The organism is Ruegeria atlantica (assembly GCF_001458195.1).
Taxonomy (GTDB): Bacteria; Pseudomonadota; Alphaproteobacteria; order Rhodobacterales; family Rhodobacteraceae; genus Ruegeria; species Ruegeria atlantica.
Window position 1 is genome coordinate 1 of record NZ_CYPU01000043.1, and the last position, 42,763, is coordinate 42,763.

Below are 42,763 nucleotides of genomic sequence, written 5' to 3' on the forward strand. Positions count from 1 at the left end.
GGTCTTGTCAGAAGAACTTTGCTTGAGTGGGGCAGGGTGGTTGCGTAGTTTTTGCCCATGACCAATCCTACCTCTTTCAAGTATTTCAAAACCAGCCCTGAGATCATTCGCCTTGCAGTGATGCTGTACATCCGTTTCCCGCTCTCGCTTCGGAATGTCGAAGATCTGCTGCATGAGCGAGGCATCGACGTGAGCCACGAAACTGTCCGATATTGGTGGAACAGGTTTGGCCCGATATTTGCTGCTGAGATAAGGCGGAAGCGTGTTCAGCAGCTGCGCTCGTTCTCCAAATGGCAGTGGCACGTTGACGAGGTTTTCGTGAAGGTAAATGGTAAGCGGCATTATCTTTGGCGGGCTGTGGATCACGAAGGCGAGGTGCTGGAAGCGGTCGTCACCAAACGCCGAAACAAAGCTGCGGCACTGAAATTCCTCAGGAAATTGATGAAGCGGCACGGCAATGCCGAAAAGATCGTCACCGACCGCTTCGCTTCCTACAAGGCTGCTCTAAGAGAATTGGGTGCTCTCGAAAAACAAAGGACGGGCAGGTGGCTCAACAACCGCGTCGAGAATTCGCACCTGCCGTTTCGAAGACGCGAACGCGCGATGCAGCGTTTCAGGCGCATGCGAAGTTTGCAGAAATTCGCCTCCGTCCATTCCTCTGTCTACAACCACTTCAACCAGGAAAGATCGCTAGCCAGTCGAGGCACCTTCAAGCTGACCCGCGCCGCCGCTCTTAGCGAGTGGCGTCAACTCTGTTCCGGATAGGTTCGCGGTTTCCGCGGCAAACTGAGACTGGTTCGAATTAGTCTGACAGCACCGGTCTGACAGCACCCCCGGCTTTGTATTCACCCGTCAAACATCGCGAGAACGGCATCGCGATCGGACAGAACCAGCAGCAAGGCAATATCACCCGGCTCCAGCAGTTCAAGTATCATAGAAGCGGCTTGTGTAGGCGAAGCAGCTCTGAGTACTTGTTCTGTACCATACCCATGTTCCGACGCTGTCCGTTCGATCAGATCAGAAATTTCTCCTAGTTCGCGACCTCTTAAGTACCCCTCCAGTTCGGTTGCGACGACCACATCAGGTTGGAAGTTCAGCGCTGTCGCAGTTACGTCCCGGATATCCTGATCCGATCTGTCCCCCGCATGGCTGAGCATGATGAAACGCCGTTTTGCCGGCAAGCTAGACAGCGCATCGCAAACGGCGGAAATGGAATGTGGGTTATGTGCGAAATCCACAAAGACCCGTGCTCCATTGTACTCAAACTCGTTGCAACGACCTGGGTTATCTTTGGCGTCTGGCTTGAACCCGGCCAACCCATCCCGCACTGCCTGAACGGGCAAGTCTAGTGCCAGGGCAAGGCACAAGGCCGCCAGCGCGTTCAGGATATTGTATTTCGCAGCGCCGCCCATGGTCAGGGGAACATCGGAAACTGCGATCACTACTTGTTCGGCCGCGCCGTCAAAAAAGACGATATCGTCGTGCCGCACATAGGCGCAACACTTGCCTGCATCGCGAGCCTGCCGGATCAGGCCATTCTGTGCGTCCAGCGAAAACCACCAGATGTTTGCCGAAGTCTTCTCAGCCTCGGTGCGGACATAGGGGTCGTCGGCATTCAGGGCCAGCACACCGCCCTCGGCCAGCGTGCGATGAACGGCAAACTTGGCCTGAGCCAGTTCTGGTACCGTGTTTACACCGTATTGCCCCAGATGGTCATTCGCCACGTTTGTGACCGCGGCTGCCGTGGCCGCGCGGGTCGGCAGTCCCCGACGCAGGATGCCGCCACGTGCGACTTCCAAACAGGCAACTTCCAGTCGTTTGTCGCGCAGCAACATCCGCCCGCCACCGGGGCCGGAGTAATCGCCACGGTCCAGAATATCGTCACCCACCCGCACAAACTCGGTTGAGGTCAGCCCGGCGACCTTGCCGGAAGCGCGCGCGATCGCCTCAAGCAACCGGGTTGTGGTAGTTTTGCCGTTGGTTCCAGTGATGAACGCGACGGGGATATCGTGTAGGGCAGACCAGTCTACTTCATCAGAGGCTGGCAGCGCATCGACCGGCCAGGTTTGACTGCCCGTCCCATGCCCGATCGACACGTCATCATCATCGCAAAGAATATCCACACCACGCGCCTGTGCTGCTGCGATCAGTGCGATCAGCGCGGGGTTGGCTTCTTTCTCCATCACGCCTTTAACATCCGCAACCATCTGATCGAAATCTCCGGGCTCGGATGCCAGCAGGTCAGCGGCACAGAAATGCCAGGCGGTTTGCGCCGCGAAGATCGAGGAATAGAGTTGATCCATTGGCGCCGAGATCGCCAAATTGACGCCACCGGTAAAGATGCGATGGGTCAGATCCTGATCCTGCCAGCTAAGCGCATCCAGCACACGACGCGCGTGGTTCTCCCACAGGGCGGTGACCTGCGTGGCATCAATTTCGGTGAAAAACACGTCCATCACCGCGCCGGGTCGGTCCCAAAGCAGACCCGGTCCGGTCAGACGTCGGGCGTCACCCACCTGAATATGGTCGACGGTCGCGCTTTCGATTGTCAGCGCGGTCTCAAACTCTTCAATCCGGTCCATTCCGGTGCCTCCGCTCAATCTGCGTCTTCGCTGATTTCACGGGCAAGACGAACGCCACGCTCATCCCGGATCAGGTTCTGGTCGCCTTCGAACATGTCTTCGAATGCGGGTTCGGCGGGGCTTGCCACCGGCGCGGCCTCGGGTGCTTCACCATCAGAGTTGAAATAGATGATCTGTTTCCAGCAACGCGTCGTGTCGTCACCAAAGATCACCAGCAGATCGCCCTGTGCAGCCTGCTCCAACGCGGCACTCACCGCTTCAACCTCGTCGGGGATGATCGTGATGGCTGCATCGTCGACGCCGTTGTCGATCAATGACTGACGCATCATCTGCGGCACCTCGTCATGCCCACGCCCGCGACGGCGGTCATCTGCCTTGCAGATGAAATGATCAAAATGTCCAGCCAGCGCGGCGGCGCCATCTACAATGTCCTCATCGCGCCGGTCTCCGGGCATCGCAACAACGCACAGCCTGCGGCCCTTGACCTCCAACTGATCGGCCAGCGCCGCCATCGCCTTCAGTGCGGCTGGATTGTGGCCATAGTCCAGGATCACCTTGAAGGAATGTTCATCATAGACATTCATTCGCCCGGGTGCCTGGAAATAGCTGGTGTCGAAGGTGCGCAGACCGTGACGGATATTGTCCAGGTCTACTCCGAAACTATAGGCCATCGCGGCGGCGAACATGGCATTCTGGACGTTGAAAATCGCTTTGCCTTCCAACGTCGCCGGGATCAGATGTGACCACAGAACCGGGATATGAAGCCCGTTGTCATAGATGGTCAGCATGTCACCATTCATGCCCTTTTCCAGCACGATGGCCTTGCCGCCGGCCTTGATATGTTCCTTGACCAGACTGTGCCCGGGATTGGTAGTGACATAGAATATCTGATCGGCTCCGGCGTAGTCGGCCATTTTCAGACAATTGATGTCATCGGCATTCAGCACCGCCGTATCTGTGGCGCTTTCAACCACCACGCGCTTGACGACGGCCAGTTCCTCGACCGTGTTTATGCCACCAAGACCCAGATGATCTGCCGAGACATTCAGACACGCCGCCACGTTTGAGCGTTGATAGCCCAGACCTGACCGCACAAGCCCGCCACGCGCGGTTTCCATCACCGCGAAATCGACCGCCGGATCGCGCAGGACGATCTGCGCGGATTTGGGCCCTGTCATGTCGCCCTTGACGCTCAGCTTACCGTCGACATAGACGCCGTCTGTCGAGGTCATGCCAACCGTGTTGCCGCTGGTCTTCATGATGTGACCCAGCATCCGTGACGTCGTAGTCTTGCCGTTGGTACCCGTGATCGCCGCAATCGGGATGCGGGTTTCCTCATTGGCGGGGAACAGCATATCAATCACTCTGCCCGCCACGTCGCGCGGCTGACCTTCGGACGGAGCCACGTGCATTCGGAAGCCGGGGGCTGCGTTCACCTCGACGATAGCGCCACCGATATCCTTGTAGGATTTGGTGATGTCGTCGATCAGGAAGTCCACACCCCCCACATCCAGCCCAACCGCCATGATGGCGCGTTCGGCCATGTCACGATTGTCAGGATGTACGACATCCGTCAGGTCAATGGCTGTACCGCCCGTCGACAGATTTGCCGTCGATCGGAGATAGAAAATCTCACCATCCGGTAACACGGTCTCTTCTGTCACGCCCGCATTCTCCATCAGGCGTTTGGCCTGATTGTCGATTTCAAGCATGGTCAGCACTTTTTCATGCCCGATGCCACGGCGCGGGTCCTGGTTCACGATGTCAACCAGTTCGGCAATCGTGTGCGTGCCGTCGCCAACGACATGTCCAGGGACACGTTTGGCCACTGCAACCAGCTTGTTGTTCACAACCAGCATTCGGTGATCGAAACCGGTGATGAAGCTTTCCACCAAAATGGCCCTGCTGCGGGAGTGTTCCTTGGCTTCGGCAAAACCGGCCTCGACCTCTGATTCCGATTTCAGATTGATCGAAACGCCGCGTCCGTGATTGGCGTCGAGCGGCTTGACGACAACAGGAAACCCAATACGCCCCGCCGCTTTCGCTGCCTCGCGGGCCGAGTAAACCATGCGCTGCTGCGGTACCGGCAGGCCCAGATCGTTCAACAGGTTGTGGGTATCTTCCTTGTCGCAGGAAATCTCGACCGAGATATGCTTGGTCTCAGAGGTAATGGTTGCCTGAATGCGTTTCTGATACTTCCCATGCCCGAACTGCACCAGCGAGCCTGAGTTCAGCCTGATCCAGGGGATGTCACGCTCTTGTGCGGCCTTGACCAACGAGCCGGTTGAGGGACCAAATTCCTTGCGCTGCGCCCGCAGCACAAAGCTGCGCAGTTCGTCGTCCCAGTTAAAATCCGGGTCGAAATCATAATCCACCTGATCCTTCAGGGATTTCGGCAGCAGATGCATCAGCAACCGCATCGCCAGCTTACCCGCGGCCAGACCGACGTCGCGCTGCCGGTATTCATAAACCATGTTATACTGGCCAGGTTCACCCGTGCTGCGGGTCCTGCCAAAAGTCACATCCGTGCCGGCTACGTTCTGTACTTCGATAGCGCAATGTTCCAGTACGTGACCCAGCCAGGTGCCTTCATCTTCGCGCAGGCGTCTGATGAAACCGCCGGGTTCGCGATAGGAACACCCATGTTCAACCAGACCGGGAAGTGCCGCGATCAATGCGTCAATATAATCGGAACCAATTTTTGCAGAAGGCCATTCTTCAAGAATACCCAAGTCGATAACGTGGCGAATAACCGGAAAACTTGCCCACACATTCGGGCCGACAAAAACGTTGGTCGAAGTAATTTTCATGAAGGTCCCCGTTGGTTATCTTTTTGTTATCCCCCGCTGGCGACGTCATCCCCAGACAGGTCCGGTAGTGTGCAGAACGCCATATGCTCATCCGGCGGGAATGCCTGGCGAGCCGTCAGATCATAACGGCACCCTTCGCCCAGAACGTCAAGCCGAAGACCCAGAAGGCTCAGCGCCTCGCCGCGGCGGGCATCCCACATTGACGAATGGGTCAGATGACTGGCATCCACCACGCTCACGGTTCCGCTGCCCACGACCTCAAGAACGTTATCTGGCCCAATGAACGCCGCCGTGTCTTCGTCAATTCCCAGTCCGATCAGAAAAGGGTTGAAAGATGAGGCCGTTAGCAAGCGCCCCAAGCGGTTACGCTGTGTAAAATGCTGGTCAATAATGACCGCGTTGGTCAACCCCATGCCCGGGGCCAGAGTGATGTTGCCTTCCGCCGGCGCGGAATTGCTGCTTCCGCCTGCAACCATGTGCTCGGACATGATCGAGGCCCCGGCAGAGGTTCCCGCAACCGGTACCCCCGCCGCATTCCGACGCCGGATTTTCTGAGCGACAAGCGTACCACCCAGAATCGCCGACAAGCGAAGCTGGTTCCCGCCAGTCATGAATATCCCGGTGGCGCGATCCAGCATCTCGGCATATTCGGGATTGTCGCAATCGGCTCGGCGCGAGATCGGCAGAAACTCGACTTGACCGGCCCCGAGTTCGGAGAAAATACGGTGATAATCCGGCCCGGTTTCCTCCAACATCGAGGCCGTCGGGATTACGACGATATCGGCATCCGCACCGCCGGACAGTTCCACGAATTTGCGGTGAATCTGCATTTCCTTGACACGGTCTTCGCCGCCGCCAATCGGAATGATGAACCCACGCGGGGTCTCTGCATCAATGGGTGCAGGGCACATATCTTAAATACCTTCCGGTGTTATAGCGGGCAGCCACCGGGGACCGCGCGGACGCTCAAACCTTTTCATACATGCCGCGCCGGACTATCTGGCCATCGCGGACATGCCATTCCCCCCGGGCCATCACATGCCGCACACCCGTGTTTTCGTCAAGAACCACCAAATCAGCGTCCATGCCCACCTTTAAGCGACCTTTCTGATTTAACTTCAGCAGATCGGCGACATTCGAGGTCAACGGAGCCAGCGCCTCGGACAGGGGTACTCCGCTATCGGTAAGGTCGCGCAGCGTTTCGGGCAGAGTGTCCGATAATCCCACACCGAACCGTGTCAAATTGCCTTCTCGGTCAAAGGCCGGCAGGCAACCGCCACCGTCAGAGCTGATCGTAAACCGGTCCGCGCGACCACCCAAATCGCGAAATTGGACATAGGCCTCGGCGGCCGAAATGCCGGGCTCGATATGTTCACAGGGGAATGCGGTCGCGTCGATGTAACATCCGTGCCGCGCCAGTGCGACGGCCTGTTCAAAGAGCGGTTTGTTGCGATTGATATGGGTTGGATTGAAGACGCGCGCGGGGATCTCACAGGTCGCGATAGCCTGTTCCAACATCGAGAGACCCCGCTCGCCGTCTCCCATATGGCAATGCACAATGCCGGCTTTCCCAGTCATTAGGCCAGCAACATGCGCCTCGCTTGCGATCCGCAGAAACTCGTCCAAAGTGGGTTGGCTCGACCGGTGATCACTGATCGCCAGTTCACCAACGCCGATAACCGGATCAAGGAAAACGATATCACTACGGGCTGAACTGGTGAGCGTGGCCAGAGGGATGTGATAGCCACCGGTGTGACACCAGGCTGAAAGCCCCTCGGCCCGCAGCCCATAGGCCTGTTGTACCAGCGTCTGCGTGTTGCGGGTCAGATCGTCGGTGCCCAACACCCCAACGACCGAGGTGACACCTGCACGGGTGAAAGACGACAGAACCATCGGCGGCACCCGACTGGCTGGTCCGGTTTCACCACCACCACCGTTGATATGCGCATGCCCATCAATAAAACCCGGAACAACCGCTGCACCGTCGACGTCAATGATCTCGGCCTGAAGTTGATCGGGCAATTCGGGCGGTCTTGTCAGAAGAACTTTGCTTGAGCGGTGCAGGGCGGTTGCGTAGATTTTGCACATGACCAAACCTACCTCTTTCAAATACTTTAAGACCAGTCCCGAGATCATCCGCCTCGCTGTGATGTTGTACATCCGTTTCCCGCTCTCGCTTCGGAATGTAGAAGATCTGCTTCATGAGCGAGGCATCGATGTGAGCCACGAAACTGTCCGATACTGGTGGAACAGGTTCGGCCCGATGTTTGCATCAGAGATCCGAAGAAAACGGGTTCAGCAACTCCAAGCCTTTTCAAGGTGGAAGTGGCACCTTGACGAGGTTTTCGTGAAAGTGAACGGCAAACGCCACTATCTCTGGCGTGCCGTCGATCACGAAGGTGAAGTGCTTGAGGCCGTTGTCACCAAACGCCGAAACAAAGCTGCAGCACTGAAATTCCTCAAGAAATTGATGAAGCGCCACGGTAAAGCGGAAACCGTCGTCACGGATCGCTTTGCCTCATACAGAGCCGCGCTCAGAGAACTGGGCGCGCTTGAAAAACAACAGACGGGCAGGTGGCTCAACAACCGCGTCGAGAATTCGCACCTGCCGTTTCGACGACGCGAACGCGCGATGCAGCGTTTCAGGCGCATGCGAAGTTTACAGAAATTCGCCTCCGTCCATTCCACCGTCTACAATCACTTCAATCAGGAACGATCGCTCACCAGCCGAGACACCTTCAAGCTGACCCGCGCCGCCGCTCTTAGCGAGTGGCGTCAACTTTGTTCCGGATAGGTTCGCGGTTTCCGTGGCAAACTGAGACTGGTTCGAATTCGTCTGACAGCACCTTCTCGACGTCTGGCGCGGGCAGGTGGACTACCCAGACCTGAAAGCCAAGGCACTGCAGCTTGTCCGCGATTGGGATCCGGATCGAGTTCTGATCGAGGATGCCGCTTCTGGCAAACCGCTTCTGGACGAATTGTTTCGTGATGACCGCCGGCGCTATGACCGCATTAGACCTGACAAGGACAAGGAAACCCGGTTCCAGTCCGCGTGCGGTCCTGTCGAAGAGGGCAAGGTGTACCTGCCTGCAGACGCGCCCTGGCTGGCGACGTTCAAACGCGAATTGCAGTCCTTTCCACGCGGTCGCAATGACGATCAGGTCGACAGCTTTGCCCACTTTGTGAACTGGTCCAAGGGACTGGGATTCTACCGGGCATTGGGTCGCGATCACCAGATCAACATCGAACGTCGGGAGCGTAATCGAGAGAGGGTCAGGCGACGGTAGAACCTCAGAATCAAGCTTGAAAACTCGTCGAATAGTGCCGGGAAGGCTGATGTCGGACCAATCCTGCATGCGGCCCCAATGACCGCTTGCATCCGCAAAACAGTCCCTTGACTAAAGCTGTCGGATGACTGCTTCGAGCCCAAAGTGGACGTCAGGTTGTTTGTAACGGTTTTTTCGCAGCGCATCATTTATTTGAATCCGAAGAGACCACTCTCAGCGGTGACCGTCACATCCCCAAGATGATGTCTCCTTTGCCGCAATATCCAGGTTATGCTAGTTAGTCTGTATGGCGCAGTTGATCCTGAGGTGTATTTTTTGGCCTTCAAAGTGACAAGAGAAGAGATCTTGGAAGAGCTGGAACGTATTGTTGGCTCAAAAGACTTCGCCGCCAGCAAACGCACCCGAATGTTTTTTGAGCACCTCGTCAAAAGTGAAATTGACGGAAAGGGTGAAGAACTTCATGGTACTGCGTTGGCAATGGATGTGTTTGGAAGGGGTGTTGACTTCGATCCCAACACAGACCCCGTAGTAAGAACTGAAGCAGTAAAACTGCGAAAGGCGTTGAGTTACTATTACTTAACATCAGGTGGAGAAGACAGGGTAGAGATATCAGTTCCCAAGGGTCGGTATCGCCCGACGTTTCGTTTTCGAGAATTGGAAACTACAAATGCGACTTTGACTGATTTGCAACTGCTCAGGTTGCCCACGCTCGGCATCAGATCGTTCTCAGGTTCAGACACCGAGCGCGCAATTTTTTTTCGAAATGGTTTGCCGGAAGAAATTGCATTAGAACTTGCCCGCTTTGGTCACATTCGGGTACTGACAGGTTTTCGGGCAGAAAACTCAAAAGTTGGAGGCCAAGAAGACTGCAAATCGCTTGAGAGTTGCGACTATATTTTGGGAGGGACGGTGCGCGAAGATGGCGAATGCCTGCGAGTAATTGTTCAGTTAAAGCGTAGAGAAACAGGGGCCTTGCTATGGTCGGAGCGAAAAGACATCTATCTGAGCCACGCCAACGTTTTCAAAACACAAGAAGACATCGCAAAGCACTGCGCCATCTACATTGCGGATGCGTACGGGTTTGTCGCGACAGACATTGAGAGGAATGTCCAAACGCGGCCTGCCTCGGACTCTAATGTTTACCAGGCTTTGTTGGCCTTTCATTCGCATCTACGCACAAACAGAGTGAGTAGTTTGTCTCAAATGATGGAGCTTTGTAAACTTGCTGTTGCCAATAACCCAACCAGTGGACTTGCGCATGCGCTTTTAGCGTTTGGACACGTCGAAGAAGTATCCGTTGGTCAACAAAGACTGAAATCGGTTATTGAAGACGGACGTACCCACGCGGAGAAAGCCTTGGCGCTTGAGCCACAATGTCAGGAAGCTCTTGTGGCTGCAGCCATATATGCCCAACTGGATGGAGACGAACCAAGGTTTTTGCAACTAGTTGATGCTGGGATACGGGCTAATACAAATGGTAACCTTCTGCTCGCTGTAGCTGGAGGATGGATTGCATTGGCCGGCGACCCTAAGAAAGGCATAGAGTTGGTGCGGAAAGCGACAGATGCGAACCCCGTTTTGCCGACGTGGACCAAAATTACGCTTTGCCTAAAAGATGTTGAAAGTGGCGATTACAAGGCCGCATCCGAAAAATTGCGCCAATTAGATGTGCGTCACAGTGTAAGTGATCGGTTGATTGTTTCTGCGGTGCATAGCCTCGCAGGCGAAACAGAGCGAGCTAGGGCACAATTGCCTCAGCTTAACGGCGACTTTACGATTGAAGAGTACCTTAATGATCTACCTTACGCACCCCGCGTTATTGAAATGATCCGCACCGGGTTGAAACTCTTGTGATCCAACACAACGCTGGCAGAGCATGAAGCAAGCTAGAAAGGTTTCTGCGCATTCAATCATCTCGTGATCACGGCGGTCTCACTGCAATTTCATCTGAGTTTTTAGCAGAACAGCGCCGCAAGATTCAGCCAATACCGATTAGAGATGTGACTGACAGCTCTGGTGCTTGACTGAAAATTGCGGCGGTCAACTCTTGGCAAGTTTTTTGACTACTCCTGAAGAAATGCTTTTCAAGGCTCGATAGATTCTTGAGCATGTAATGAAATGGCATAAAGCTCAGCTGCATTAGAATAAAAGAAGAATTCCTGATGCGCGCAGGAGAACCGCCCATTCATCTGAAAGTTTTGGTAAATATGACGATGGAGGTCGCTAAGCTCCTCTGTTTCTTCATAGAATTCAATCAAGTCGTCGGGCTTTATCGACAGTACAAGATCCCAAGCCTTTGAATCAGCATTGTTCATTTGTTCCTCCTTTCAATTTGATTGCGATAGATTGCTTGAGTCACCGTGTTCCTTTCTTCATGGCGACCCGGTTGGGGCGGCAAGCGACGCCATGGCGGCTTGCTGGTTTAGTACGATAGGTCTTTTCCCGATACCAATCATTATGGATTGCTCGCTTTTCACCTGATGGACGGCGTCAATAAGTAACGAGTGTTCAGCGCTGCTGGCTGCAATCAAAAAGTTAGTGACTTCAGGCATGACGTAGTTCCAAGTTGGGCAAGCCAGAGCAAACTGAGCAAAGAAGTTTGCCGTGAACTTAAACAACCGCTCTGCACTCGTCGCGTTGGATTCTCGTGCTGCCCAGAGTAAGGTTTCCCACAGCCCATTTTCGAAGGCGATTTGAGCCCTATGAGAATTATGCAGGTCAATTTGTACTTGGTGCTTTCTAGCAAGTAAAAGCTCAGACGTACGTAAGACCAAATTGTGCGCCGAAGCAGTAGTGGCTGGGTATTGGTCTCGAAGGGTAATTAGCAGATCAAATTGTGACATTTCGTCTCTCCACTTTTTGTGTTCACAAAACCAAAATGCGAAGATTTTCCCGACTTGGGAGGAGTTCTACAGTAGTGAAACTGTAGTCGGAGGAGCTGTTTAGCATCGCAAATAAAAGGTAGTTTCTTGGAGCCGTCTGAGCCAAGGCTTGCTTATCAGACCGACCGGGCGACGCCTCGTGATTCTCCTCGCCAATTTCTCATAACGAGGGTGGCAACATACTATTCCGTCGGGAGATTAATCTTTCAGAGTGGCGAAAACAGAGGGCTTTAAACGTTAGAGCACAACACAACGAGCTAACTTGGCCAGACCTCAGATGAAGCTGACTTTTTGGTGTGTACATGCACATCCATTTGCGGAAACGCTATAGATATACCTTCATTCTGTAAGCGGGTCTTTCCGATTTCCGTGAGGTCCCACATCACATCCCAGTAGTCGTCGGTGCGCACCCAGGGCCGACAATAAACGTTCACGGACGAGGGACCCAGTTCGCCGACAAATATCCGCGTTTCCGGGCTTCTCAGGCATCGTTTGTCTGCCCCTACCATCTCAGCGAGCGTCGCTTTGGCGCGCTCAATGTCGTCTGTATATCCAATCCCGAAAACAAGATCGACACGCCGCACTCTGTACTTAGTAAGGTTCTCCATGGATCCTTGCCAGATGGATTGGTTTGGGATCTGCACCAAACGATTGTCGAAAGTCCTGAGCTTTGTTGAAATCACGTTTACGTCAACCACTGTCCCAATCGTATGATTTATAGATACAGTATCGCCCTTTGAGTAAGGGTTTGTTGCTTGAAGCAGAAGACCGCCTATAACACTTTGAAAAAAGTTCTGAAGCATGAACACCACAAGGAACCCAAGCCCGCCGAAAATCGCTGTTGTGATGCCAAGATTTACATCAAGCCCCCACAGGGCGACAAAAAAACCAAGAACAAGAATACTCCAGCGAATGACGTTCGGTATTACCACTGCCGCGATTTCATTTTCATTTCTGCGGCGGTGAAGCCGTCTGCTCGAAATTCTTTTCAGAACCCCACCGAGAAGAAATGCAACGGTTAAAACCATTATGGCTTGGAAAACTCCGCTTAGTGCCCTAAAACCACCCCTGCCTGACAAAACCCAGTCCTTTGAAAGCTGAGCAATCACTGACCATTGATAAGAAAGCAAAAGCTCAGTCACAAAACCTCTGATAAACCCCTGGTGCTTCTCCAATTCCTCTTTAGAACCGCCTTTACGCTCCAGAGCATTGACCGTTATGAGGTAGTTCTGAAAGTCACCGATGTTTTGGCGGTTTATGGTCTTTATTTGATTGACGAGCTCAGGAGCTTGATGATCCACTGCAGTTTCCAACTGCGTCAAGCCTTCGGCAATTTTCGAGAGGTTGGTCTGGACTCTGCGCTGCCAAATATCTGCTATATTCGTAAGATCTGCTGCTCCTAAAGCAACGACATGCCGAGACAGGACGTCTTCGTCTACGTTTGCCTCGCTCGCAATAGCAATTGAGTTTCGATATGGATCCGAGTGAGGAAGTTGCTGCGCCTTAGCACCGCCAAAAAATAACGAAACGAGCAACACAGCCGTAAATGCAGCGATGCTAGTTGAAACTGAGGTTGTTTTGGCATTCTTCAAATTGAACTGCCCCATACATTTACCCGCATTTATTTCATAGTAAGTCTGGCGCTTCTTTACCGTCATACTACCACAATCACACCTCGACTTTACATCCATCCAATTTACACAATAGCTATCCGGAACATCAGAAAATTCCCTCTTGCGCCGTGCCAATAAAAGGACTTTTGGACCGACACCGCGCCCGGCGGCATTGTCCGCGACTCGGACGTAAGTCCTGTTCAAATCAAGGTCCGGTTCCCGCTTAAGCGGTCAGCGGGAGGTCAAAGCAGACAAGCCGCGTGCCGACAGGTATTGAGCGTCCCGTTTCAGCCGCTTTGTGGACATCCGACAAAAGTGCTCAGATGACCGCGTTGAGCCCAATGCAGACGAAGCATACCATCGCATTTATCGCAAATCCGATAGTCTGTGCTAATCTTGACGTGAGCGTGAAAAAAGAGGCGCAATCCTGGAGGTTTCGTTTTGGGAAAAAAGAAACTCGTGATGGCAAATGACTGGCAGGACCAGCCGCGATGACGCGGCCGTCTACTGAACTGCTTGCCGTTTCGCGCCGCTGGATCGACGCAATCCAGCACAAACGAAAAAACCAGATGCGGAACCTTTTGTCCGAACACCAATACTTGCGCTTCGTCGGTACAGGTGACGGCGAACTGTGGGCGGGTGACGCGGTGCGCGAGGGGATTGGAGAGTTTTTTGGCGTAATCCCGAGATTCCTTAAACACGAAGAAACTTTTGCCGAAGCCTTTGAGAATGGTGACTCCGGATGGGCGTGCCTCGCTCATGACATTGTTTTTGCCGATCAGCCCGACAGGACATTTCATGTGAGGAACACCCTAATCTTCGCGCTCGAAGAGGGCGTTTGGAAAATCGTGCAGCGCCATGGCTCGGTTCCAATCCCGAATATCGATTTCACGGGGATCGAACAAAATGCCATCGCCGACCTTGTCGCAGCTGCTCGGAAGGGTTTCTCACTGGATCAACGAGACGGTTTTGCCTCGATAATGTTCTCCGACATCGTCAATTCTTCGCGCCTTGCTTCAATGATTGGCGACCGTCTGTGGTCCTCTGAGGTGGCACGGCATTTTGACATGCTTCGCAAAATCATCGAAGACGCAGGTGGTCAATTTGTGAAGTCGCTGGGCGACGGAACAATGTCGAGCTTTCCGGAACCTGCTCATGCGTTGCGCGCCGCGCAGGCGATCCTGCAGGCAACTGTGCAATCCGACGGACCTGTTATCGCCCTGCGCATTGGTATTCATACCGGCAACATCATCCAGACGAGCGATGATTTCTTTGGGTCCGTTGTCAACAAAGCCGCCCGGATTACCGCCCTTGCTGCCCCGGGCGAAATCCAGGTATCTGATGCAACGCGCAAAATGGTCGGCGAAACGCATGATTACCGCTTCGCCAACGCGACTTCGGTGGAGTTGCAAGGGTTTGAGGGCGAGCACCTCATTCACCGGCTCGGCTAAAGTAATGAGTTGGGAACGGTCTGAACATTTTGCGTTTTCCGACGGTAACTCTGTCCCGCAGAGAGCGCAGTCCTGAGTGAAAAAAAGATTGCTGAAATCTAATTCCAGTTTTTGTATTTTCGTTGCGTCGACGATTCGAGCCGGAGTGATGCGATGGACATTCCTTCTTTTGTTTCTTCTGACTTATCCCAAAGTGTTTCGGTTGATGGATCACGTTTTGAAATCTGTATTCACCGTACTTCAGGACAAGAGTATTGGACACTTGAAGTAATCAACTATAAGGGCAAGTCATTTGTTTGGGATGACCCTTTTGGGACTGAAAAAGCTGCGTTGAATGCTGCGCTGGTCGCCTTTGAGAAATTGGGAGCTGCGGGGTTCATATAGTCTTAGTCCAAGCCATCACCCACATAGTACGCTGGGCCGCAAACGCAAATCCGGCAGCAATGGCACCAGTAGAGATCGACAGGAGCGTATGACTGCTCCGAGCCCAGAGCAGAATTCCAACAACTGGGGATGGCTGTCTTCGTTTCATGACAAAGGGATACAGTGCGAAAATAGGTTTTTTGGTTCGATTGGCCCTAGTATTACTGAGGACAAGAGGTGTCGTAGTAATGTGTTTTTCATCTCAAGCGAGCTTTATAGCCGGTGCAGCGCTCGTTACCTGTAGTGGTCTTACAATCCGATTGGCTCTGCAAAAGGGGTGCCGTTACCTTCCGTTGGCAAGTTTCCCACTTTTCTTTGGTGTTCAACAGTTTTCCGAAGGCTTTCTGTGGGTATCCATTAGTAATTCTGGGACCAGCGGTTCGTTAGAAGCTGCGTTGATATTTCTATTTTTTGCTTATTTTTTTTGGCCGTTTTGGGTGCCTTTGTCAGTATCTCTGATTGAATTGGAGCGACGACGCAAGCTGATCTTCCAAGGAATTTGTGGAATAGGGTTCAGTCTCGGAGCCTTGCTATACCTGCCCGTTTTCGTATCGCCAGAAAGCCTCGAAATTAAACTCGTTAAACACTCAATTCAGTATGAAAACGCCCAGATGTTTCCAACTGAAGCCACCAAGTACATTGCGCGCCTCATATACTCCTTAGTTATCTGCATCCCGCTTATTGGGTCGAGCGACAAAAGATTGCGAAGGTTTGGTTATCTCATTGTTATTTCCGTTGCTTTTGGATTTTTCTTTGCGGCTCACGCTTTCACATCGATCTGGTGTTTCATCGCGGCGGTTTTGTCCGCCTACATTTATTTTGTATTGCACAATCTCACTTCAGAAACTCGTGGCCTGGTCGACTCCGCAAAAAGTTAATTGTTTTGGCTAGTCAATGATTTGGGAACGCACATTTGCTAGGTAACTGACCGCACTGCAACATTGCGATCACTTGACTGCGCTGAGCCCGATCCTGACATGCAATACCAGGCCGATTGCCCTACTCAGATCCCAAAAATACGGTCACTTCGACTTCATTTCAGTTCATCGGCGGCATTGCCGCTTCTTTGTTCCGGGACTGTATCTTCCAATTTCCACTGATTTCGGCTACCCCCCCCCCCCGCGCTCGCATGGCTGCAATCTGTTATTGCTTGATCCATGATAGGTCACTTGACCGAGATCAAAGTATCCGTTTTCCGTAAACGTTAACGGTAGCGCACAGTTTCAGAAAGACCGCCCTTATGAAGTATTGGCTGCTTTTGGTTCCGTTTGTTTTGATGGGAACCACCATAGAAACCACAAGTGCCGGCAAAACACTCTACATGCAGATTTGCGTGTCCTGCCATGGTGTTGATGGGAAGGGCGATGGACCTGCAGCAGCGCGTTTGAGTACAAAGCCGGCGGATTTGACTAAGATTGCTGCCCAACGCGACGGTATGTGGCCCGCCCTTGAGGTTATGGAGATACTGAGCGGGTATTCCCGCAATACTCTACCGCGGGAGGATATGCCCGTTATTGTAGACATTTTGGACCATGACATGAGCGAGTTCGATCCGGGAAATGGCGAGCCGTTCCTTATGCCGACTAAGTTGATCGAGATCGCAAACTACCTTGAGACACTGCAGGATCCAGCGCCAGGGTCAAACCTTCCCTGAAAAAGAAAGGAGCTAATGGACAGTAAATCGATTTGGCCAAAGCCATCTTTTGTTTTTCACACTTTAGCTAAGTTGAATTAGTTGAGCTAAAGCAGCTCACATAACCGCGCAGCTACCAAGAGCTGTCGAACTGGCAACTGAGATGTTGAACATGGCGCAACGGAAGGACCAACCTGAACCAGTCTTGCTAGGTCACCGGATGTTGGGGCTTACAAAACTGTTTTCGGGTGAATTATCTGAATCGCTCGAGCACCTCGAAATTGCGACGGACACGAAAATTCCGCAAACCGAGAGATCGGCGCCATTTCTGTATGGGCAAGACATCGAAGCCGCAGCACGGTGCTTGTATGCTTTGGCTCTGTCTTACCGCGGCTAACGGAGGCCATGATCTGCCAGAATTGGTCGATGCAAATAAACTGCTGAAGCAACTCTCCTCCTAGCCGTTTTCTTAGAATTTGAGTCCGGTTCAAGGTGTCTCCAACACGCACCGTGCTGTGGACAACCGAGATGCTGCAGGTGCAGCGCACGACCCTAGAGTCCCGCAATGCCGACCTCCAACTTGTTGCTGATCTCGCCCATGCAGCGAACGACCAGTTTGGTGTAGCTACATTGCAACATCAGTACTGCTGATCAACGACGGCTTGGAGAGATGTTCGACATCATCGAAGACGCGGTCAAAGAGGTCGAGGCAGAATTCGCCCGCGCATGACGTTACCCGCCGCTGTTATAGCTCGCGACAATCAAGCGCGTACCCGCAGCGGTGTTCCATCCGGCGGTGTCGCCTTGATGCAGATAGGCGGTGTCGCCTCTTTCAAATACATGTGGGCTTTCACCGTCAAAGAGCTGCAGTGAACCTTCGAGCACCGTGATCAGCTCATGCGCGGCACTGGTGCGTTGTGTCTGCGCAACCGCGCCGTGGGTCTGAACCTCCACGCGCATGTTGCCTGCCGCATTCAGAAAGTCCGTGCGCGTGGTCGAAACATCTGCGCCGCTGGGCCCTGCAAGGTCCGGAACCGTGATCCGGCGGAGCGAGGCATTTTCGGCCTGCGGCACGTCACCATCCAGTATCATGAAGATCTTGTGTACAAAGCCTGTCTGCTTCCACTGGCACTCGAACCCCTTGGGGATGACAAAGGCGTCCCCCGCTTTGATCTCAATCTCTGCCCCATCGGGCAGGACCATCGTCAGTTCCCCTTCGAGAAATAGCATGTATTCATCGACCGTGTAGGGCGCCATCTGTTCGGTAAACGCGGTGCAGTCCCAGACTCCAACCATATAACCCTGATCTTCGATTTCGTGGTAAAGATGGCCACGCTGCACAGGCTCGCCCGAGACAAGGCTGGCGTAGTCCATCTGTTCCCACTCTTCCAGACCATTGGGGCCTTTGGGGTCAAAGTGCAGGATATTGGCGGTTTTGGTCATGGGGTGCCCTTTCCGGTTTCGGCGTCTTCCCAGCAAAGGAAAACGGTCTTGGTCAGCCTGCGGTACATGCGCAGATGCGTTTCTGTGCCGGGCCGCGCGCGAGCATCGATATGCGCGTAGGCTGCGTCCAGTTGTGCGCGGTCACGAAAGCTTATGACCGAGAAATACTGGTGCGTGCGCGTGTCGTCCGTATCCATGGGCGTATCACTGACGCGGCGGCCCAGAGGGCTTGCATCCGCGATCAGGTCCGCCGCGCGCAGGTCTTCCAGAAAGGTGTCGTAGTCCCGCGCGAAGCTGTCCCAGTCTTCGCCCGGCTTCAGATCAAAACTGGAAAGCATATGGATCATGAGCACTTCACAGACTGCTTGCCACCTTGAGACCTTCAAGCACGGCTTCTTCCACGGTTCGGGGGCAAAGCGCGTCGCCTATTACGTGGAGCGCGCCCTCATAGTCTTTGAGCTCGGCTTCCAGCGTTGTCTCAGACTGCGTGCCCAACGCTGAAACCAGCGTGTCGACCTCGTTCAGGATGACTGCCTCACCACTCAGCGTGTGCTGGAAGTAGGCGTCATCCGCATCCGCACCGTACAGGCGCAGATGTGGGATGATTTCGACCCCCAGCTTGTGCAGATCGCACAGCCATGTGTCACGCGCATACTGCTGGATTGTCTGACCCGCGACCATGCCATTGACCGCAAGGCGCACATGACAGCCGTCGCGGGCAAACCGTTCGGCCAGCCCCATGCCCACCCAATCGCAACGCCAGTCGGCAATCACCACTCTGGCACCCACATTTGCCTGCCCCTCCAACACCTGCCAGGCAGAGACGACATGCGCGTCTTCGGCCCCTTCTATGCGCGGCATCCGGCAGGTGCCTCCAACGGCAATCACAATGGCATCCGGGGCCTGCGCCTGGATAAAATCCCGGGTCACCAGCGTGTTCAGTCGCACATCTACGCCCGCATTCCGGACCTCACGCGCAAGGTTGGTGGTTACCCCGCCAAACTCAGCCCGCCCCGGTAAAAGCTGTGCGAGGTTCACTTGTCCGCCGAGCTGCGCCTGCGCCTCGTAGAGCGTCACTTGATGACCGCGCGTTGCCGCAACTGCTGCTGCCTTCAGGCCTGCGGGGCCCCCACCAATAACCATGACCTTGCGCGGCGCGGCCACTGGTTCAGGCGTGCCATAGGTCAGTTCCCGCCCTGTCTCGGGGTGTTGAATGCAAGAGATCGAACAGGCATTCAGCATATGCCCGATGCAGGCCTGATTGCACGCAACACAGGCCCGGATGTCATCCAAAGCCCCGGCTTCGGCCTTGCGGGGCATCTCAGGGTCCGAGATCAACGCCCGGGTCATCCCACACATGTCAGCGGCACCTGACGCCAGCGTTTGTTCCGCAATCTGCGGCTGGTTGATACGCCCTGCAACAAAGACGGGTTTATGCACTTTGGCGCGGATGGCTGCAGAAAGCGGCGTTGTATAGCCCGCCTCAAACCGCATCGAGGGCACGATATGTGTCGAGCCTGCAAGCCCCGCAGATGTCCCGGCGGTCACGTTGAGATAATCCAGATCGCAGTCTGCGCCGATCGCCTGCGCCATCTCCAGCATTTCGTCCACTTCGACCCCGTCGTGGTCCTTTTCCTCACCCGACAGCCGGATCCCGATAACCAAGCCATCGCCGACGCCTCTGCGAATGGCGGCAATGACCTCTTGGATGATCCGCATCCGGTTCACGGGCGAGCCACCATAAGCGTCCTGGCGCTGGTTCACGCGCGGGTTCAGAAATTGGCCCAGAAGGTAGCCATGCGACGCAACGATCTCGACCCCATCAAGACCCGCCGCCCGGATGTTCGCAGCAGAGGTTTCAAACCCCTGAACCACCTCGTGGATCATCCTCACGCTCATCTCGCGCGGCATCACGTGGAAGCGTTCATTGGGGACTGCTGAGGGGGCATAAGCCACTGCATGAGTGCCATCAGCGGCCATGGTCATTTCGCGCCCGGGATGGCTGAGTTGGGCAAAGACCTTGCAGCCGTGGCCCTGGCAGGCCTTTGCCAGTTTGGCGTAACCAGGCACGCAAGCTGGATCGTAAGCGCGGATAGCAGGCCTGCCGCTGTCACCGGAAGGATGCACGCGCGCGGCTTCGATAATCGTGAGCGCGGCACCACCCTGCGCCTTGGCTGCATGGTACTCGACCATGGCATCCGTCACCTTGCCATCCTCCAGCATCACCGCCATGTGGCCGGTAGAAAAGATACGGTTGCGCAGGGTCAGGCCCCGAATGGTCAACGGTGTAAAGAGATGGTTCGGACCGCCAGGCATCTCTCTAATCCCCTCCTGCGGCAGGTGTACTCAACGCCTTACGCAGGCGTGACAGGTCTTTCTTGCGTGCGTCGCAACTGCTGCACGTCTCAGCCTCCGCGTCTTCGACCTGTTGCCCTGCGCCAATCGCCCCCGACGCGTAGACGGCGAGGTAGGCTGCAACGCAGATCCCAGCGGCACCTATGATCCCCCACCGCCATGTCACATCAGGAAGTACCTGTTTTCAGGAAGTGACGTAGAGGTGCCAGGCTGTCTGACGCCCCGGCGCGTTCGCGATTGATGAACTCCACTGCGGCGACTTCATGTGCTGTGGCTACCTTGAGGCCGGGCAGGTCTTCAGCACCGGGGGCCATGGCTTCGAGGCGTTCGAATGAGGCAATGTAATCGGGAAAGATCTTATCCATCTTCTCGATCAGTGCATCCCAGTCACTGATCTCTTGCGCCGCCTGATCCCGCCCTGTCACATGAAGATCCGCCTCGGGGCGGGGCACCAGACCGTACTTGTCGATCAAGGGACGCATCGCTTTGGCTGTGTAGGTTTCGACTTCGGACAGCAGTTGGAAAGCCTGTTTGTGGTGAGGTTCCGCCAGCCGATCAGCAACACCGGCGAAATAGGCCTCCCCCTCGATCTCTTCCTCATAGTAAAGGAGGAGCGTATCGAGATAGGCTTTTGAAGGCTTCCGTCCTTGTGCGCCGACATCGACCCTGTCGTGTTGCAGGGGCTGGTCAACGTCCACCTCTTCTTCCAACTGCCGGGCGTAGCGATGCCCGGCATAGGTCGCAGCCGCAACAATGGCAGGTGCTTCGCAGTCCCCGAACCGGGTCAGCGTGAACGGCAGTTCAGCTGCATCGCCACCCGCCAGAGCCAGAATATCGTGATAGAGGTCATCGTTGGGCGTACGATGCGTCACCATAACGACCGAAGAGAATGGCAGCTGCTTCTCCGCATCGGTGAACTGACAGGCGAGGGTCGCTGTTTTCCCATCGAAAGAGGTCAGAGCCTGCGCCAGTTCTGTCTTGATCCCTAGCGCCATCAGATGCGCCCTGATCCGCCAGCGTTCCGAAGTTTTTCCAGCCCATTCGGACACGACTTCTGAGGGCGTACAAAGCGTGACGTCTATCCCCGCCGCCTTGATTTTCTCCGAAATCACGCCGCCCATGTAATACCCGTCTTCGTCGTAGACGAGTGCCGGGCCGTTGGGTAATCTGCCGTCCATGACGTCATCGGGGGTCAGGACCTCCGCAGCAGCGCCTTCCGGGACCACTTCAACGAAGGCCTCGCCGTCAAACCGATCCTTGCGCCAGATTGCGCCTGTCGCAATCGCCACGTGATCCGCGCCAAACTCCATTACGTCCTTGGCCGTCAGCGGGCTTTCCAGAAAGAACTGCACATTTGTCATCTTGTGGAATTGCTGCGCGCGGTAGTCGCGGACGCGAATGTATTCGCTCATCCCCGGCAGAGCGGCCTCGCGGGGCAGGCGACCGCCCAGCTCTTTGCCCGCATCTGCCAATGTTACGCTGTAGCCGCGTTTTCCCAGTGCGCGGGTCGCTTCCAGCCCGGCGGGCCCGGCCCCAATCACAAGGACAGAGGCGTCCGAGCGCTTTTCGTTCATCTCTTCTGGGTGCCAGCCCTTGCGCCATTCTTCACCCATGCTGGGATTTTGCGTGCAGCGGATCGCCACGCCCAAGGTGTCACCAGAATAGCAAATGTTGCACCCAATGCATTCGCGGATGTCCTCAAGCCGGCCTTCCTCGATTTTCTTGGGAAGAAAGGGATCAGCAATCGAGGGGCGCGCCGCACCAATCAGGTCTGTCACCCCGCGTTTGATCTGGCTGACCATTGTGTCGGGCGAGGTAAAACGCCCCACGGTCACGACCGGTTTGGACGTCTGGTTCTTGATAAAATCCATGTAGGGCTCAAGCGGGGCTTCCTTGATGAAGCGTGACACGCCCATCTCGACGCTATAGTCCGCGATATTGATGTCCCACAGGTCGGGCAGGTCCGCGAGCATGGCGAACATGTCGCGCCGCTCGCCATGGATTGGTACCCCGGCCTCCCCGATCTCTTCATCGGCAGCAAAGCGCACCGCCACGCCACAGCGGTCACCCACCGCATCCTTGGTCTCTTCGATCAGCTCGCGCACGAGGCGGACACGGTTTTCCAGACTGCCACCGTATTCATCCGACCGGGTGTTGATCTTGGGGCTGAGGAAGTTGGACAGCAGATAAGTGTGGGTCGCATAAACATAAACGATATCGAACCCCGCATCCCGCGCGCGCAACGCCGCTTTGCGATGCCAGCGGCGCAGATTGCGGATGTCGGTCTTGTCCATGGCCCTTGTCTGGAACGGATGCCCCGCCGTGTTCGGCAAGGAGGACAGATCCATCGCCACCTCGCGTGTCATCATGTTGCCAGTACGTGCCCCGCCATACCAAAGTTCGGCCCCCGCGAGCGCCCCATGTGCGTGGACTTTCTCAGTCATCAAAGCGTGGGCACGAATATCGCTGTCATCCCACAAAGAGGCCGACGTATGGGTCAGATCATCTGACGAGGGATGGATGGAATTGTATTCGGTGCAGACCACGCCCCAACCGCCTTCGGCCTTCATGCCGCGCATTTCCGCCAGCATGCGGGGGCGAAGATAACCCATGCCGGTACAATGGGGCACCTGATAGAACCGATTCTTCGCCGTGACCGGCCCGATCTGAAGCGGTTCGAACAGGATGTCGTAGCGGGGGTCTCTGGTCATCGGTCAGGCTCCGGTCAGGTCGCGGTCAGGTTGATCAATTCGCGTTGGAACGGGACGTTGCCTTTGTCCGGCTGCCCCAGTTCACGGGCGTAGAGGTGGCCGCTGTAGACGGCGGCCGCGATGGTCGAAGGGCCAAGCGCGTCGCCAATGCGGATCAGGTCGGGCTGCGGCTGCCACAGGTCATCGACGGGCGCACGCATGGTGACTAGCACTGTTGCCGCGCAGTCGATCGTTTGGATGGCATCCGTATAGACGCAGGCGAGATCCACCGCGCCTGATCTGATCGCACTCAGGTTATGCGCGGTGACGACGCGCACGCCAAGGTCCAGCAACTGCTTTTGGATGGCATGCTGATCAAGTGTGTTATGCGTCCAGGATGACACCTCACTGGCAGGCGTCACCAGTGTTACCTCGCAGCCATCGCGGCGCAGCTTTTCGGCAATGGCACCGCCCATGTAGAAATGATCGTCGTCAAACAGCACCACATGCCCATCAGGTTTGACCCCTGACATGATGTCGTCCGGAGTCAGGACAGTCGCCCCATCTGCGATGTCGAGACCCAGCGGGTTTTGCCTCCCGATTCCGTCCGCTGTCCACTTTGACCCTGTGGCAATGGCGATGTGATCCGCGTCGAAGTCGTCCAGCATGTCTGAGGTCAGATCGCTTTCGAGAAAAAGATCGACATTGGCCATCTGACCGATCTGATAGGTGCGATAGTCTACCACACGACCCCATTCGGCCAGTCCGGGCAAGCGCCGTTCTTGGGCCACGCGTCCGCCTGCTTCGCTGGCCTTGTCCGCCAGCGTCACGCGATAGCCACGCTGACCCAACGCGCGTGCGGCCTCAAGCCCGGCAGGTCCTGCGCCCACGATCAGAACGCTTTCATCTGCCGTTTTGGGTGCAATCCGTTCAGGGTGCCAGCCACGACGCCATTCTTCGCCCATTGTTGGATTCTGAGTACAGCGGATCGGGACAAAGTGGTTGTCGCCAGAGACGCAGATATTGCAGCCAATGCATTCGCGAATATCCTCGATCCGACCCTCTTCGATCTTTTTCGGCAAGAAAGGGTCCGCGATGGAGGGCCGTGCTGCACCGATCATGTCCAGCCGCCCTTTCTTGATCAGCGAGACCATAGCATCCGGCGAGGTATAGCGCCCAACGCCCACCACTGGTTTGGTTGTCACCTCTTTGACAAAGGCGACGTAGTCGTCCTGAAATCCGGACTGTTTGAAGCGCGATGTTGCACTGTCGTTTTCCCATGCGCTGATGTTGACGTCCCAGAGGTCAGGTTCCTCTGCCAGCATTTCGATCAGGTCTCGACCCTCGCCCGTGCTGGTGAACCCCAGATCGCCCATCAGCTCGTCCACGGCAAAGCGTAGAGCAACCCCGCAGGTGTCACCAACCGCATCCTTGGTATCGGCCAGCACCTCGCGCAGCAGACGCGCGCGGTTTTCCAGACTGCCGCCGTATTCGTCTGAACGACGGTTGCGGTAGGGCGACAGGAAGTGCGACATCGTCGAAAGTTGATGCCCCGCGTAGACATAGACGATGTCAAACCCCGCCTTCTTGGCGCGCAGTGCCGCATCCCGGTGCCATTTGCGTAAGGCGCGGATGTCGGACAAATCCATAGCACGCGCCTGAACGGGGTCATGCGCAGCGACCGGAAGATGTGAGGGCGCAAGCGGCACATCCCGGCTGTAACGGTTGGCAGCCATCTGGCCTGCGTGGTTGATCTCGGCCCCTGCAAGACTGCCAAACTCATGGATGCCGTCGCACATTTTGGCCAGCACAGGGATGTCATCGTCGTTCCACAACCGCCCCCCCGCCCAGGGCGAATGATCGCCCGAGGGGTGAATTTCGACCTCTTCCGTACAGATCACAGCCCAGCCGCCTTCGGCCTTGGTGCGGCGCATTTCGGCCATTGAAGATGGGAAGCTACGACCCATGCCGTTGCAGTGCGGCACCTGGTAGAAACGGTTCCGAGCAGTCACAGGGCCGATCTGCACCGGCTCAAAAAGGATGTCGTATCTGGGATCACGCGCCATGTCAGTCTGCCGCAAGCAAGGGGAGTTCGCGTTTGAAGGGCACGCCTTCGACCTTTGGCTCCCCGAGTTCGCGGGCATACTTGTGTCCTCCATAGACAGCTGCCGCGATGGTCCCCGGCGCAAGGCAATCGCCGACGGGCGTGACGGATTTCCACGGGCCGTCCAAAGCGCCCAGATCTGTATGGAGCGCGTCCGAGGCCTCCCTCATCGTTACCGGAATGAATGTCCCATAGGGCAGATCGCGTGTGCGTTCGGTGTAGATGCATGACAGGATCAGCCGGTCGGCCTGCACCTCTGTCACGTTGTGCAGAGGAACAATGGTCACATCCATCTTCATCAGCCGGGCTTGAATACGGGCCTGCTCCATTGTGTTGTGAGTCCAGTGCGACACATCCGCCGCGGGGGTAACATAGGTGACGTTATGGCCTTGCCCGCGTAGTTTTTCGGCCAAGGCGCCGGCCATGTAGTAGTGATCATCGTCAAAGATCACGACCGGCCCCTTGAGCGTCAGACCTGCCATGATATCGTCAGGCGTCATCACATGTGCCCCATCCTTGCAAGCGATCCCTTTCCTGTTCTCGCGCCCAATCCCGGTGGCAGACCAGCGCGCGCCGGTAGCAAGGAGCACATGATCGGGTTCAAACTCTGCCACCTGATCAGCACTCAGATGGCTTTGCAGGAAAAGGCTCACGTTCGACATTTGGCTGATCTGATAGGTGCGGTAGTCCACTACGCGCTTCCACGCAGCCAGACCCGGTAAAGCGGCCTCTTGCAACACACGCCCGCCAGCGGCATCCCCTGCTTCGGCTAGGGTCACCGTGTGCCCGCGTTGCCCCAGGGCCCGCGCGGCTTCCAGGCCCGCGGGGCCTGCTCCCACGATCAGTACGTTGTCGTTGTTGGCCTTGGGCGCAATGTACTCCGGATGCCAGCCACGCCGCCATTCCTCGCCCATGGTCGGATTCTGGGTGCAGCGCATGGGATGTGAAAGGAAATCACTAGTCACGCAGATGTTGCAGCCAATGCATTCGCGGATGTCCTCGATCCGACCTTCCTCGATCTTTTTGGGCAGGAAGGGGTCGGCGATTGAAGGGCGCGCCGCCCCGATCAGATCCAGCACGCCTTTGTTGATCAACGACACCATGGTGTCCGGTGACGTGAAACGTCCGACGCCAACAACAGGCTTGCTGGTCACGCCTTTGACAAACGAAATGTAGTCGGTCTGATACCCCTCATCGGAAAACCGCGAGGTCTGGCTGTCATTCTCCCAGCCGCTGATGTTTACGTCCCAAAGGTCCGGCAGTTCCGCGAGCATTTCAAGAATCTCGCGGCCTTCACCGTTTGCTGAAAGACCGTCTGCGCCTTCCAGTTCGTCAACGGCCAGCCTGACGGCCACGGCAGTCGTGTCGCCAATCGCTTCCTTGGTGTCCATCAACACCTCGCGCATCAGTCGCACGCGGTTTTCAAGGCTACCGCCGTATTCATCCATCCGCTCATTTCGGCTGGGGGACAAGAAGTGCATGAGCGTTGTCATGTCGTGCCCGGCATAGACGTAGACAATGTCAAAGCCCGCCTTCTTTGCGCGGATCGCTGCATCCACATGCATCTTGCGAAAGGCCTTGATGTCCGCCTTGTCCATGGCGCGGGCTTGCACGGGGTCCAGCATGTCCACGGGCCGCGCCATAGGGCCCATAGGAATCTCGCGGCTATAGGCGTTGGACACTCCAACTCCCAGATGCGCAGGCTCGATCCCGGCAAGGGCGCCATGGGCATGGACCTTTTCTACCATTTTGGCCAGCGCAGGAATGTCGCTGTCATCCCACAGACGGGCCTCTATCACGCCACCAAGCTCTGAAGTGTGGGAAATCTCACACTCCTCTGTGTTTACCACGCCCCAGCCGCCCTCGGCCTTGATCCCGCGCATTTCGGCCATCGAAGATGGGTATTGACGTCCCATGCCGTTGCAATGCGGCACCTGATAAAATCGGTTCGGAGCCGTGACGGGGCCGATCTCTACAGGCTCGAACAGCACATCATAGCGCGGATCGCGGGTCATCCCTGGGCCTCGCAGGGCGCGGGATGGTCGAACTGCCCGGGAAAGGTCGTGGCGAGGTAGCTGCGCACACGGGCCTTGGCGTTTTCCCGGGTGAATTCGCCCGGATAGATCAGGATGTTCAGGCAAAAGCCATCATAGAGCCCTTCAAGCGTGTCGGCCACGACCTCCGCATTTGCATGCGGTAGGTTGGCGGACTTAATAAGTTCCTCGCACAATGCGCGCGAGGTCTCCCACCGTTCGTTGTCAATCTCTGTCATGATGTTGCGGTAAGACTTGCGATAGCCTGCCTCGCCGTAAAAGGCGGTCCAAACCGTCAGCTTTTTGCGGTTGCAAATTTGCGGATGGAATTCTGCATCCACGATGGCCAGCAGCTTTTCTGCGACTGTAAGGCCGGGCTTTTGAACCGCCTTTTGCCAAAGATCCCGATGCTCGGCAGCCAGATACCGAAGCGTTTCTTCGAACAGGTTTTCCTTGTTCTTAAAGTGAAAATTCACAATGCCTACCGACATCCCGGCCAGGCCAGTCACGGTGTTCATGGTTGTGCCGGAAATGCCCAACTTGGCGATTGAATCGATGGTAGCTTCGATCAATTGCTCGCGCCGCACCGCCTTGGACGCTGTCCGCTGATTGCGAACTCTTTGCCGCTCTGCCTTAGTGATTTTGGTCGCTGTGCCCATAGACTTCCTCGTAATGATTTCTCGACTTAGCGCAGGACAACTGCGGCTTCGTCTCGCCAGGTCAACCAAACCGGTTTGCCCTCTTCAACAGCAAAAGACCCGTCGAACCGGTTTTGGGCCGAAACGGCTATAGGCGTTTCATGGCCATCGACTTTGACGTAGTAATGGCTGCGCTCGCCCAGATAGGCGGCGTTTTGCAACACACCTTTGGTGGATTCAGATCCATCTGTAGGCGCTGCGTCCATCAGCTCCAATTTTTCAGGCCGAAGCGCGATCTGTACGCTTTCGCCTTCCACAAAACGTCCTTTCGTTTCTGGAATGCTCAAAACGCCAAGGCCCGCGGCCTCGACCGAAATGGCTTCGGCGGTCTGCCCGCGCACCTGACCGTCGAAGAAATTCATTGTCCCGATGAAGGAGGCCACCTCGCGGCCTTGCGGACGCTCATAAAGCCCGCCGGGGGTATCAAGTTGTAACACCTCACCACGAGACATGACCGCAATACGGTCCGACAGGGTCAGCGCCTCTTCCTGATCATGGGTGACAAAGACAAAGGTGATCCCGACCGTGCGCTGCAAGGCACGCAACTCCAATTGCATCTGTTCGCGCAACTGTTTGTCGAGCGCGCCAAGGGGTTCGTCCAGAAGCAACACCTTGGGCCGCAAAATCAAGGCGCGCGCCAACGCAATGCGTTGGCGTTGCCCCCCGGAAAGCTGGTTGGCCTTGCGGTTCCCGTAGTGGGGCAGCTTGATCAGCTCCAGCATCTCGTCGACCATGTCATCGCGCCTTGCCTTGGGCAGCTTTTGCTTGCGCAGGCCGTAAGCAATGTTGTCGCGCACGTTCAGATGCGGGAAGATTGCGTAGTTTTGAAAAACCATGTTCACGGGCCGCATATGCGGCGGCACATCTGACATGGGTTGGCCGTCGATGTAGATTTCACCCGAGGATGGGTTCTCGAACCCTGCCAGCATCCGCAACAGGGTCGTTTTCCCACACCCCGAAGCGCCGAGCAGCGAGAAAAACTCGCCATGGCCCACGGTCATGGAAACATCGTTGATCGCCTGAAAACTGCCGAAATACTTGTCGACATTCTGGATCGAGATAAAGCCGTTGTTGCCGCTCATGAGGCGTCTCCTGATGTCGAGGCCGAAATGGCGCCGCGGTTGATCCACTGCCCCAGGAACACGATGACAAAGCTGACCACGATGATGATCGAGGAAAGCGCCAGCACGGAGGGAAACTCCTGCGGAAACCGCAACTGGCCCCAAATGTACATGGGTAGGGTTGGCTGCGTGCCACTGAGGAAGAATGCGAGGATGAATTCGTCAAAGGACACCGTGAAGGTCAGCATCAGGCTGGCCAGCACGCCCGGCCCCACCATTGGCAGGGTCACGCGCCAAAACGTCCACCAGGCGTTCTCGCCCAGATCGGCAGACGCTTCTTCGATGGACGCATCAAACCCCTCAAAGCGCGGGATCAGCACAGCAATGGAAAACGGCAGGCAAACGATCATGTGCCCGATCGCCACGGTGTAAAGCGACAGGGGCACGCCAAGTTGGCTCATCAATACCAAGAGCGCCACGCCAAAGATGATCAGCGGCACCACCAGTGGCAGCATGATGAATGTGACAACAGGCCCTTTGCCCGGCATCCTATAGCGGGTGATCGCCTTGGCCGCGAAGATGCCCATGGTGGTTGAGACAAGCGCTACGGCAACACCCACCCGAACCGAATTCCAAAGTGCGTTCCACACCGCATCACGTGCGAAGAGCTCAACGTACCAGCGCACCGTGAAGCTCTCCAGCGGGAAGCGCACATAGAGAGAGTCATTGAAGCTGAAGAGCGGCAGGAACAGTACCGGCAGATAAAGCGTAATCAAGAAGATCGCCGCATATAGCTGCAAGGGCCTGTTGGGTTTGCGAATATAGCTTTCGACACTCATGAAATGCGTTTCCTCACAAACAGGGTCAGCATGATGAAGATCAGGCTGATGGCGGCAATGCAGAGCATCAGGATGATCGAAAGGGCCGCGCCCATCGGCCAATTGTTGATTGGGCCAAACTGTTTCTGGATCAGGTTGCCGATCATCGCACCATCAGGCCCACCTAGCAGGGCGGGCGTGATGTAATCACCCGTAGTGGGAATGAAAACGAGCAAGCTGGCCGAGATCACCCCGGGCAGTGACAAAGGCAAAGTGATGCGGAAGAAACGGCGGACCGGACCGTCTCCGAGGTCCGTCGCTGCCTCCAGCAGAGACTTGTCGATCTTCTCAAGCGAGACATAAAGCGGAAGGATCGCAAACGCCGCCCAGGCATGGGCCAAGGTAATGATCACAGCCTGTTTGCTGTAGAGCAGGAACTCCAGCGGTGCCTCAATCAGCCCGACGCTCAGCAAGGCAGAATTGATCACGCCTTCGTAGCCCAGCACTACTTTCCACGCGAAAACACGCAGCAGGTAGCTGGTCCAGAAGGGCAGGGTAATCAGCACCAGCCAGAACATCTTGTTCCGGTGCACATGAAAGGCAACGTAATAGGCCATCGGATAGCAAAGCAGCACCGTGGCAATCGTTACCATGCCGGAAATGCCAAAGGTCCGGCTGAGCAACGCCATGTAGATGGGCCGCTCAAAGAACTGTTCGTAGTTGTGGGTTGTGAGCGTGGTGTCGAAACCAAAACCTTCGGCCGTCCAGAAGCTCATGACCACCAGAATGCCAAAAGGTACGAGTATCGCGACGCCCAGAAAGACCAGCGCAGGCGTAAGCAGCGTATAGCCGCGCGCCGTCTCTGACCGATAAATCAGTCGGCCAAACCAGCCCGCGCGAGGCCCAGCTGTGCCCGACGCACTGCCGCTTTGAAGCGTTTGATCTGTCATCACAGGAGCCTTGGGCAAAGAAAATCAATCAAGGCGCGCGTCAGGGCGCACCCGACAAGGCCTGCGCCGGTCTTCACCGACGCAGGAGTTGCTCAGATCAGAAACCGGATTTGATTTCCTCAAAGAGCGTGTTCATCTTGGTTTCCCACTCTTGGGTCTGCGGCACCTGGAAGTGACCCGCTTCCAGAATATCTGCTGGATTGGAGCTGAGCCCCAGGCCAGCCAGCGTTTCCGCGTCGAACTGCTCAAACGATTTGCTGTTGGAGTGTCCGTAGCCGTAGTCGTTGATCATGAACTTGCCGGACTCGACGCTCAGCAGGCTGTCGATTACGTCATAGGCGCGGTCCAGATTGGGGGCGTCCTTGTGGATCATTAGACCACAGACCCATGTCAGCGCGCCTTCCTTCGGCTTGGCGAATTTCACCGGCACGCCTTCGGATTGCAGCAGTGTCGCGGACGAGTTCCATGTCATTGCGGCCACCAGTTCACCAGACGACAAAGCCTGTTCCAGCGTGGTTGTGTCATCCGTGTAGGTACGGATCAGGGGGCGCTGTTCTCGCATCACCGCAGCGATTTTATCAAACGCGTCATCGGTGTGAATCTCGCTCATGGGGACACCCGCCTTGATGGCCCCGCACCACCAGGCATCCCCGCCTGATGCCAAAGAACCCAGACGCCCGGAATACCGCTTGTCCCACAGCATGTCCCAGCTTTCTTCACCCTCCACTTCGAACATATCTGTGCGGTAGGTGATCGAGGTCTGCCCCCAATCAAAGGGCGCAAGCCAAACACTACTGCCATCTGCCTCGTTGCCCGGCAAGTTCACTAGCTCAGGCATCACATCGCCCCAATTGGACAGACGCCCGGTGTCGATCCGCTGGAAAATACCCGACTGTACCCAGCGCGGCAGGCCGGAGTTGCAGGGATGGGAAACGTCCACAACAAAGCCGCCGCGCATCTTGGTCAGCGCTTCTTCGGAGCCGCCAAAGATCGAGAAATTGGGCAACTCGCCATGGGTCTCGTTGTAAGGGACAAAAAGTTCTGGGATGTCGTAGCCACCCCAAGTGAAGAATGTTGCCTGGTCTTCCGGTGCTGCGGTTGCCTTGCGTACCGCAAGCGGTACAGCCGCGACCCCGACCCCTGCCGACAGAAGCGACTTGGTGAAAGCACGACGGCTCATATCACCCGCGCGCATTGATCCCAGTTGGTCCGTGATGTCCACTTTTCTCTCCCTTGTTAATGGCTGGTTGGCCAGCCCATTTGTTGAGCTTCCCGCTTATTGGCCCTTGCATCCGCTGCGGCAAAGACGCTCGAGACGGTTGCCCGCAAGCTCTTTAGTTCCCCACTCCGCCACTTCACTAATTGAATATTCATTCAATGATGATGTTGAAATTCTCCCGACGTCAAGAATAATGTGAGGGACAGAATGCTCGGGTTGACCAAAGCCATAAGGCGAGTTTCGCCTTGCCTGAGAAATCAGCCCTTCTGACCGCATGACGTGTTTGTGCAGGAACCATAGGGAGACCAAGCATGCGAAGGCGGAGTGTTATCATGGGTTTAGCTGCAACTGGACTAGCACCGAAAATGGTGCGCAGCCAATCGTCAGCAATTGATGTGATCGTGGTTGGCGCAGGGATTGCCGGGCTGCGTGCCGCACAGGTTCTGCAGGACGCCAGGCGCACTGTTGTGGTGCTCGAAGCCGCAGACCGAATCGGCGGGCGCGCATTTACGGACGCGGACGCGTTGGGTCAGCCCATGGATATGGGCTGTTCGTGGATCAATGCAGACAACAACCCCTTCTTGCGCATCGCAAGTGATCAGGGTGCCGAGCCGCTGCGCCAGTCGAGTGCCGGTGAAGCACTGTTTGTCGATGGCAAACGCGCCAATACAGAACAACGCGCGGGGTACAACAAAGCCTGGGGCGCCATCGAACGGGCTTTTGAGACCGCTGGAGAGGCCGAGCGTGACATCCCAGCCTCGGAGATCGTCCCGGTGGGATTGGAGTTTGGTGCAACCGTACAGACCTGGATCGGTCCAATGGACCACGGCGTCGATTTCGCTGACCTGTCTGTCCTTGACTACTGGGAGGCGGCGGAAGGGTCGCCCAGCTACATCGTGCGTGAAGGATTGGGCACGCTCGTGGCCCGGTGGGCCGCGCAAGCGCCTGTTTCCCTGAACACGCGGGTCACGGGGATCGACTGGGGCGGCCAAGGCGTCTCGGTGACAACTAGCGCCGGCACACTCACAGCAAAAGCCTGCATTGTGACCGTCTCAACAGGCGTCCTGGACAGCGGAGCCATCACGTTCTCACCCACTCTGCCGAAGGATGCCAGGGGTGCGATTTCCGATTTGCCGATGGGGCTGCTCACCAAGATCGGCTTGCAGTTCGATGGCCAGCACTTCGGTTTTGTGCCAAATCACTGGCTGACGCAACAGGTCAAGGGCGACGTCCCGGGTGAGGCCTGCTTCTTCATGACCTGGCCCTTCGGCTATGATCACTCGGTTGGGCACTGTCAGAAGAAACCAGCTTGAGGCGGGCAGGGCGGTTTTGTAGCTTCGCGAGATGGCAAAACCCAACCCTTTTCGCTACTTCAAAACCAGCCCTGAGATTATCCGCCTGGCGGTCATGATGTATGTGCGGTTCCCGCTATCGCTGCGGAACGTGGAAGATCTCCTGCATGAGCGCGGCATCGAAATCAGCCATGAAACGGTTCGGTATTGGTGGAACAGATTTGGCCCGATGTTTGCCGCCGAAATCCGCAGAAACAGGGTTAGTCGGATGCGATCTTATTCGAGTTGGCGGTGGCATCTCGACGAGGTTTTCGTGAAGATCAACGGCGAGACGCACTACATGTGGCGGGCTGTGGACCACGAAGGCGAGATACTGGAAAGCTACGTCACCAAGCGTCGGGACCGCAAAGCTGCGTTGAAATTCCTCAGGAAATCAATGAAGCGATACGGCACCCCAGAAGTGATCGTTACGGACAAACTCCGATCCTACGGCGCTGCGATGAAGGACATTGGAAACGTAACGAAACAGGAATCGGGTCGCTGGTTGAACAATCGTGCTGAGAATTCTCACCTGCCTTTTCGACGACGGGAACGGGCGATGCTCCGCTTTAGACAAATGCGATGTTTGCAGAAATTCGCATCCGTCCAGTTTTCGGTCCACAACCACTTCAATCAGGAACGCCACCTTTACTCACGAGACAATTTCAAACTTAACCGAAGCGCCGCTCTCTCTGAGTGGCGTCAGCTTTGTTCCGCCTAAGTTCACGGTTTCGGCGGCAAACTGAGACTAGTTCGAATTCGTCTGACAGCACCTGCGCGTGGCAGCAATGTCAGCTTTCAGGTCGCTCTCGTATTTTCAACATTGCGGGGCGAGGCGAACGTGGTGAGCGACTATTAGCTCAATCGACCATAAAAGGTCATTCGGGCGGCTTCAGAAAGTTCGACACCGGGTTCGGCATTATAAGCAAGCACTGCGAGAATGCGCGTTAGATCGCCTTCATTCGGTGCCACCCGGTGAATCGAGTTGCGGCCCCGGAAGAAGACCAGTGTACCGGCATCGGCCTTGATAATTTCCACTGGTGCCTTTCCGTCCAAAATTTCATTAACTTTCTCAAATCCCATTTCGCCTAAATCTGCATCGCGAACGGCGTTAACGTATTCGAACTTCCCACCCTTTTCGGGCGCTTGCACCATCAAGGTGATGGCAAAGGACGAGTTGTCAAAATGCCAGCCAAGCTCCTCTCCCTTTTCAGCAAAATGCAGGTTGATGGAAGATAGCGGGTCTGCGTATTGGTGCATCGCGTCTTCGCCAAGGACATCGCACAAGAAGCTCCGGAAAACCGGGGCGTCATAGAGTTGGCGCAATGGTGAACCCTGCGGCATCAAATCATCGGTAATGCATCCTTTGGATGAGGTGACGAGGCGATTGCGTGCATGGTCGTCAGCAAACCTTTCGTCTTTTGGGGTCAGGTAGACGTTGTGTTGCTTTGTTGACTTAAAGACCTTGTCTTTGTTGGCGATGCCCTCGTCACGGATTGTATCAATCGCTCCCTTTTGAACAAATCCCGGCATCACGAAGACACCCGTTTCGTTAAACTCTTTCTTACAAGCTGCGCGGAAATCCACATTGCCGATCGGAAAGGCTTTTAAGTCGATAATGTCTTTCAGCTCCATTGGTCTCTCCTGCCGTCAAGTTGCGTTGTTGACGTGATACAGAGGCACAAAGAACAAATAAAATTGTTTTTTGTTGCCTTTAAAGTGAAAAAAGTTATCCAAGCGTCATGGTCGAAATAACACTCAAACAATGCCGCTACTTCCGAGCAGTGGCGCAGACTGGTGGGATCGCTTCGGCAGCGCAGCTCGTTAGCATCTCGCAGCCCGCCGTCGCCCAAGCTATCGCCAAACTGGAAACTCAAACGGGACTTGTGTTGTTTCGACGCTTGCACGCGCGCGGAATGGAGCTGACGGCACAAGGTGTCGAGTTCCTTCGGTATGCTGAACAAATGCTGGTTTACGCCGACAAAATGGACGTCGCAGTGGCAGATATTGCTGCGCACAGAATGGGAACATTACGCCTAGGCTGCTTTCAGTCGATTGCACCGTTCTATGTGTCGCACATCCTCAGCGTCTTCCCGAGACACATGCCTGGTGTAGTTTTGGATGTCGACGAACTTCTGCAAGAAGAACTGATCATAGCCCTGGACCGAAACGAAATCGACCTAGCGATCCTTTATGACCTGGGCATTGATGAAACCTTGTTCCGCGTACGTCCTCTTGCAACGGCAGACCTGTATCTGATCGTTCCACCAAACCACAGGCTTTCAAAAAGGGCGTCCGTGTCAATTCGTGAGATCGACGAAGAGGAGTTCGTGCTTTTCGATGCGCCTCAAAGCAGGGACTATTTTCTCAGCATTTTTGCCGAGTTCGATATTGCACCGAAGATCACGTTTCGATCGTCGTCGATTGAATCGGTTCGCTGTAACGTGGCAAACGGGCTGGGTGTTTCGCTTCTCTCGATGAAACCTGCCGACAACAAAACCTACGACGGCGGTCGGGTTGTCCCGATCAAACTCTCAGATTCAATACCGCCGATGCGAATTGTCATCGCGTCACATATGGACGCCCCAGAGAATCTGCTGGCTGACAGGTTTACCGGCATTTGTCGGAGCCTGTTCCAGGACCGAAAAATTCCATAGGACGTTGCGAAGGCGGGAAGCTAAATAACTTGGCGAGCGGTCATTTATCGGACGCAGGGAAACGCCTGCTTTGTCCCGCAACTCAGACACTCCTGCAAGGTGCAGCGAATGTCCGGTACCGGTAAAAGCAGCCATTCAAGTTCGGATTTTTCGAACCACGCCTCGCAATGTCTGCTTTACGTGATCAACCGGTCATCTGAGTAAAACCGTCGGATGACCGCAACGAGCCCAAAGCAGACGTGGAGAACGTCCGCTGCCGTTCAATGCAGACCTTCAAGCGAAATTTCTCGGAATGACCACCAATAATGACCGCTATCCGTTCCTAAACCGTCATCTAACTGAAAGACTCAGATGACTGCATTGAGCCCGAAGGGGACGTTCGCAGGGACGGTGGAGGTAAGCGACAATTCCGTTTTGTCTCAGCAGGCAATCCAGCCAGCTGAGACGCATTTTTAGCAACCCTTATGGTGCCCTGACCAACTCTACGCGCCGATTAAGTGCTCGACCTTCTTCGGTGTCGTTGTTGGCAACTGGTGCTAGGAAGCTGGCCCCGGCGGCGAACAATCGTCCTTGGTCAACCTCATACGTGTTCACCAGTTCTGCGACCACCGCGTCTGCGCGGCCCCTTGAGAGATCGAGGTTACTTTCATAATCGCCTACGTCGTCTGTGTGCCCCACCACAGCAATCCGTAGATCGGGCAATTCAGTCATCATCTGAGCGATTGCCTCAAGCGTTGTTTCGGAACCAGGAAGAATTGCGGTTGATCCGGAATCGAACTGCACACCATATATGGACACACGTCCGTCAACAGTAATTCGAAGCGAGATGTCATCAGCAGTTTCATTGTTGGACACCTCTGAACTTGCGTATTCGACGAGCTCTATCTCACCCGGTCGCCAGGTCTGATCGAACCAGGGATCCAGAGGTCCATAGAGCCGAAGGATCGTGTTCCAGCCTTTTCCGGGTACGGTTTGCACCCAGTTGCTCTCCTTACCCTCAGGTGCAACAGGTCCAAAGTAAATGTCGTAGGATCCGTCTTCGTTCTGCACGACATCGGTATCGTTGCTGCCGATCGCCGGAAACTGGGCATCTGTTTGCAACATCGATCTTGTTTGATTGTCGTAAAGCGTGAACGACCAAAAGTCCTTAGCGGGAACATTTGCAGGCACGTTCACTTTGTAAGTCTTAGCACCGTCTAGTGGATTGCCGTTGGAGTCGCGATAAGTGATGGCATACTGCGATCCTTTTCCGACGGCCTTTACCGCCATTGCTGGTGTGACACCTGTCGCGTAGAAATGGAAAGCTGAACGGAAGTCGTGCATCGTCACGCCGTCGATTTCCCAAGTGTAGGCACCGCCCGGAAAACCATTCTGCCAATAGCTTTCGTTTGGGTACCAGTAGTAGCGTTCATCACGGGGTTTAGAAATTAGCGTCTTGACCGTGATCGCGCCGGCAGCCGCGGCGGCTTCGAGGATCGGTTGCATCCGCGAATCTGGAGCGAACTCCTGTCCCTTTACAATCCCAATCGCTGCAAGGTGACCCAGCAACTCAGGCCTTTCCCCGATTAAAGGTTCACGTTGGATGACGGCGTTAATCTCATCGAAGATTTCCGCATCCATTCTGTGGATGGTGTTGAACTCCTCGCCGGAAACGTTGAGGAAAGTCATCTCGGGCGGGTTTTCGGCCTGAGAAAGCGGATAGAGCCTGAAGTTTTCCTTCGTCTGACTCACTGCCGTTTCAGTAGATCCATCCTTTTGATAGCCGCGCCAAAGCACCCAGTTCCCAAAGGTGTTGGTAGGCATAACAAAGTACCCGTCTGGAACATCACCTTCGTAACCTGGAGGAAGGATCAGGAACTTACCGCCTTGCCCCTCATCCGGACCCAAGTTTCCGAAGTCGCCGACATAGCGGAACCAGGCATCGTTTATGAATCCGAGGACGTTTGGCGGTGTCTCCATTACCATGGGCTCATCACCCATCTCCAACCAAGACATCATATAAACACTTGTCGTATTCGCAGTCAGAAACAGAGTGCGAGAGTCCATCAAGTCTTCGAAAAGGATGGCAGTAGTGTTCGCTGGACCGAACTCCAGAATACCGTTCCGTAATCCTTCCATAGAAGCGATCTTGGTCCCGTCCAGAACAGCCTGATAGGCGTGTGTGAAATCCAACAGATTATAAATCTTCTGGGCGGATTCGACGTCTGGTACCCCGTCGAAAAAGTTAAGTTCCCCGACCCGCGTTTGGATGTTGTCCGGGGTGGTAATCCCCTCGGGGATCTCCGTCGTCATTTCCATAACCGGAACTTCTTGGGCAGCAATTGGAAAAACTCCAACACTTCCTGCGACGACAGCTACGCTGGCCGCGAATGCTAGAGGTTTGATCAAGTTCATTAGTCTTCCTTCCGTTGAAATTAGTGAAGCCTGCGGAAGCGCCTTACTTCAGAGCCAATATGAAAATTTTTGATCACTTGAAGCGGTGTCCGATAGAACCGGCCGCGTCAAACGGATACAGTGTTGAAATCCAAATGCGCATGATCGCCGAGAGCACCTCCTCTTTGTTGGCCTTCTGGACAGAGCCAAACGCATTGATAAGCACACCCGCGTCCATCCTATTCAGCGCACGAGCAACTGGAAGAGGATCAAACTCGGGCGTAATGCCCTTTGCCTGATCCTGGGCAATACGCGCAGAGACGACTTGGTCGAACGACCCTAGAAATGTCTCCCAGACATGCTCAAGTCGCTCATCGCTAGGCGCTGCATCCGCGACCGCTTTGAGAATGGAGCCGTGCTGATACCCGACATCTACGAGTGCTCGGAGGCTTTCATGAAGACCCGAAACCGCGTCGGCTTCGTTAAGGAGCCAGGCACGTGCACCTTCAACGATCCCACCCTTCACTTCGTTGAGGAGCGTTTCCATTAAACCGTGCAGATCATTGAAGTAGAGATAAAAGGTCGATCGGCTGTGCTCCGTTTCGGCCATCAAGTTGGCAACTGTGAGTTCGCGGAACGGGCGTGTCTCTAGGAAACGATTTCCAGTATCAAGTATGGCAGATCGTGTGAGTGCGGCCTTGCTTGGGGGCAATTGCCGCACGACGCGCTTGGAATTAGCATCAGCCTCGGATTTTTCTGACATGGCGTTAGTACGCCTGACATCGTGTCAGAAGTCTAGCAAAATTTCGGTACTAGAGCGCTCTTCGGTGTGAGGTAAACTCTATCATTGGTGGATGATAGGAGTCAGAATTTGTCTGCAGAGGGGTGGCGAATTTAGCTTGGGTTCCGAAAGCAGGGACTGTTGCCCGGCTTTACGAACAAGACGAGCATGGGGGACAACCTTTATCTGTTGGGCAGTACTTTCAGCACCGGGAAGCTTGAATACGACAGTCCTTGCCAGCGCCTGTCTAGATGCCCAGCAAAGCGTAAGAACACGATACCCAAGAGTCCCAATTTCTCTTGCTTGTAGCGGCGAACAGAAAATCTCTAATAATTGTGGTAATCTTTAGAAGATTGAACTGCCACGAATTCAGGGAGAACGGTGAAATGACAAGAATGATAAGCAAGATTGGTGCGTTGACACTGCTAGTGGCATTTATAAGCGGCGGTGCAATCGCTCAATCACTTTATGACCAAAAGCTTGCGCGCCCCATTGGCGAATTGACGGACAAAGCAATTGTTGAAGCGTTGCGCGAAGACGGGCGCGTATCCATGAGTGGTGGATTTTTCGAAACTGACAGCGCCGAACTGACTGGGGCTTCTTCAGACGTTTTAGCCAAAGTAGCGTTCGGCATGGTACAGCTGCCCGAATTACGCCTAGTTATCGTCGGCCATACGGACTCAGTCGGGGATTTTTACTACAATATTGATCTTGCTCAACGCCGCGCGAATGCAGTCCGAGATGCGCTACTGGCAGAGCCTAACAACGTTGAGCCGGAGCGGCTTGTTGCGATGGGCGCAGGCCCAATTGCACCAGTAGCTTCCAACCTCAGCGATGAAGGACGTGCCTTGAACCGAAGAGTAGAATTCATAATGTTGGATGAAGCACTGCTGGTTAAAAAGTAACGCTGACTTTCCTCATGCAAGCCCCCCTAGGTTTAAATCATGTGGACGCATAGGAAAATTCAACCTCTATCTCGCACGAGATATATGCACTAGCACGATGTGCTAGTGCATTTTGAAGCGCTCAGATTTAACTGGCAATACCGTCAGTGCACGTGCGAGCTGCTTCGACCGCCGCGCTGACGCCAGTCAGGTCTACTTTGACCGGTTGCTTGGTTTTCTTCGGAAATGCAGTCAGTGTTCCCTCCTGCATGATGGCATTCGCCATATTGTCGTCTTTGATAACGAAATAAGCGCCCTTGTAATCACCTTGCAGATCCTTGCTCTTCATCCCGCGGGCTTTGCCGTCGAATACAAACCCGTTGATATCAATTTCGACCTTCTGTTTGTTTTTGATGTCAACATCCGCCAAGGTGAATACGCCAATGTACGCATGCTTTTTGTTCTTGGTGAGACCGATCTGTACTGCGTGCCCGAAGTCATCTGTACGTTCGATCAAGCAAGCCTGGCGTTCGGCATCGATGAAGACATTCCACCCTTCGACTGGATCACCGTATGGCGCAAAGCCGTCCTCTGCGCCGGGGATTGGGTCTGCTGCAAAGGCCGGCATCGCTAAGGTCGACGCTGCAAAACAAGAGACCGCGGCGATTTTAATAAGTTTCATTTTTAGCTTCCTTTCAGCTTTTTCTGACACTGCGTCAGTTATGTTGATTCTTTCAGAAAACCAGCATGATTTTTTCCGTCGCAGTTGTCGGTAAGCAATTTCTCGCCAATTTGATGTCTGCTCGCTTTAGAGCTGCAAACGGCAGCTTTGTCCGCAACTCTGCCGTTCAGCAGAATTCAGCTACCCGGTCACGGGGGGATTTGCGCGATCAGTCGTCAATTTCGATGCTGGCGCTGAAACTCCTGCTGCTGGCGCCTATACTGCGCTTGGCCTCGCGATCGCCGCCTTGGCGTTGACGCCATTGGTGTACTTCCTGCCAAACGCTACGTTGGCCGCCACAATCATTGTGGCGGTTCTGAGCCTCGTTGATTTTTCGATATTGCGCAGAACATGGGACTATTCCCGTGCGGATTTCATCGCGGTATCTGCAACGGTTTTGCTGACGCTGGGTCTAGGTGTTGAAGTCGGCGTCGCGTCCGGAGTGGCGATTTCAGTACTTCTGCATCTATACAAGACGTCTCGACCGCATGTTGCGGAAGTGGGTCGTGTGCCCGGGACAGAGCACTTTCGAAATGTCCTGCGCCACGATGTCGAAACCGCACCTACGGTGTTGACGCTGCGCATCGACGAGAGCCTTTACTTCGTAAACGCCGGCTTTCTGGAAGAACTGATCTTCAGTCGCCTTGCCGAGCGGAAGAAGGTCAAACATGTTGTTTTGATGTTCTCCGCCGTTAACGAAGTGGACTACTCAGCGCTGGAAACTCTCGAGGCGATCAATCACCGTCTTGAGGAGCTTGGCGTTGGCCTACATCTGTCCGAAGTTAAGGGTCCTGTTATGGACAGACTCAAACGGTCTCGTATTGTCGACGGTCTGAACGGCAGGGTTTTCTTGTCCCAGCACGATGCGTGGACAACGCTCATTGCAGAAGCGAGCGAGTGACCAAGATCAGCTTGATTTGTTAACGTGATCTGAACGAGCGCTCTGGTCCGCATAGCGAACGTATGAGCGTATTTGTTGAATGAACGCCTCGTGCCCATATGTGCCATCAAAGGCAGTCGCTTTCTGAACAAAAGAGAACCGCCGAAACCGTCCTTCACACGTGAATTCTTGTTTGAACTGTGACCTCAACGCCCAGTTATGAAGGACAGCCCTGACACGGGCACTGTCAGAAGAACTTGTCTTGAGGCGGGCAGGGCGAGCACTTAGCGTCGCAGGATGACAAGACGCAGCCCTTTTCGCTACTTCAAGACGAGCCCCGAGATCATCCGTCTGGCCGTCATGATGTATGTTCGGTTTCCGCTTTCGCTTCGCAATGTTGAAGATCTTTTGCACGAGCGCGGCATCGAGATCAGCCACGAAACTGTGCGTTATTGGTGGAACAGATTTGGCCCGATATTCGCGGCAGAGATCCGCAGAAACAGGGTCAATCGGATGCGGTCTTATTCGAACTGGCAGTGGCATCTGGACGAGGTCTTCGTGAAGATCAATGGCGAGACGCACTACCTATGGCGGGCTGTGGATGACGAAGGCGAGGTGCTGGAAAGTTATGTGACCAAGCGCCGTGACCGCAAAGCTGCGTTGAAATTCCTCAGAAAATCAATGAAACGCTACGGTCAACCTGAAGCCATCGTGACGGACAAACTGCGGTCTTATGGCGCGGCGATGAGAGTTGTCGGGAACGGTAGTCGGCAAAAGACCGGCCGCTGGCTGAACAATCGGGCCGAGAATTCCCATCTGCCATTTCGACGACGAGAACGTGCGATGCTCCGCTTCAGGCAAATGCGATGTTTGCAGAAGTTCGCCGCAGTTCATTCTTCCGTCCACAACCATTTCAATCAGGAACGCGCCCTCTACAGCAGAGACAATTTCAAGCTCAACCGCGCCGCTGCTCTCTCCGAGTGGCGCCAACTTTGTTCAGCATAAGTTCCGGCATTTAGGGGTAAACAGAGACTGGTTCGAATTCGTCTGACAGCACCGCCACTCATACCTGTCTCACTTCAGT

Annotated in this window: 35 protein-coding genes and 1 pseudogene; 14 read left to right on the top strand and 22 right to left on the bottom strand. The window is 55.1% G+C overall.

Annotated elements, in window-relative coordinates; genetic code table 11:
* Positions 1–57: 57 nt before the first annotated feature.
* Positions 58–765: an IS6 family transposase gene (locus RUA4292_RS14495; RefSeq protein ID WP_058278259.1), complete on the top strand. Its 708-nt coding sequence runs from the start codon at positions 58–60 to the stop codon at positions 763–765.
* An 80-nt stretch (positions 766–845) separates the two neighbouring features.
* On the opposite strand, the gene RUA4292_RS14500 is transcribed toward RUA4292_RS14495, so the two are convergent.
* Genes RUA4292_RS14500 through iadA form a run of 4 tightly spaced genes read right to left on the bottom strand, consistent with a single transcriptional unit; the run spans position 846 to position 7,480 of the window.
* A complete protein-coding gene (locus RUA4292_RS14500; RefSeq protein ID WP_058278260.1) occupies positions 846–2,582 on the bottom strand; it encodes a Mur ligase family protein in 1,737 nt (578 codons plus the stop codon).
* Positions 2,583–2,596: 14 nt separating this feature from the next.
* Positions 2,597–5,392 carry a cyanophycin synthetase gene (gene cphA / locus RUA4292_RS14505; protein ID WP_058278261.1) on the bottom strand — a complete coding sequence of 932 codons (2,796 nt, stop codon included), beginning with the start codon at positions 5,390–5,392 and terminating at the stop codon, positions 2,597–2,599.
* 26 nt (positions 5,393–5,418) lie between these two features.
* Entirely contained in the window at positions 5,419–6,303 is an 885-nt protein-coding gene (locus RUA4292_RS14510) for a cyanophycinase (RefSeq protein ID WP_082637122.1), read from the bottom strand.
* A 55-nt stretch (positions 6,304–6,358) separates the two neighbouring features.
* On the bottom strand, positions 6,359–7,480 hold the full coding sequence (iadA, locus tag RUA4292_RS14515) for a beta-aspartyl-peptidase (protein ID WP_058278262.1): 1,122 nt from the start codon (positions 7,478–7,480) through the stop codon (positions 6,359–6,361).
* Here iadA and RUA4292_RS14520 point away from each other — a divergent pair.
* From RUA4292_RS14520 to RUA4292_RS14530, 3 genes are all read left to right on the top strand, one after another.
* A complete protein-coding gene (locus RUA4292_RS14520; protein ID WP_058278263.1) occupies positions 7,479–8,186 on the top strand; it encodes an IS6 family transposase in 708 nt (235 codons plus the stop codon). The genes iadA and RUA4292_RS14520 overlap by 2 nt on opposite strands.
* 76 nt (positions 8,187–8,262) lie before the next feature.
* Positions 8,263–8,679 (top strand): phage terminase large subunit, encoded by a 417-nt coding sequence (gene terL / locus RUA4292_RS14525; protein ID WP_058278264.1) that lies wholly within the window; start codon positions 8,263–8,265, stop codon positions 8,677–8,679.
* Between the two features lie 270 nt (positions 8,680–8,949).
* Complete coding sequence (locus tag RUA4292_RS14530) at positions 8,950–10,533, top strand: hypothetical protein (protein WP_058278265.1); 1,584 nt, start codon at positions 8,950–8,952, stop codon at positions 10,531–10,533.
* Between the two features lie 230 nt (positions 10,534–10,763).
* Here RUA4292_RS14530 and RUA4292_RS14535 read toward each other — a convergent pair whose 3' ends face one another.
* The 3 genes from RUA4292_RS14535 to RUA4292_RS14545 all read right to left on the bottom strand — a co-directional run bounded on the left by RUA4292_RS14535 (position 10,764) and on the right by RUA4292_RS14545 (position 13,219).
* The gene (locus RUA4292_RS14535) at positions 10,764–10,994 is read right to left on the bottom strand and encodes a hypothetical protein (protein ID WP_058278266.1); all 231 of its coding nucleotides are present in this window, start codon (positions 10,992–10,994) and stop codon (positions 10,764–10,766) included.
* Between the two features lie 57 nt (positions 10,995–11,051).
* Entirely contained in the window at positions 11,052–11,522 is a 471-nt protein-coding gene (locus tag RUA4292_RS14540) for a hypothetical protein (protein WP_058278267.1), read from the bottom strand.
* Positions 11,523–11,818: 296 nt separating this feature from the next.
* Positions 11,819–13,219 (bottom strand): mechanosensitive ion channel family protein, encoded by a 1,401-nt coding sequence (locus RUA4292_RS14545; protein ID WP_233493449.1) that lies wholly within the window; start codon positions 13,217–13,219, stop codon positions 11,819–11,821.
* Positions 13,220–13,743: 524 nt separating this feature from the next.
* Between RUA4292_RS14545 and RUA4292_RS14550 the strand changes: the two genes are divergently transcribed.
* The 4 genes from RUA4292_RS14550 (at position 13,744) to RUA4292_RS14565 (ending at position 16,702) form a co-directional block, all read left to right on the top strand.
* A complete protein-coding gene (locus RUA4292_RS14550; RefSeq protein ID WP_233493450.1) occupies positions 13,744–14,625 on the top strand; it encodes an adenylate/guanylate cyclase domain-containing protein in 882 nt (293 codons plus the stop codon).
* Positions 14,626–14,778: 153 nt separating this feature from the next.
* The gene (locus RUA4292_RS14555) at positions 14,779–15,009 is read left to right on the top strand and encodes a hypothetical protein (protein ID WP_058278270.1); all 231 of its coding nucleotides are present in this window, start codon (positions 14,779–14,781) and stop codon (positions 15,007–15,009) included.
* Positions 15,010–15,155: 146 nt separating this feature from the next.
* Complete coding sequence (locus tag RUA4292_RS14560; RefSeq protein ID WP_058272672.1) at positions 15,156–15,926, top strand: DUF6629 family protein; 771 nt, start codon at positions 15,156–15,158, stop codon at positions 15,924–15,926.
* A 362-nt stretch (positions 15,927–16,288) separates the two neighbouring features.
* The gene (locus RUA4292_RS14565) at positions 16,289–16,702 is read left to right on the top strand and encodes a c-type cytochrome (protein WP_058278271.1); all 414 of its coding nucleotides are present in this window, start codon (positions 16,289–16,291) and stop codon (positions 16,700–16,702) included.
* 711 nt (positions 16,703–17,413) lie between these two features.
* Here RUA4292_RS14565 and RUA4292_RS14575 read toward each other — a convergent pair.
* From RUA4292_RS14575 to RUA4292_RS14630, 11 genes are all read right to left on the bottom strand, one after another.
* Positions 17,414–18,124, bottom strand: coding sequence for a cupin domain-containing protein (locus RUA4292_RS14575; protein ID WP_058278273.1), 711 nt, complete (start codon positions 18,122–18,124; stop codon positions 17,414–17,416).
* A complete protein-coding gene (locus RUA4292_RS14580; RefSeq protein ID WP_058278274.1) occupies positions 18,121–18,471 on the bottom strand; it encodes a DUF6614 family protein in 351 nt (116 codons plus the stop codon). The genes RUA4292_RS14575 and RUA4292_RS14580 overlap by 4 nt, the downstream gene beginning before the upstream one ends.
* Before the next feature lie 7 nt (positions 18,472–18,478).
* Positions 18,479–20,440: an oxidoreductase gene (locus RUA4292_RS14585; protein WP_058278275.1), complete on the bottom strand. Its 1,962-nt coding sequence runs from the start codon at positions 20,438–20,440 to the stop codon at positions 18,479–18,481.
* Positions 20,441–20,646: 206 nt separating this feature from the next.
* The gene (locus tag RUA4292_RS14595) at positions 20,647–23,190 is read right to left on the bottom strand and encodes an oxidoreductase (RefSeq protein WP_082637124.1); all 2,544 of its coding nucleotides are present in this window, start codon (positions 23,188–23,190) and stop codon (positions 20,647–20,649) included.
* Positions 23,191–23,204: 14 nt separating this feature from the next.
* Positions 23,205–25,235 carry an oxidoreductase gene (locus RUA4292_RS14600; RefSeq protein ID WP_058278277.1) on the bottom strand — a complete coding sequence of 677 codons (2,031 nt, stop codon included), beginning with the start codon at positions 25,233–25,235 and terminating at the stop codon, positions 23,205–23,207.
* A 1-nt stretch (position 25,236) separates the two neighbouring features.
* Positions 25,237–27,288: an oxidoreductase gene (locus tag RUA4292_RS14605; protein ID WP_058278278.1), complete on the bottom strand. Its 2,052-nt coding sequence runs from the start codon at positions 27,286–27,288 to the stop codon at positions 25,237–25,239.
* Complete coding sequence (locus RUA4292_RS14610) at positions 27,285–27,965, bottom strand: TetR family transcriptional regulator C-terminal domain-containing protein (RefSeq protein ID WP_058278279.1); 681 nt, start codon at positions 27,963–27,965, stop codon at positions 27,285–27,287. The genes RUA4292_RS14605 and RUA4292_RS14610 overlap by 4 nt, the downstream gene beginning before the upstream one ends.
* 26 nt (positions 27,966–27,991) lie before the next feature.
* The gene (locus tag RUA4292_RS14615) at positions 27,992–29,086 is read right to left on the bottom strand and encodes an ABC transporter ATP-binding protein (protein WP_058278280.1); all 1,095 of its coding nucleotides are present in this window, start codon (positions 29,084–29,086) and stop codon (positions 27,992–27,994) included.
* The gene (locus RUA4292_RS14620; RefSeq protein ID WP_058278281.1) at positions 29,083–29,904 is read right to left on the bottom strand and encodes an ABC transporter permease; all 822 of its coding nucleotides are present in this window, start codon (positions 29,902–29,904) and stop codon (positions 29,083–29,085) included. Before RUA4292_RS14620 ends, RUA4292_RS14615 begins: the two co-directional genes overlap by 4 nt.
* The gene (locus tag RUA4292_RS14625) at positions 29,901–30,833 is read right to left on the bottom strand and encodes an ABC transporter permease (RefSeq protein ID WP_058278282.1); all 933 of its coding nucleotides are present in this window, start codon (positions 30,831–30,833) and stop codon (positions 29,901–29,903) included. Before RUA4292_RS14625 ends, RUA4292_RS14620 begins: the two co-directional genes overlap by 4 nt.
* A gap of 97 nt (positions 30,834–30,930) precedes the next feature.
* Positions 30,931–32,055: an ABC transporter substrate-binding protein gene (locus RUA4292_RS14630; RefSeq protein ID WP_058278283.1), complete on the bottom strand. Its 1,125-nt coding sequence runs from the start codon at positions 32,053–32,055 to the stop codon at positions 30,931–30,933.
* A gap of 329 nt (positions 32,056–32,384) precedes the next feature.
* Here RUA4292_RS14630 and RUA4292_RS14635 point away from each other — a divergent pair, with 329 nt between their 5' ends.
* On the top strand, positions 32,385–33,365 hold the full coding sequence (locus tag RUA4292_RS14635; RefSeq protein ID WP_158507035.1) for a flavin monoamine oxidase family protein: 981 nt from the start codon (positions 32,385–32,387) through the stop codon (positions 33,363–33,365).
* A 31-nt stretch (positions 33,366–33,396) separates the two neighbouring features.
* On the top strand, positions 33,397–34,104 hold the full coding sequence (locus RUA4292_RS14640) for an IS6 family transposase (RefSeq protein WP_058278285.1): 708 nt from the start codon (positions 33,397–33,399) through the stop codon (positions 34,102–34,104).
* 134 nt (positions 34,105–34,238) lie between these two features.
* Here RUA4292_RS14640 and RUA4292_RS14645 read toward each other — a convergent pair whose 3' ends face one another.
* Complete coding sequence (locus RUA4292_RS14645) at positions 34,239–35,018, bottom strand: HalD/BesD family halogenase (protein ID WP_058278286.1); 780 nt, start codon at positions 35,016–35,018, stop codon at positions 34,239–34,241.
* A gap of 107 nt (positions 35,019–35,125) precedes the next feature.
* On the opposite strand from RUA4292_RS14645, the gene RUA4292_RS14650 reads away from it, so the two are divergent.
* Entirely contained in the window at positions 35,126–36,040 is a 915-nt protein-coding gene (locus tag RUA4292_RS14650) for a LysR family transcriptional regulator (protein ID WP_058278287.1), read from the top strand.
* Positions 36,041–36,502: 462 nt separating this feature from the next.
* Here the strand turns inward: RUA4292_RS14650 and RUA4292_RS14655 are convergent, their stop codons facing one another.
* Positions 36,503–38,434: a DUF1214 domain-containing protein gene (locus RUA4292_RS14655; protein ID WP_082637126.1), complete on the bottom strand. Its 1,932-nt coding sequence runs from the start codon at positions 38,432–38,434 to the stop codon at positions 36,503–36,505.
* Positions 38,435–38,507: 73 nt separating this feature from the next.
* Entirely contained in the window at positions 38,508–39,176 is a 669-nt protein-coding gene (locus RUA4292_RS14660; RefSeq protein ID WP_058278288.1) for a TetR/AcrR family transcriptional regulator, read from the bottom strand.
* A 404-nt stretch (positions 39,177–39,580) separates the two neighbouring features.
* Here RUA4292_RS14660 and RUA4292_RS14665 point away from each other — a divergent pair, with 404 nt between their 5' ends.
* Entirely contained in the window at positions 39,581–40,099 is a 519-nt protein-coding gene (locus tag RUA4292_RS14665; protein WP_082637127.1) for an OmpA family protein, read from the top strand.
* 127 nt (positions 40,100–40,226) lie between these two features.
* Here RUA4292_RS14665 and RUA4292_RS14670 read toward each other — a convergent pair whose 3' ends face one another.
* Complete coding sequence (locus tag RUA4292_RS14670; protein WP_145974964.1) at positions 40,227–40,790, bottom strand: hypothetical protein; 564 nt, start codon at positions 40,788–40,790, stop codon at positions 40,227–40,229.
* Between the two features lie 151 nt (positions 40,791–40,941).
* Here RUA4292_RS14670 and RUA4292_RS14675 point away from each other — a divergent pair.
* Positions 40,942–41,700, top strand: a pseudogene (locus tag RUA4292_RS14675) (SulP family inorganic anion transporter); the annotation flags it as partial.
* A 276-nt stretch (positions 41,701–41,976) separates the two neighbouring features.
* A complete protein-coding gene (locus RUA4292_RS14680) occupies positions 41,977–42,684 on the top strand; it encodes an IS6 family transposase (protein WP_058278291.1) in 708 nt (235 codons plus the stop codon).
* Positions 42,685–42,763: the final 79 nt, after the last annotated feature.

What these genes read in the sequence shown, in the direction of transcription:
- RUA4292_RS14495 (WP_058278259.1), top strand. Translation starts at nt 58, where the DNA reads ATGACCAATCCTACCTCTTTCAAGTATTTCAAAACCAGCCCTGAGATC.
- RUA4292_RS14500 (WP_058278260.1), bottom strand. Translation starts at nt 2,582, where the DNA reads ATGGACCGGATTGAAGAGTTTGAGACCGCGCTGACAATCGAAAGCGCG.
- cphA (WP_058278261.1), bottom strand. Translation starts at nt 5,392, where the DNA reads ATGAAAATTACTTCGACCAACGTTTTTGTCGGCCCGAATGTGTGGGCA.
- RUA4292_RS14510 (WP_082637122.1), bottom strand. Translation starts at nt 6,303, where the DNA reads ATGTGCCCTGCACCCATTGATGCAGAGACCCCGCGTGGGTTCATCATT.
- RUA4292_RS14520 (WP_058278263.1), top strand. Translation starts at nt 7,479, where the DNA reads ATGACCAAACCTACCTCTTTCAAATACTTTAAGACCAGTCCCGAGATC.
- iadA (WP_058278262.1), bottom strand. Translation starts at nt 7,480, where the DNA reads ATGTGCAAAATCTACGCAACCGCCCTGCACCGCTCAAGCAAAGTTCTT.
- RUA4292_RS14530 (WP_058278265.1), top strand. Translation starts at nt 8,950, where the DNA reads ATGCTAGTTAGTCTGTATGGCGCAGTTGATCCTGAGGTGTATTTTTTG.
- RUA4292_RS14535 (WP_058278266.1), bottom strand. Translation starts at nt 10,994, where the DNA reads ATGAACAATGCTGATTCAAAGGCTTGGGATCTTGTACTGTCGATAAAG.
- RUA4292_RS14540 (WP_058278267.1), bottom strand. Translation starts at nt 11,522, where the DNA reads ATGTCACAATTTGATCTGCTAATTACCCTTCGAGACCAATACCCAGCC.
- RUA4292_RS14545 (WP_233493449.1), bottom strand. Translation starts at nt 13,219, where the DNA reads ATGACGGTAAAGAAGCGCCAGACTTACTATGAAATAAATGCGGGTAAA.
- RUA4292_RS14550 (WP_233493450.1), top strand. Translation starts at nt 13,744, where the DNA reads ATGCGGAACCTTTTGTCCGAACACCAATACTTGCGCTTCGTCGGTACA.
- RUA4292_RS14555 (WP_058278270.1), top strand. Translation starts at nt 14,779, where the DNA reads ATGGACATTCCTTCTTTTGTTTCTTCTGACTTATCCCAAAGTGTTTCG.
- RUA4292_RS14560 (WP_058272672.1), top strand. Translation starts at nt 15,156, where the DNA reads ATGACAAAGGGATACAGTGCGAAAATAGGTTTTTTGGTTCGATTGGCC.
- RUA4292_RS14565 (WP_058278271.1), top strand. Translation starts at nt 16,289, where the DNA reads ATGAAGTATTGGCTGCTTTTGGTTCCGTTTGTTTTGATGGGAACCACC.
- RUA4292_RS14575 (WP_058278273.1), bottom strand. Translation starts at nt 18,124, where the DNA reads ATGACCAAAACCGCCAATATCCTGCACTTTGACCCCAAAGGCCCCAAT.
- RUA4292_RS14580 (WP_058278274.1), bottom strand. Translation starts at nt 18,471, where the DNA reads ATGATCCATATGCTTTCCAGTTTTGATCTGAAGCCGGGCGAAGACTGG.
- RUA4292_RS14585 (WP_058278275.1), bottom strand. Translation starts at nt 20,440, where the DNA reads ATGCCTGGCGGTCCGAACCATCTCTTTACACCGTTGACCATTCGGGGC.
- RUA4292_RS14595 (WP_082637124.1), bottom strand. Translation starts at nt 23,190, where the DNA reads ATGACCAGAGACCCCCGCTACGACATCCTGTTCGAACCGCTTCAGATC.
- RUA4292_RS14600 (WP_058278277.1), bottom strand. Translation starts at nt 25,235, where the DNA reads ATGGCGCGTGATCCCAGATACGACATCCTTTTTGAGCCGGTGCAGATC.
- RUA4292_RS14605 (WP_058278278.1), bottom strand. Translation starts at nt 27,288, where the DNA reads ATGACCCGCGATCCGCGCTATGATGTGCTGTTCGAGCCTGTAGAGATC.
- RUA4292_RS14610 (WP_058278279.1), bottom strand. Translation starts at nt 27,965, where the DNA reads ATGGGCACAGCGACCAAAATCACTAAGGCAGAGCGGCAAAGAGTTCGC.
- RUA4292_RS14615 (WP_058278280.1), bottom strand. Translation starts at nt 29,086, where the DNA reads ATGAGCGGCAACAACGGCTTTATCTCGATCCAGAATGTCGACAAGTAT.
- RUA4292_RS14620 (WP_058278281.1), bottom strand. Translation starts at nt 29,904, where the DNA reads ATGAGTGTCGAAAGCTATATTCGCAAACCCAACAGGCCCTTGCAGCTA.
- RUA4292_RS14625 (WP_058278282.1), bottom strand. Translation starts at nt 30,833, where the DNA reads ATGACAGATCAAACGCTTCAAAGCGGCAGTGCGTCGGGCACAGCTGGG.
- RUA4292_RS14635 (WP_158507035.1), top strand. Translation starts at nt 32,385, where the DNA reads ATGGGTTTAGCTGCAACTGGACTAGCACCGAAAATGGTGCGCAGCCAA.
- RUA4292_RS14640 (WP_058278285.1), top strand. Translation starts at nt 33,397, where the DNA reads ATGGCAAAACCCAACCCTTTTCGCTACTTCAAAACCAGCCCTGAGATT.
- RUA4292_RS14645 (WP_058278286.1), bottom strand. Translation starts at nt 35,018, where the DNA reads ATGGAGCTGAAAGACATTATCGACTTAAAAGCCTTTCCGATCGGCAAT.
- RUA4292_RS14650 (WP_058278287.1), top strand. Translation starts at nt 35,126, where the DNA reads ATGGTCGAAATAACACTCAAACAATGCCGCTACTTCCGAGCAGTGGCG.
- RUA4292_RS14655 (WP_082637126.1), bottom strand. Translation starts at nt 38,434, where the DNA reads ATGAACTTGATCAAACCTCTAGCATTCGCGGCCAGCGTAGCTGTCGTC.
- RUA4292_RS14660 (WP_058278288.1), bottom strand. Translation starts at nt 39,176, where the DNA reads ATGTCAGAAAAATCCGAGGCTGATGCTAATTCCAAGCGCGTCGTGCGG.
- RUA4292_RS14665 (WP_082637127.1), top strand. Translation starts at nt 39,581, where the DNA reads ATGACAAGAATGATAAGCAAGATTGGTGCGTTGACACTGCTAGTGGCA.
- RUA4292_RS14680 (WP_058278291.1), top strand. Translation starts at nt 41,977, where the DNA reads ATGACAAGACGCAGCCCTTTTCGCTACTTCAAGACGAGCCCCGAGATC.